Raw genomic sequence first — 48,612 nt, forward strand, 5'->3', positions numbered from 1 at the left:
GTTGGCCGGCCCAGGCGGTGCTGAGGGCCGGCCAACGGCCGGCGCTACCGGGATGCCTCCAGGGCGGGTTCACCGTCCTCTGCACCCGGCGAGCGCACGTGCCCTGCCGGCCGACCGCGTGCCATCTGCAGCGCCGGGTCGGGCTGTTCCAACAGTTCAGCACGGGTACGCGGCAGCGCCTGAGGGTGCTCACGCGCCAGAAAGTCGAGCATGCGTTCGCGGACGATGCAGCGCAGATCGAAGGCATCTCCCGAGTTGCGGGCGCTGACCAGCAGGCGCACCTGCAGGGTGTGCTCGGTGGTTTCGGTGACCTGGGTGACGCAGACGCGCTCATCCCACAGCTTTTCACTTTTGCAGATGCGTTCCAGCTCGGCGCGGATCGCACCGATCGGGGCACGGTAATCCAGCCACAGGAACGCCGTGCCCAACAGGTCGGCGCTGCGCCGGGTCCAGTTCTGGAACGGGTTTTCGATGAACCAGGTCAGCGGTACCACCATGCGACGCTCGTCCCAGACCCGCACCACGACATAGCTGCTGCCGATCTCTTCCACGCGGCCCCATTCGCCTTCCACAATCACCACGTCATCCAGCCGGATCGGTTGGGTCAGCGCGATCTGCAGGCCGGCGATCAGATTGCCGAACACCGGCTTGGCGGCGATGCCGGCGACCAGTCCGATGATGCCCGCCGACGCCAGCAGCGCGGTGCCGATCTGGCGCACCATCGGGAAGGTCAGCAGCACCATCGAGACCCCGACCAGGATGATCGCGCCCATCAGCACCCGGCTCAGCACCCGGGTCTGGGTATGGATGCGGCGTGCCGCCAGGTTGTCGGCCACATCGATGCGATGTTCGCGCAGGATCGCCTGTTCGCCAGCCGCAACCACGCGCACCAGAAACCAGACGAAGCAGGCGGTCAGGCCGATATGCAGCAGACGCAGCGCCTGGTCGAGCCAGCGATCCTGCAACGGGGTCGCTTCCAGCGCGGGAATCAGGACCAGCAGCGGCAGAGCGAATGCCAGTGGACGGCTGATCACGCGGGCAATGCGGGCGCGACGGTAGTCACGGCCCTTGAGGCGGCGGGTAAGTGCCATCAGCAGCCACCAGCTGGTGATGCCGATGATCAGGGCGATGCCGATCGGCCAGAGGTACTCGGCGGCCAGGGTCCAGTCGACGTGCATGCACGCTCCTGTGGGGGGGGACAGGCCCCTTACCCTGCCAGAGCGGCGATGACCGCTATGTAGAGCCGGGCTTGCCCGGCTGCGATTCCGTCTGGCACCGCGAAGCCACGCAGGGCGTGGCTCTACGGCAGATCATTACCCCGATGACACGCATGGCGTGTCACTACGCAAGGTCCCTGTAGTGACGCGCCATGCGCGTCATCGCGGAGTGTCAGACGGACTGCTTGCGCACAATCGCCATTGCAATCTCCAGCGACTGCTCATAGTTCAACCGCGGATCCACCGTCGACCGGTACGCCCGTTCCAGATCGCGCTCGGTCAGCTCGCGCGCGCCGCCGGTGCACTCGGTGACATCCTCACCGGTGAGCTCGAGATGCACGCCGCCCAGCCGCGTACCCGCCGCCGCATGCAGGTCGAAGGACAGCTCCACCTCACTGCGCACATTGTCGAAACGACGGGTCTTGAAGCCATTGCTGGTGCTTTCGGTATTGCCATGCATCGCATCGCACACCCACAGCACGCGGCGTCCATCACGCTTCACCGCATCCAGCAGCGGCGGCAGCTTCTCGGCGATCTGCGCCGCGCCCATGCGATGGATGAAGCTCAGGCGACCGGGTTCGTCGTCTGGATTCAGCACATCGATCAGGCGCAGCAGCTGATCCGGCTGCACCGACGGCCCGACCTTGATTGCAATCGGATTGCGCACCCCACGCAGGTACTCCACATGTGCGCCGTCCAGCGCCGCCGTGCGCATGCCGATCCAGGGGTAATGCGTGCTCAGGTTCAACCACCCCTGTTGACGCGGCACCTGCCGGGTCAGTGCCTGCTCGTAAGGCAGTAACAGCGCTTCATGCGAGGTGTAGAAGTCGATCCGGTTCAGGTTGTACACCTGGGTGCCGGACAGGGTTTCCATGAAGCGCACGGCGTCGCCGATCGACGACACCATCTTCTGGTAGTCGGTGGCCAGCGGCGAGTGCCGCACCCATTCCAGATTCCAGTACTCGGGGTGATGCAGGTCGGCAAAGCCGCCGTCGATCAACGCGCGCACGAAGTTCATGGTCATCGCCGAATGCGCGTGCGCCTGCAGCATGCGACGCGGATCCGGCAGTCGCGCGGCTTCGGTGAACTCGGGCGCATTGATCACATCACCGCGATAACTCGGCAAGGTGACGCCGTCGCGGGTTTCGGTGTCGGCTGAGCGCGGCTTGGCGTACTGGCCGGCAAAGCGCCCGACCCGGATCACCGGCTTGCGCATGCCGTGCACCAGCACCAGGCTCATCTGCAGCAGCACCTTGAGCCGGTTGGAGATGGTGGTGCTTTCGCAGTCGCTGAAGTTCTCGGCGCAGTCACCGCCCTGCAGCAGGAAGCGCTTGCCCTCCTGGGCCTCGGCCAACTGGCGCTTGAGCGACAGGATCTCCCACGAGGTCACCAGCGGCGGCAGCCGCTTCAGTTCATGCAGTGACGCATCCAGCGCAACCGGATCCGGATAGGTCGGCATCTGCAGCGCCGGCCGGCTGCGCCAGCTCTCCGGCGACCAGTCGGTCGGCAAAGCGGCAGAAGCTTGGGCGGGCGTTGAGGCGTTCATTGGAATATCCAGTCAGGTCAGCGGTACAGAAGTATCAATAACGGCGTGGCGGCTTGCGGAACGACACCACCAGCGCCCACAGGCCCAGCAGCACGAACCAGACCAGGCTCCACATGGGCATGGTAAGCCCCAGGAAGGCCCAGTCGATGTTGCCGCAGTTACCGGTGCCGGTCAGCACGGTGCGGAACACCTCGAACGGCCCCATGGTCTCGCTCAGGAACGACAGCGGCGGCCCGCAGCTGGAGCCCAGGTCCTGCGGCAGCATCTGCACGTACACGTGGCGCCCGGCAATGCCGATGCCCACCGCGGCGGCAATGAAGGCCAGCGCGCCATAGGTGATGCGCCCGGGCCGGTCACGCGGCCCGTGCAGGGCACCGATCAGGAACAGCAGGCCGAGCGCGGCGAACGCGATGCGCTGGAAGATGCACAACGGGCACGGCTCCAGGCCCATCTTCAACTGCATGAAGATGGCAAAGGCCAGCAGCCCGGCGCAGATCAGGAACCCCAGGAAGAACTGGGCGCGGTAAGGCCAGCGCAGTGGATTCATTGCCAACACACTCGTGAAAGTCAGATGCCAAGATTAACAGGGTGGTGTTGTGTCATGGCTGCGGCGGATTGCCGTATGTCGGCGCTAAGAGCCGTTAGCTGGTCACTTCTACGTGCTGGGCGGGGCTGAGGCACCCCCGTTCCGGGACACGCCGCAAGTACGTCCATGTAGGCTACTCCACGGCATCCATGCCGTGGACTGTCCCTCCAGGGGATACCTCAGCCCCACCTCGAAGGATGGCTGGCCACGGATGGGAGGGCCAAGGCAGAAGCAAGAGCGGGAGCAGCCGGGCAAGCCCGGCTCTACAGGAGCGGAGACGCGCCGCGCGTGCGTGGCGTACTTCAGGTTGCGGCCTTCCATGCCCGGCCGATGGGCCCTGTGAGTACCGACCCAGTGTCGAGGTCACGTCCGAGGGGGGTTTGAGGGGGCATGAGCCGCATGGATGCGGCGACTGAGCTTACATGGACGTACTTGCAGCGTCCCCCGCAAACCCCCATCGGGCGGGACCAGGCAGTGGACAGTGACTTCTCACTGCTTCACGCGCCAGAAATGAAAAACCCGGCGCAAGGCCGGGTTTCTCAGTGAATCTTGGTAAAGCCCGAAGACTCAGCCTTCGACGGCTTCAGCAACGGCCGGGCGGTCGACCAGTTCGACGTAGGCCATCGGGGCGTTGTCGCCGGCGCGGAAGCCGCACTTCAGCAGACGCAGGTAGCCGCCCGGACGGGTCGCGTAGCGCGGGCCCAGGATGGTGAACAGGTTGCCCACGGCTTCGTTGTCGCGCAGACGGGCGAAGGCCAGACGGCGGTTGGCGACCGAGTCAACCTTGGCCAGGGTGATCAGCGGCTCGGCAACGCGGCGCAGTTCCTTGGCCTTCGGCAGGGTGGTCTTGATCAGTTCGTGCTTGAACAGCGAGGCAGCCATGTTCTTGAACATCGCTTCGCGGTGGGCACTGGTGCGGCTGAACTTGCGGCCGGATTTCTGGTGACGCATGGGAGTAATTCCTTAAAGAATGTTGGATCGGTTGTGGTTCGCTGTCGCCATCCCGGCGTTGTTGCTTGGACTGCGGTTGGTCCGGTGCCGGCCCTCCTGGCCGACCGTCACCGCAGGCTGTGCGCCTGTCGGTGCGAGGTACTGCGGTAAAGCCCCCGCACCCGAAGGTGCGGGGTAAAACTGTTGCGCTGGATCAGCCGAGCATGCCGTGCTGGGCAACACCGGCCGGCGGCCAGTTTTCCAGCTTCATGCCGAGCGAAAGGCCGCGCTGTGCCAGCACTTCCTTGATCTCGGTCAGCGACTTCTTGCCCAGGTTCGGGGTCTTCAGCAGCTCCACTTCGGTCTTCTGGATCAGATCGCCGATGTAGTAGATGCTTTCGGCCTTCAGGCAGTTCGCCGAACGCACGGTCAGTTCCAGGTCGTCGATCGGGCGCAGCAGCACCGGATCCACGCCGTTGTTGGCCGGCTTGGCCGCACCGCGGTCGCGGTGGGTGAAGTCACCGAACACCGACAGCTGATCGCTCAGGATGTCGGCGGCGGTGCGCACGGCTTCCTCGGCGTCGATCGTGCCGTTGGTTTCGATGTCCAGGACCAGCTTGTCCAGGTCGGTGCGCTGTTCCACACGCGCCGCTTCCACCGAGTACGCCACGCGGCGGACCGGGGAGAACGAAGCGTCCAGGACCAGACGGCCGATCGCACGGGTTTCTTCGTCCGGACGACGACGAGCAGCTGCCGGCTGGTAGCCGAAGCCGCGCTCGACCTTCAGACGCATGTTGATCGCCGTGTCCTTGGTCAGGTGGCAGATCACGTGGTCGGCATTCAGGATTTCGACGTTGTGGTCGACCTTGATGTCGGCCGCAGTGACGACACCCGGACCCTGCTTGGACAGGGACAGCGTGGCGCTGTCGCCGGTGTGCATGCGGATGGCCACGTCCTTCAGGTTGAGCAGGACTTCAAGCACATCTTCCTGCAGACCTTCCAGCGTGGTGTACTCGTGCAGCACGCCGTCGATTTCAACTTCCGTGATGGCGAAGCCCGGAATGGACGACAGCAGCACGCGACGCAGGGCGTTGCCCAGCGTATGCCCGTAACCACGCTCCAAGGGTTCGATGACGACCTTGGCGCGGGTGTCGGTAAGGCGTTCGATCTGCGGACCGCGAGGACGCAGAACCTGGTTGGCGGTAACCGTCATGTTTGCGGGTTCTCCTAGTGAACACCCCGGCCGTCGCCGGGGGTTCTCCAATGTGAATTACTTCGAATACAACTCGACGATCAGCGCTTCGTTGATATCCGCAGGCAGGTCCGAACGATCCGGAACGGCCTTGAAGATGCCGGCGAACTTGGCCGCATCGACTTCAATCCACGACGGACGCAGGTCGTGCGAGCTGGACACGGTCAGGGCTTCCTGCACGCGCAGCTGCTTGGCCGCCTTTTCCGACAGGGCGACAGCGTCGCCGGCCTTGACCTGGTACGAAGCCAGGTTCACCGACTTGCCGTTCACGGTGACGCCGCGGTGCGAGACCAGCTGACGGGCAGCCGGACGGGTCACAGCGAAGCCCATGCGGTAGACGACGTTGTCCAGACGGGTTTCCAGCAGCTGCAGCAGGTTCTCGCCGGTGTTGCCCTTCTTGGTCGAGGCCTTCTTGTAGTAGTTGCGGAACTGACGCTCCAGCAGGCCGTAGATACGCTTGACCTTCTGCTTTTCACGCAGCTGGGTGGCGTAGTCGGACAGCTTGCCCTTGCGGGCGGTCGCGCCGTGCTGGCCGGGCTTCTGCTCCAGCTTGCACTTGGAGTCCAGCGCACGGGCCGGGCTCTTGAGGGAAAGGTCGGCGCCTTCGCGGCGGGCGAGCTTACAGGTAGGACCGATATAACGAGCCATTTCTTATCGCTCCTTTAGACGCGACGCTTCTTCGGCGGACGGCACCCGTTGTGCGGGATTGGCGTCACGTCGATGATGTTGGTGATCTTGTAGCCCACGTTGTTCAGCGAGCGCACGGCCGACTCACGACCCGGACCCGGGCCCTTGATGCGGACTTCCAGGGACTTGACGCCGTAGTCGAGCGCGGCACGGCCGGCCTTCTCGGCAGCCACCTGGGCAGCGAACGGGGTGGACTTACGCGAACCGCGGAAGCCAGCGCCACCGGAGGTCGCCCACGACAGAGCGTTGCCCTGACGGTCGGTGATGGTCACGATGGTGTTGTTGAAAGAAGCGTGGACGTGGGCAACGCCGTCAGTGACGACGCGCTTGATCTTCTTCTTGGTCTTAGCGACGGGCTTAGCCATTTCTCAGGTCCCTTACTTCTTGATCGCCTTGCGCGGACCCTTGCGGGTGCGGGCGTTGGTACGGGTGCGCTGACCGCGGAGCGGCAGGCCACGACGGTGACGCAGACCGCGGTAGCAGCCCAGGTCCATCAGGCGCTTGATCGCGATACCGATTTCACGGCGCAGATCGCCTTCCACGATGTACTTCGCCACTTCCGAGCGCAGACGCTCGATTTCCGGCTCCGACAGATCGCGGATCTTGGTGGTCGAAGTAACGCCTGCGGCTTCGCAGACCTTCTTCGAACGGGTACGGCCGATGCCGTAAATGCTTTGCAACCCGACCCAGACGTGCTTCTGGGCTGGCAGGTTGACGCCTGCAATACGCGCCATGACGCGGTTCTCCAGCTGAGTGATGGCCGACAGCGCACCCAGGGCGCGCCAATCCGGCAGGATGGATCAAAAAAGTGAACTAGCGATACTAACAAGGTTCCGGTTTACTTGGAAGTCCGTGAAACCTGAAAGGTTTCATGAACCCGGCCCAGGGAGTGTGCCCAGGCTCCGGCGCCGGACCAGGTTGACCCCGGAACAAGCCACTTGCGTGCCCTGCCCCGGTGCCGCCCGCGCTACTCCCGCGCGGGACGACCCGATCACACCCCCACCCGGAACCGCTGCGGGGGCCGCCCTTCGTTTGTGTGGCCAGGTCCGCGAAGCGGAGGACCATCACGTCAGGAAGACGATAGTGTAACAGCCGAATCAGCCGCGAGCAAAGCCGCCGCGGTTGCCACCCTTCAGGTTGGCCTTCTTCAACAGGCTTTCGTACTGGTGCGACATCAGGTGCGCCTGGATCTGGGCGATGAAGTCCATCACCACCACCACCACGATCAGCAGCGAGGTGCCGCCGAAGTAGAACGACGCATTCAGCTGGCTGCGCATGATTTCCGGCAGCAGACACACGATGACCAGGTAGGCCGAACCGGCCGCGGTCAGGCGGGTCAGCACGCCGTCGATGTAGTCGGCGGTCGCCTTGCCCGGACGGATGCCCGGAATCAGCGCGCCCGACTTCTTCAGGTTGTCGGCGGTTTCCTGCGAGTTGAACACCAGCGCGGTATAGAAGAACGCGAAACCGGTGATCAGCACGGCGAACACGATCATGTGCAGCGGCTCGGCCGGGCCCAGGGCGTTGGCGAGCTTCTGCAGCCAGGTTGCCGAGCTGGCCTGGCCGGACCACATGGCCAGGGTGGTCGGGAACGCCAGGATGCTGGAGGCGAAGATGGCCGGGATCACGCCCGCCATGTTCAGCTTCAGCGGCAGGAACGAGGTCTGGTTCATGTACGCGTTGCGGCCACCCTGGCGGCGCGCGTAGTTCACCGTGATGCGGCGCTGGCCGCGCTCGACGAACACCACGAAGAAGGTGAAGACCAGCACCACCAGCGCGATCAGCAGCAGCTGGATGAACTGGATGTTGCCGTCGCGGTAAGCGTCGAAGGTGTGGATGACCGCACCCGGCAGACCGGCCACGATACCGGCGAAGATGATCAGCGACACACCGTTGCCGATGCCGCGCTCGGTGACCTGCTCGCCCACCCACATCAGGAAGATGGTGCCGGCGGTCAGCGCGACCACGGCGGTCAGCACGAAGCCCATGCCCGGGGCATACACAACCGGCGCGCCGGTCGGGGACAGCTGGTTCTGCAGCGCCAGCGCGATGCTGCCGCCCTGCACCACCGCCAGAAGCACGGCGCCGATGCGGGAATACTGGGTGATCTTGCGGCGACCGGATTCACCTTCCTTCTGCAGCGCCTTCAGCGCCGGGAAGATGTGGACGGCCAGCTGCATCACGATCGATGCCGAGATGTACGGCATCACGTTCAGCGCGAAAATGCTGAAACGGTGCAGGGCGCCGCCCGAGAACATGTTGAACATGTCCACGATACCGCCGCCCTGCGCCTGCATGAGCGCAAGCATGGCATCGGGATTGACGCCCGGCACCGGCACATAACAGCCGATGCGGTAGACGATCAATGCCCCGAGGACGAACAGCAGACGCTGGCGAAGTTCCGTGAACTTGCCGAGCCCGCCGCCGAGGTTACCAATGCCAGCTTGCGCCATGTCTTACTCCTGTACGCTGCCGCCGGCAGCTTCGATCGCGGCCTTGGCACCGGCCGTTGCAGCAACACCCTTCAGGGTGAACGCCTTGGTCACTTCGCCCTTGACGACGATCTTGGCCTTCTTGGCGGTGCTCGGCACCAGCTTGGCGGCGCGCAGCGCGGCGAAGTCGATCTCACCGGCTTCCAGACGATCCAGCTGATACAGCAGCACTTCAGCGGTGTCCTTGGCGATCGGCGAACGGAAGCCGATCTTCGGCAGACGACGCTGCATGGGGGTCTGGCCGCCTTCGAAGCCAGCCTTGATCTTGCCGCCACCCTTACGGGCGAACGAACCCTTGTGGCCGCGGCCGGCAGTCTTGCCCAGGCCCGAACCGATACCGCGACCGACGCGGGTGCGTTCGGTGCGGGCGCCCGGTGCCGGGCTCAGATCATTGAGACGCATGGTCATTGGATTATTCCTCAACCTTGACGAGGTACTGGACCTTGTTGATCAGGCCACGAACCTGCGGGCTGTCTTTCAGCTCACGCACGTCGTTCAGCTTGTTCAGGCCCAGGGCGCGCACCGACAGGCGGTGCTTGGACTGGGTGCCGCGCAGGCCACCTACCAGACGGACCTTCACGGTCTTGTTGGACGCATCAGCCATGGTTGAGTTCCTCCACCTTCTTGCCGCGCTTGGCCGCGATGCGGGCCGGCGACTGCATGTCGGTCAGACCCTTCAGCGTGGCGCGAACCAGGTTGATCGGGTTACGCGAACCGACGGCCTTGGCCAGCACGTTCTTCACGCCAACGGCTTCCAGCACGGCGCGCATGGCACCGCCGGCGATCACACCGGTACCTTCCGAAGCCGGCATCATGAACACGCGGGCTGCGCCGTGGCCGGCCTTGACCGGGTGCCACAGGGTGCCGTTGTTCAGATCGACGGTGGCCAGGTTCTTGCGGGCCTGTTCCATCGACTTCTGGATGGCGACCGGCACTTCGCGGGCCTTGCCATAACCAAAACCGACCTTGCCTTCGCCGTCGCCGACCACGGTCAGGGCGGTGAAGGTGAACTGACGGCCACCCTTGACGGTCTTGCTGACGCGGTTGACCGCGACCAGCTTTTCGATCATGCCGTCGTCGACTTTCTCTTCGCGGTTACGGTCGCGATCGCGACCCCGCTGCTGACGTTCTTCTGCCATGTTGATTCCTTGATTGATTGGGTATGTACGGCTCGGGGCCGCTTATAGCTGTGAAGTGAAGCGGTGGATCGAGCGCCCCTGCAGAAGAAGGACGTCGCCCGGCACAGCCCGTGCCGGCAGGCAGGCGGAAGCGGGGCCAGGCCCCGCTTCCTTATCCCTTAGAACTGCAGGCCGCCTTCGCGGGCTGCGTCGGCCAGAGCCTTGATGCGGCCGTGGTAGCGGTAGCCCGAGCGGTCGAAAGCGACCTTATCGATGCCCGCAGCCTTGGCGCGCTCGGCGACCAGCTTGCCCACCTTGGCGGCGGCGTCGCTGTTCTTGCCGTTCTTCAGGCCTTCCTTGACGTCGGCCTGGGTGGTGTTGGCCGCAGCCAGCACCTTGGAGCCGTCGGCGGTGAAGACCTGTGCGTACAGGTGCTGACCGGTGCGCAGCACCGACAGACGCGGCACGCCCAGTTCGCGGATGTGTGCACGGGTCGACTTGGCGCGACGCAGACGAGCGATGTTCTTGTTCATGATCTTGGTCCTTGAAAGCTGAAGGGCTGGCGGGAAACGCCTTACGCCTTCTTGGCTTCCTTACGAATGATGACTTCGCCGGCGTACTTCACACCCTTGCCCTTGTAGGGCTCCGGCGGACGGTAGCCACGGATCTTGGCAGCCACTTCACCAACCTGCTGCTTGTCAGCGCCGTGGACCAGAATTTCGGTCTGGGTCGGGGTGGTGATGGTGATGCCTTCCGGTGCGACGAACACGACCGGGTGCGAGAAACCGAGCGACAGGTTCAGGTCCTTGCCCTGCATGGCAGCGCGGTAACCCACGCCGACCAGTTCAAGCTTGCGCTCGAAACCTTCGCTCACGCCCTTGACCATGTTGGCCAGGATGGCGCGCACGGTGCCGGTCAGTGCGACCAGGCTTGCATCATTGGCGGCCAGGGTGGCAACGCCGTCTTCAACGGTGATTTCAACGCCGGCGACCTTCGGCAGCGACAGGGTGCCCTTCGGGCCCTTCACGCTGACGGATTCCGGCTGGATGTTCAGTTCAACGCCCTTGGGCAGGTTGACCGGCTTCTTGGCTACGCGGGACATAGTGGACTCCTTCTCGCCTTAGGCCACGAAGCACAGGACTTCGCCGCCGACGCCCAGCTGGCGCGCCTGCGCATCAGTCATGATGCCCTTGGAGGTGGAAATGATGGCAATACCCAGGCCGTTCAGGACCTTCGGCAGTTCAGCCTTGCCGCGGTACTGGCGCAGGCCCGAACGCGAGAAGCGCTTCAGGGTCGCGATGACCGGCTTGCCTTCGAAATACTTCAGGACGATTTCGAGTTCGGCCTTGTTGTTTTCGGTCTTGGTCACGCGCAGGTCGGTGATGTAGCCCTCGGCCTTCAGCACTTCTGCGATTGCAACCTTGATCTTGGAGGACGGTGCCTTCACCGTCTGCTTGCCAACCGCGGCCGCATTCTTGATGCGTACCAGCAGGTCGGCGATGGGATCAGTCATGCTCATTAGTCAAACCCTTTGAGTGCACCGATATCCGCTTTCGCGAAAATCTTGCTTGTAGTCCTGGGATGGGCCAGGCCCCTTTTACACACACCCCACCCCGCAGGACGGGACAGAAGCGGGAGTATACGACAAAAAGAGCCCGACTTGCGTCGGGCCCTTTCGGGAGGAGATGAACCTGAATGGATTCATCTCCCGTCCAGGGATTGCTCCCCTGTTACCAGCTTGCCTTGCGCAGGCCCGGCACGTCGCCGCGCATGGTGGCTTCGCGCAGCTTGTTGCGGCCCAGGCCGAACTTGCTGTACACGCCACGCGGACGGCCCGACAGCTCGCAACGGTTGCGGTGGCGGCTCGGCGACGAATCGCGCGGCAGCTTCTGCAACTTGATCACGGCTTCTGCCTTTTCGTCGTACGAAGCGGTCGGGCTGGAGATGATCTTCTTCAGCTCTTCGCGCTTGCCGGCGTACTTGGCAGCGAGCTTGGCACGCTTCAGATCGCGGTTGACCATGGAGGTCTTAGCCATTTCGATATCCTCGACGTATCAGTTACGGAACGGGAACTTGAACGCTGCGAGCAGCGCCTTCGCTTCCGCGTCGGTCTTGGCGGTGGTGGTGATGGCGATATCCATACCGCGGATCGCGTCGACGGCGTCGAAGTCGATTTCCGGGAAGATGATCTGTTCCTTCACACCCATGTTGAAGTTGCCGCGACCGTCGAAGGAACGACCGGAAACACCACGGAAGTCGCGCACGCGCGGCAGCGAGATGTTGATCAGGCGATCCAGGAACTCATACATCTTGGCACGACGCAGCGTGGTCTTGCAGCCAATCGGCCAACCATCACGGATCTTGAACGAAGCCACCGAAATACGGGACTTGGTCACGACCGGCTTCTGGCCGGAGATCTTGGACATGTCAGCAACGGCATTTTCCAGGATCTTCTTGTTGGTCGCCGCTTCGCCGACACCCATGTTCAGGGTGACCTTGACCAGCTTCGGGACCTGCATCGGATTGGTGTAGCCGAACTGCTTCATCAGCGCCGGCACCACTTCGTCCTTGTAGAACTTTTCGAGACGGGAAGTCATCTTCTCATTCCTCAGGCGTCGAGCGCCTCACCGCTGGAGCGGAACACACGCAGTTTGCGTCCATCCTCCAGCACCTTGAAGCCAACGCGTTCGCCCTTGCCCGAAGCCGGGTTCAGCACATTCACGTTGGAGATATGGATCGACGCTTCACGCTCGACCACGCCGCCGGCAACGCCTGCCTGCGGGTTCGGCTTGGTGTGGCGCTTGACGATGTTCACGTTGGCGACGATCACACGATCGCCGTCGACGCGGACGACTTCGCCCTGCTTGCCCTTGTCCTTGCCGGTGTTGACGACGACCTGGTCGCCCTTCTTGATACGGTTAGCCATGATTATCTCCTGTCGCTCACAGCACTTCGGGAGCGAGCGAGACGATCTTCATGAACTTCTCGGAACGAAGTTCACGGGTCACCGGCCCGAAGATGCGGGTGCCGATCGGCTCTTGCTTGTTGTTGAGCAGGACCGCGGCGTTGCCGTCGAAACGGATCAGCGAGCCGTCGGCGCGACGCACACCCTTGCGGGTACGCACCACGACGGCGTCATACACTTCACCCTTCTTGACCTTGCCGCGCGGGATCGCATCCTTCACGGTGACCTTGATGATGTCACCGATGTGCGCGTAACGGCGCTTGGAACCACCCAGCACCTTGATGCACATCAGTTCCTTGGCACCGGAGTTGTCCGCGACGTCAAGGTAGCTCTGCATCTGGATCATGATTCAGATCTCCTTATTGAGCCGCACGCGTGATGACTTCCACCACGCGCCAGTTCTTGGTCTTGGACATCGGAGCAATCTCGGTCACGCGCACGACGTCGCCTTCATTGCAGGCGTTGTCGGCATCGTGAGCGTGCAGCTTGGTCGAGCGCTTGATGTACTTGCCGTACAGGGCGTGCTTGACCTGGCGCTCCACCAACACGGTGACCGTCTTGTCCATCTTGTTGCTGACGACACGGCCTTCGACCGTGCGCAGCGTCTTTTCGTTGTTATCGCTCATAGCGGCCGTCCTTACTTCTTGCTGCCGAGCAGGGTCTTGACGCGAGCAATCTCGCGGCGGACCCGGCGGGTTTCGTGAGTCTTCGGCAGCTGCCCGGTGACCTGCTGCATGCGGAGCGAGAACTGCTCCTTACGCAGATCGGTCAGGTGGGCGCTCAGTTCGTCAGCCGACTTTTCGCGAAGTTGTTTGATGTCCATCAGCGCACCGTCCGGGTCACGAAAGTAGTGGTCACGGAAAGCTTGGCGGCAGCCAGGCGGAACGCCTCACGTGCCACGTCTTCGCCAACGCCTTCAATTTCATAGATCATGCGGCCGGGCTGGATCTGGGCCACCCAGTATTCCACGTTGCCCTTACCAGAACCCATTCGGACTTCGATGGGCTTCTTGGTGATCGGCTTGTCGGGGAACACACGGATCCACATCTTGCCACCGCGCTTGACGTAGCGGCTGATCGAACGGCGAGCCGCTTCGATCTGACGCGCGGTCAGCTGACCGTGGGCGGTTGCCTTGAGGCCGTATTCGCCGAAGCTGACAGCGTTGGCGCTCCAGCTCAGGCCATCATTACGGCCCTTGTGTACCTTGCGGTATTTGGTTCGCTTGGGTTGCAACATTGCCGTTACCTCGCTTCACGAGCCGGGCGCTGACGGTCACCGCGGTCGCCGCGATCGTTACGATCGTTGCGCGACGGGGTGTCGTCCTGCTTTTCCTGGCCAACCTGGGAGAAATCGAAGACCTCGCCCTTGTAGATCCAGACCTTGATGCCGATGATGCCGTAGGTCGTCTTGGCTTCAGCGAAGCCATAGTCGATGTCGGCACGCAGCGTGTGCAGCGGCACGCGGCCTTCGCGGTACCACTCCGAACGGGCGATTTCTGCGCCATTCAGACGGCCACCGACGTTGACCTTGATGCCCAGGGCACCGAGGCGCATCGCGTTGCCGACCGAGCGCTTCATTGCACGGCGGAACATGATGCGACGCTCCAGCTGCTGCGCGATCGACTCGGCAACCAGCTGTGCGTCCAGCTCGGGCTTGCGCACTTCGGTGACGTTGATGTGCGCCGGGACGCCCATCATGTCGCTCACTTCCTTGCGCAGCTTCTCGATGTCCTCACCGCGCTTGCCGATCACCACGCCCGGACGGGCGGTGTGGATCGTCACGCGAGCGGTCTTTGCCGGACGCTCGATCAGGATCTTGCTGATGCCGGCCTGCGCGAGCTTCTTGCGCAGCATGTCCCGCACCTTCAGGTCGGCTGCCAGGTAACCGGCAAACTCGGCCTTGTTGGCGTACCACTTGGAGTTCCAGTCCTTGGAAATGCCGAGGCGGATACCAATCGGATGAACTTTATGACCCATGGTTTTTTCCTTTCCGCTTACTTGCCGGCGCCCACAACCACAGTGATGTGGCTGGTGCGCTTGAGGATGCGGGTACCGCGGCCTTTCGCCCGCGCCATGAAACGCTTCAGGGTCGGACCTTCATCAACCATGATGGTCTGAACCTTCAGCTCGTCGACGTCGGCGCCCTGGTTGTTCTCGGCATTGGCAATAGCCGACTCCACCACCTTCTTGATCAGGTGGGCAGCCTTCTTGTCCGAGAACTTCAGCAGGTTGACCGCACGCTCGGCCGGCAGACCGCGCACCTGGTCAGCGACCAGACGAGCCTTCTGCGGGGAGATGCGCGCAGTGCGCAGGATTGCTTTCGCTTCCATTGTCATCTCTCCTTACTTGCCCGACTTCTTGTCAGCACCATGACCCTTGAAGGTCCGGGTGATGGCAAATTCGCCGAGCTTGTGACCGACCATGTTCTCGTTGACGAGCACCGGAACGTGGGCCTTGCCGTTATGAACGGCGATGGTGATGCCTACCATTTCCGGCAGGATCATCGAACGGCGCGACCAGGTTTTGATCGGCTTCTTGCTACCCGCAGCGGCCTCCACCTTCTTGACGAGGTGGTGATCGACGAACGGGCCTTTCTTGAGTGAACGTGCCATGGTCGATTAGCCCCTACGATCGCGGACGATGAACTGCTGGGTGCGCTTGTTCTTGCGCGTCTTGTAACCCTTGGTCGGAACACCCCACGGGGTGACCGGATGCGGATTACCCTGGCCGGCCTTCGCCTCACCACCACCGTGCGGGTGGTCAACCGGGTTCATGGCAGCACCACGAACGGTCGGGCGGACACCGCGCCAGCGCTTGGCGCCAGCCTTGCCCAGCTTTTCCAGGTTGTGCTCGTCGTTACCGACTTCACCGATGGTGGCGCGGCACTCGACCGGCACCTTGCGCATTTCACCCGAGCGCAGGCGCAGGGTGGCGTAGATGCCTTCACGAGCGACGAGCTGCACGGCAGCGCCGGCGGCACGAGCGATCTGGGCACCCTTGCCCGGCTTCAGTTCGATGCCGTGGACAGTGGTACCAACCGGGATGTTGCGCAGCGGCAGGGTGTTGCCGGTCTTGATCGGCGCGTCCGAACCTGCGATCACCTGGTCACCGGCCTTCAGGCCCTTCGGTGCGATGATGTAGCGACGCTCGCCGTCGACGTAGCACAGCAGGGCGATATGGGCGGTGCGGTTCGGATCGTATTCGATGCGTTCCACGCGCGCCGGAATGCCTTCCTTGTTGCGCTTGAAGTCGATGACACGGTAGTGCTGCTTGTGACCACCGCCGACGTGACGGGTGGTGATGCGGCCGTGGTGGTTACGACCACCGGACTTGCTCTGCGGCTCCAGCAACGCTGCGTGCGGTGCGCCCTTGTGCAGATCGGGCGTGACCACGCGCACGGCCGAACGACGGCCTGCGGAGGTGGGCTTGAATTTCATCAATGGCATGGGATGTACCTCAGGCCTTGGCCGTTACATCGATGGACTGGCCATCGGCGAGACGCACGTATGCCTTGCGCCAATCGCCGCGACGGCCGTTGCGGTTACGGAAGGACTTGTTCTTGCCCTTCACGTTCAGCACGTTGACCGACTCGACCTTGACTGCGAACAGCTGTTCCACCGCGGCCTTCACATCGGCCTTGGTCGCTTCGTTCGACACTTCAAAGACATACTGGTTGGAGACTTCCTGCAGACGCGCGGTCTTTTCCGAGACACGCGGGGCACGCAGCACGCTGAAGATTTTTTCGTTGCTGTTCATGCCAGCCACTCCTCGACCTTCTTGACCGCGTCAGCGGTGATGACGACCGTGTCGGCACCGACCAGGGAGACCGGATCCAGACCCTGCACGTCACGCACTTCCACGTAGGGAACGTTGCGCGCCGACAGGTACAGGTGCTCCGATGCGTCCTCGGTGACGATCAGCGGGCGCTTGCCCACTTCCAGGCCGGCCAGCTTGGCGATCAGACCCTTCGTGCTGGTCGCTTCGACGTCGAAGGACTCCACGATGGTCAGACGGCCCTGACGGTTCAGCTCGGACAGGATCGCGCACATGGCGGCACGGTACTGCTTGCGGTTGACCTTCTGCTCGAAGCTGCGCGGCTTGGCCGCGAAGGTGACGCCACCGCCGACGAAGATCGGAGCCGTCAGCGCGCCATGACGCGCACCGCCGCCCTTCTGCTTCTTCGACTTCTTGGTGGTGCCAGCCACTTCGGAGCGAGTCTTCTGTGCCTTGGTACCGGCGCGACCGGCGTTGCGGTAAGCAACGACGACCTGGTGAACCAGATCTTCGCTGAAATCGCGACCGAACACGGCTTCGGAGACCGAGACCTTGTTGTTGCTACCCGTGATAACGAGTTCCATCGTCATCTCTCCTTATGCCTTGCTCGCCGGACGGACGATCACGTCACCACCCGCAGCGCCCGGAACGGCACCACGAATCGCGATCAGACCGCGCTCGACGTCGACCTTGACCACTTCCAGGTTCTGCGTGCTCTGCTGCACGGCACCCATATGGCCCGACATCTTCTTGCCCGGGAAAACACGACCCGGGGTCTGGCGCTGACCCAGCGAACCCGGCGCGCGATGCGACAGCGAGTTACCGTGGGTTGCATCGCCCATACGGAAGTTGTGGCGCTTGATGGTGCCCTGGAAACCCTTACCCTTGGTGACACCCTGGACGTCGACCTTCTGGCCAACTTCGAAGATGTCCGCCTTGACTTCGCCGCCAACGGCGAAATCGCCGAGCTGCGCGTCTTCAACGCGGAATTCCCACAGGCCGCGACCGGCTTCCACCTTCGCCTTGGCGAAGTGGCCGGCTTCCGGCTTGTTGACCAGGGCAGCGCGACGCGCGCCGACGGTCACCTGCACGGCGCTGTAGCCGTCAGCTTCGACGGTCTTGATCTGCGCGATGCGGTTCGGGGTGGCTTCAATCAAGGTCACCGGGATGGCGCGGCCATCATCGGTGAAAACGCGGCTCATGCCAGCCTTGCGGCCCACGAAGCCCAACGAATACTTCTTCGTCATGGTCGTAGTCCTCAGGTCAGCTTGATCTGAACGTCGACGCCGGCAGCCAGTTCGAGCTTCATCAGCGCGTCCACGGTCTTGTCGTTCGGGTCAACGATATCGAGCACGCGCTTGTGCGTGCGGGTCTCGTACTGGTCACGCGCGTCCTTGTCGACGTGCGGGGAGACGAGGATGGTGTAACGCTCGATCTTGGTCGGCAGCGGGATCGGGCCACGCACTTGCGCGCCGGTCCGCTTGGCCGTTTCTACGATCTCGCTGGCCGAGCGGTCGATCAGACGATGATCGAATGCCTTCAGCCGGATACGGATCTTTTGGTCCGCCATGACGGTGGTTCCTTCGTTAAAAGAGCGACAGACAAGGCCTCTGGGTTGCCTTGTCCCATGAATATCCTGAATGCGAACGTCGCACAGTCCCGCGCGACGCCAAGATCTTTCCGTAGACCTCAAAAGCCGAGGCAGACCGATTGCTCGATCTGCCCAGACGAAAAAGTATAGCGCGCATACAAAGCGGCCGTCAACAGTCGCCTGTTGACACTGCCTGAATGGCACGACCCTTCCTGGTCCGGGGAACACGAGGAGCGTCCTGCGCCTCTTTTCCCATTTTAGTACGCCCCGATGCCCTACCCAGGCAACATCGGGGCGCAGATTCTAGCAGGTTACTCGAGGATGTTCGAGACCACGCCGGCACCGACGGTACGGCCGCCTTCGCGGATGGCGAAGCGCAGGCCCGAGTCCATGGCGACCGGGTTGATCAGGGTGACGACCATCTTGATGTTGTCGCCCGGCATGACCATTTCCACGCCTTCCGGCAGCTCAACCGCACCGGTGATGTCGGTGGTACGGAAGTAGAACTGCGGGCGGTAGCCCTTGAAGAACGGGGTGTGACGGCCGCCTTCGTCCTTCGACAGCACGTACACTTCGGCGTCGAACTTGGTGTGCGGCTTGATCGAACCCGGCTTGGACAGCACCTGGCCACGCTCGACGTCGTCACGCTTGGTGCCGCGCAGCAGCAGACCGGCGTTGTCACCTGCCTGACCCTGGTCCAGCAGCTTGCGGAACATTTCCACGCCGGTGACGGTGGTCTTCTGGACCGGACGGATACCGACGATTTCGATTTCGTCGCCGACCTTGATGATGCCGCGCTCGATACGACCGGTCACCACGGTGCCGCGGCCCGAGATCGAGAACACGTCTTCCACCGGCATCAGGAACGGCTTGTCGATGTCGCGTTCCGGTTCCGGAATCCAGGAATCCAGCGCTTCAACCAGCTTGATCACGGCCGGCACGCCGATGTCGCTCTGGTCGCCTTCCAGCGCCAGACGGGCCGAACCGGAGATGATCGGGGTGTCGTCGCCCGGGAAGTCGTACTTGCTCAGCAGTTCACGCACTTCCATTTCGACCAGCTCGAGCAGCTCGGCGTCGTCGACCATGTCAGCCTTGTTCAGGAAGACCACGATGTACGGCACGCCGACCTGACGCGACAGCAGGATGTGTTCGCGGGTCTGCGGCATCGGGCCGTCAGCGGCCGAGCACACCAGAATCGCGCCGTCCATCTGGGCAGCACCGGTGATCATGTTCTTGACGTAGTCAGCGTGGCCCGGGCAGTCAACGTGGGCGTAGTGACGGGTCGGGGATTCGTATTCGACGTGCGCGGTCGAGATCGTGATGCCACGTGCCTTTTCTTCCGGCGCGGCGTCGATCGCGGAGTAATCCTTGAACTCGCCACCGAAGCGCTCGGCACCGATCTTGGTCAGTGCGGCGGTCAGCGTGGTCTTGCCGTGGTCGACGTGACCGATGGTGCCGACGTTGACGTGCGGCTTGGTGCGTTCGAACTTACCCTTTGCCATTGTTGTATACCTTGAATATCAGAAAAAAGAAGGGAGGGAAGACCCGAGCTTACGCTCAGGCCTTCTTGATCACGGTGTCGGCGATGTTCTGCGGAGCCGGCTCGTAGTGGTCGAATTCCATGGTGAAGGTGGCACGACCCTGGGTCTGCGAACGCAGCGAGGTGGCGTAACCGAACATTTCACCCAGCGGGATCATCGCGTTGATGATGCTGGCCGAACCGTCACCGGTGGTGCTCGAACCCTGCAGTACGCCACGACGGCGGCTGACGTCGCCCATCACGTCACCCTGGTAGTCTTCCGGGGTCACGATTTCGACCTTCATGATCGGCTCAAGCAGCACCGGCTTGGCCTTGGCGAAGCCCTGCTTGAAGGCCATCGACGAAGCCAGCTTGAACGCCATTTCCGACGAGTCAACGTCGTGGTACGAGCCGAACACCAGCTTGACCTTGACGTCCACCACCGGGAAGCCAGCCAGCGGACCGCTGGTGATGGTTTCGCGCAGACCCTTTTCCACCGACGGGATGAATTCCTTCGGAATCACGCCACCGGTGATGTCGTTGATGAACAGGAAGTCGTCCTTGATGTTCGGAGCGATCTTCGGATCAGCACGGTCTTCAGCGGTGATCGGCGACAGTTCGATCACGACGTGACCGTACTGACCCTTACCACCGGACTGCTTGGCGTGCTTGTAGTCCGACTTCACGTCCGACATCTGGATGGTTTCGCGGTAAGCCACCTGCGGCTTGCCGACGTTGGCTTCCACGTTGAACTCGCGCTTCATGCGGTCAACGATGATGTCCAGGTGCAGCTCGCCCATGCCCGAGATGATGGTCTGGCCGGATTCTTCGTCGGTCTTGACGCGGAACGACGGATCTTCCTGGGCCAGACGGCCCAGGGCCAGGCCCATCTTTTCCTGGTCCGACTTGGTCTTCGGCTCAACCGCCATCGAGATCACCGGCTCCGGGAACACCATGCGCTCCAGGATGATCGGGTGATCCAGCGAGCACAGGGTGTCGCCGGTGGTGGTGTCCTTCAGGCCCACGGCAGCAGCGATGTCACCGGCCAGCACTTCCTTGATCTCTTCGCGATCGTTGGAGTGCATCTGCAGGATGCGGCCGATGCGCTCCTTCTTGCCCTTGACCGAGTTCATCACCTGGTCGCCGGCATTCAGGGTGCCCGAGTACACGCGGAAGAAGGTCAGCGCGCCCACGAACGGGTCGGTGATGATCTTGAAGGCCAGCGACGAGAACGGAGCCTTGTCGTCGGACTTGCGGCTCATTTCCTTGGTTTCGTCGTCAACGTCGGTACCGGTCACGTCCGGCACGTCGATCGGCGACGGCAGCAGCTGCACCACGCCGTCCAGCATGGCCTGCACGCCCTTGTTCTTGAACGCCGAACCGCAGTACATCGGCACGATTTCGGTGGCCAGGGTGCGGGTACGCAGCGCATTGATGATTTCGGACTCGGCCAGCTCTTCGCCGCCCAGGTACTTTTCCATCAGGTCTTCGCTGGCTTCAGCCGCGGCTTCGATCATGTAGGTACGGGCTTCTTCAGCCTCGGCCTGCAGGTCCGCCGGGATATCCAGGTATTCGAACTTCATGCCCTGGCTGGCTTCATCCCAGTGGATGGCCTTCATCTTGACCAGGTCGATCACGCCCTTGAAGTTGTCTTCGGCGCCGATCGGCAGCTGCATCGGAACGGCGGTGGCACCCAGCTTGGCGCGCAGCTGTGCGGCGACCTTCTGGAAGTTGGCACCGGTGCGGTCCATCTTGTTGACGAAAGCGATGCGCGGCACCTTGTAACGGTTGGCCTGGCGCCACACGGTTTCCGACTGCGGCTGCACGCCACCGACGGCGCACAGCACGAACACGGCACCGTCGAGCACGCGCAGCGAGCGTTCGACTTCGATGGTGAAGTCAACGTGCCCGGGGGTGTCGATGATGTTGAAGCGGTGTTCCGGCAGGGACTTGTCCATGCCGCGCCAGAAGGCGGTGGTGGCAGCGGACTGGATCGTGATGCCACGCTCCTGCTCCTGCTCCATCCAGTCCATGGTGGCGGCGCCGTCGTGCACTTCACCGATCTTGTGGCTCTTGCCGGTGTAGAACAGGATGCGTTCGGACGTGGTGGTCTTGCCGGCATCGATGTGAGCCATGATGCCGAAGTTGCGGTAACGCTCGATGGGAGTAGTGCGGGCCACGGGAGCCTCTCAAATTTCGTGGATTTCGGATGGCCGAACGCCGCCTTGCGGCGGCCTTCGGATTGGCGCGACACCCCAGGTGTCGCAAGGCAGTACCGAGGTGGTACTGCCATGCCTGTTTTACAAGGCCGTCAAACTCACCAGCGGTAGTGGGCGAATGCCTTGTTGGCTTCGGCCATGCGGTGGGTTTCTTCGCGCTTCTTGATGGCACCGCCACGGTTTTCCGAGGCATCCAGCAGTTCAGCCGCCAGCTTCTTCGGCATGGTGTTTTCACCACGCTTACGGGCCGAGTCGATCAGCCAGCGCATGGCCAGGGCCATCTTGCGCGACGAACGGACTTCAACCGGCACCTGGTAGGTCGCACCGCCGACGCGGCGGGACTTCACTTCGACCGACGGAGCCACGTTGTCCAGAGCCTTCTGCACCAGCTCGATGGAGTTCGGGTTCTTTTCGGCGATGACGTCCATTGCGCCATAGACGATCTTTTCAGCAACGGACTTCTTGCCGCTCAGCATCACCATGTTGATGAAGCGGGCAATGGTTTCGCTCCCGTGCTTGGGATCGGGCAGGACCGAACGCTGCGGCGTATTACCTTTACGAGACATGTGTACTTTCCCTTAGCTCTTCGGACGCTTGGCGCCGTACTTGGAACGGGCCTGGCGGCGCTTGGCGACGCCCGAGGCATCGAGCGAACCACGAACGGTGTGGTAACGCACACCCGGCAGGTCCTTGACGCGACCGCCGCGGATCAGGACCACGGAGTGCTCCTGCAGGTTGTGGCCTTCGCCACCGATGTAGCTGATGACCTCTTCCTGGTTGGTCAGGCGGACCTTGGCAACCTTGCGGAGGGCCGAGTTCGGCTTCTTCGGGGTGGTGGTGTACACGCGGGTGCAGACGCCACGGCGCTGCGGGCACTTATCAAGTGCCGGCGAGGCACTCTTGTAAGTGGTTGCCTGCCGCGGCTTGCGGACAAGCTGATTGATCGTCGCCATCAGTATGTTCTTCTGAGAGTGGCCGAGGGAAAAAACGGCCAGGAGTGCGGAAATGTGCAAGCAGGCCCAGAAAACGGACCTGCCGAGACAGACGATTGTAGCAACCCCCCGAAAACACGGTCAACCGCGCGCACGGAAGGCCAGCCCTGATCCTGGGCCGTTACTGGGGCACCTTGGCTTCCTTGTCCCCCGTTCAGGGTGTCTACCAGCCCCCTTTCGAGGACCGGCGGGCATCCTACAGCATCGGCGGCAGTTAATCCAGCGGCTGCCGCCGGGTGCGGTGCCCTGCCCGGTTCAGCTGGGCAGGGTTCCGTGAAAAGCAGCCGGGCAAGCCCGGCCTTGGAGCAGCCGGGCAAGCCCGGCTCTACATCAGTCTTCGGAGGAGTCCACTTCCGGGGTGGCTTCCACGACCGGGGCTTCGGCCACGGCCGGGGTGCCGGCCAGGGTCTGCAGCTCCGATTCGGTCAGACCGGTGGCGTTGCGACGACGCTGGGCGTGGTACGCAAGACCGGTACCGGCCGGAATCAGACGGCCGACGATGACGTTTTCCTTCAGGCCGCGCAGGTTGTCCGAGGTGCCGCGGACGGCGGCTTCGGTCAGCACGCGGGTGGTTTCCTGGAACGACGCCGCCGAAATGAACGACTCGGTGGCCAGCGAGGCCTTGGTGATACCCAGCAGGACCGGATCGAAACGGGCGATCAGCTCGTTGCGGGCCGACAGACGGGCATTTTCCTCGATGACACGCTGGCGCTCGGCCTGCTCGCCATTCAGGAACTTGCTGCTGCCCTGATCGGTGATTTCAACCTTGCGCAGCATCTGGCGGGTGATCACCTCGATGTGCTTGTCGTTGATCTTCACGCCCTGCAGGCGGTACACGTCCTGGATTTCCTTGACCAGGTAGGCGGCCAGCGGCTCGACGCCCAGCAGACGCAGGATGTCCTGCGGGCTCGGTTCGCCGTCCACGATGGTTTCGCCCTTGGTCACGTGCTCACCTTCGAACACGATGACCTGACGGTACTTCGGAATCAGTTCTTCGTGCTCCGAACCATCAGTGTCCTTGATGATCAGGCGCTGCTTGCCCTTGGTGTCCTTGCCGAAGCTGATGATGCCCGAACGCTCGGCCAGGATCGCCGGGTCCTTCGGCTTGCGTGCTTCGAACAGGTCGGCCACGCGCGGCAGACCACCGGTGATGTCACGGGTCTTGGACGCTTCCTGCGGGATCTTGGCCACCACGTCACCCACGCCGACGGGTGCGCCGTCCTGCAGGTTGACGATCGAGCGCGGCGGCAGCAGGTACTGCGCCGGCAGGTCGGTGCCCGGAATGCTCAGGTCGTTGCCCTTGGCATCGACGATGCGCACGATCGGACGCAGATCCTTCGCCTGCGAACCGCGACGCTTCGGATCGGTGATTTCACGCGAGGCCAGGCCGGTCAGTTCGTCGGTCTTCTCGATGACGGTGACGCCGTCGATGAAGTCGATGAAGCGGATGAAACCAGCCACTTCGGACACGATCGGGTGGTTATGCGGATCCCAGTTGGCCACGGTCTGGCCAGCCTTGACCGCCTCGGCGTCCTTGGAGGTGATGGTGGCACCGTAGGGCAGCTTGTAACGCTCACGCTCACGGCCGTGGGCGTCGAGCACCGAGATTTCGCCCGAACGCGAGACCGCCACCAGCGAACCGTTGGCGTGCTCGACCGACTTCAGGTTGTTGAACTTCACCGAACCGGTGGTCTTGACCGTGATGTTGTCCACGGCAGCCGCACGCGATGCGGCACCACCGATGTGGAAGGTACGCATGGTCAGCTGGGTACCCGGCTCACCGATCGACTGGGCGGCGATGACGCCGACCGCTTCACCGATGTTGACCAGGTGACCACGGGCCAGGTCGCGGCCGTAGCAGTTGGAGCACACGCCGAATGCGGATTCGCAGCTGATGGTCGAGCGGACCTTCACCGACTGCACGCCGGCGTCTTCCAGCTTGGCCACCCACTGTTCGTCCAGCAGGGTGTTGCGGGTCACGATCGGATCTTCGTCGTTGCCCGGCAGGAACACGTCCTCGGCCACGACACGACCCAGCACGCGGTCCTTCAACGGCTCGACGACGTCGCCGCCTTCCACGATCGGGGTCATGGTCAGGCCTTCGGTGGTACCGCAATCCACTTCAGTGATGACCACGTCCTGCGCCACGTCGACCAGACGACGGGTCAGGTAACCCGAGTTCGCGGTCTTCAGCGCGGTATCGGCCAGACCCTTACGGGCACCGTGGGTGGAGTTGAAGTACTCCTGCACGTTCAGGCCTTCACGGAAGTTCGCCTTGATCGGCGTTTCGATGATCGAGCCGTCCGGGCGGGCCATCAGGCCACGCATGCCGGCCAGCTGACGGATCTGCGCCTGCGAACCACGCGCACCGGAGTCGGCCATGATGTACAGCGAGTTCATCGACTTCTGGTCGATGGTCTCACCCTTGGCATTGACGACCTTCTCGGTACCGATGGTGTCCATCATCGCCTTGGCGATGCGCTCGTTGGTGCGCGACCAGATGTCGACCACCTTGTTGTAGCGCTCGCCGGCGGTGACCAGACCCGACTGGTACTGTTCCTGGATTTCCAGCACTTCGGCTTCGGCCTCGGTGAGGATGCCGCGCTTTTCGTCCGGGATCAGCATGTCGTCGATACCGATCGACACGCCGGCGCGGGTTGCGTAGGCGAAGCCGGTGTACATCAGCTTGTCGGCGAACACGACCGTGTCCTTCAAGCCCAGCTGACGGTAGCTGGAGTTGATCAGGCGCGAGATGTTCTTCTTGGTCAGCTCGACGTTGGCCAGCGCGAACGGCAGGCCTTCCGGCAGGATTTCAGCCAGCAGGGCGCGACCGATCGTGGTGTCCACGATCGAGGTCTTGTTCTGCTTATTGCCTTCCTCGTCGGTCACCACTTCGGTGATGCGGACCTTGACCTTGGCGTGCAGTTCCACCACGCGGTTGTCATAGGCACGCTTCACTTCGGCGATGTTGGCGAAGGCCATGCCCTCGCCCTTCTTGTTTTCCAGGGCGCGGGTCATGTAGTACAGACCCAGCACCACGTCCTGCGACGGCACGATGATCGGCTCGCCGTTGGCCGGCGACAGGATGTTGTTGGTCGACATCATCAGCGCACGCGCTTCCAGCTGGGCTTCCAGCGAGAGCGGCACGTGGACGGCCATCTGGTCACCGTCGAAGTCGGCGTTGAACGCAGTACACACCAGCGGGTGCAGCTGGATGGCCTTGCCTTCGATCAGCACCGGCTCGAACGCCTGGATGCCCAGACGGTGCAGGGTCGGCGCACGGTTCAGCATGACCGGGTGTTCGCGGATGACTTCTTCCAGGATGTCCCAGACTTCCGCTTCTTCGCGCTCGACCAGCTTCTTGGCGGCCTTGATGGTGGTGGCCAGGCCACGACGCTGCAGCTTGGCGAACACGAACGGCTTGAACAGTTCCAGCGCCATCTTCTTCGGCAGGCCGCACTGGTGCAGGCGCAGGTACGGACCGACCACGATGACCGAACGGCCCGAGTAGTCGACGCGCTTGCCCAGCAGGTTCTGACGGAAGCGACCCTGCTTGCCCTTGATCATGTCGGCCAGCGACTTCAGCGGGCGCTTGTTGGTGCCGGTGATGGCACGGCCGCGACGGCCGTTGTCCAGCAGCGCATCGACCGATTCCTGCAGCATGCGCTTTTCATTGCGCACGATGATGTCCGGCGCGTTCAGCTCGAGCAGGCGGCGCAGGCGGTTGTTACGGTTGATGACGCGGCGGTACAGGTCGTTCAGGTCGGAGGTCGCGAAACGGCCGCCGTCCAGCGGAACCAGCGGACGCAGGTCCGGCGGCAGCACCGGCAGCACGGTCATGACCATCCATTCCGGACGGTTGCCCGATTCCAGGAAGGCTTCGACCAGCTTGATGCGCTTGGTGAGGCGCTTGAGCTTGGTTTCCGAACCGGTGCTGGCGATTTCTTCGCGCAGACGGGTCATTTCCGACTGCAGGTCGATGGTGCGCAGCAGTTCGTACACGGCTTCGGCGCCCATGGCGGCGTCGAAGTCGTCGCCGTGCTCCTGGCGTGCCTGCAGGTACTGTTCTTCGGTCAGCAGCTGGCGGCGTTCCAGGGCGGTCAGGCCCGGCTCGGTCACCACGTAGGCTTCGAAGTACAGCACGCGCTCGATGTCACGCAGGGTCATGTCCAGCATCAGGCCGATGCGCGACGGCAGCGACTTGAGGAACCAGATGTGCGCGACCGGCGAGGCCAGGTCGATGTGGCCCATGCGCTCACGGCGCACCTTGGCCAGGGTCACTTCGGTGCCGCACTTTTCGCAGACCACGCCGCGGTGCTTCATGCGCTTGTACTTGCCGCACAGGCACTCGTAGTCCTTGACCGGTCCGAAGATGGCGGCGCAGAACAGGCCGTCACGCTCCGGCTTGAAGGTACGGTAGTTGATGGTTTCCGGCTTCTTCACTTCGCCGAAGGACCACGAACGGATCAGGTCCGGCGAGGCCAGCGCGATCTTGATCGCGTCGAAGTCCAGCGTCTGGCGCTGCTGGTTGAAGAGGTTGAGCAGGTCTTTCATGGTGTTTCTCCGAAAGGAGGAAATCTTTGTCGATGGGCTGTGCGATCACTTTCCGGCGGCGCGGCTGCCGGGGCAGCCGCGCCTGCACGATCAGTTGTCTTCCAGTTCCATGTTGATGGCCAGCGAGCGGATTTCCTTCACGAGCACGTTGAAGGATTCCGGCATGCCCGCGACCATCTCGTGCTCACCGTCGACGATGTTCTTGTACATCTGGTTGCGGCCCTGCACGTCATCGGACTTCACCGTCAGCATTTCCTGCAGGGTGTAGGCCGCGCCGTAGGCTTCCAGCGCCCAGACTTCCATTTCACCGAAGCGCTGGCCACCGAACTGCGCCTTGCCGCCCAGCGGCTGCTGGGTGACGAGCGAGTACGGACCGGTCGAACGCGCGTGCATCTTGTCGTCGACCAGGTGGTTCAGCTTCAGGTAGTGCATGTAGCCGACCGTGGTGTGACGGTCGAAGGCTTCACCGGTGCGGCCGTCGTACAGCTGGGTCTGACCGCTGCTCGGCAGGTCGGCCAGTTCCAGCATGCGCTTGATTTCCGCTTCGGTGGCACCGTCGAACACCGGGGTGGCCATCGGCACGCCGTCGGTCAGGTTCTGGGCCAGACGCAGCAGCTCTTCATCGCTGAACTGCGACAGATCCACCTGGTTGGCATGCTGGGTCTTGTCGTGGTTGTAGATGTCGTCGAGGAACTTGCGCAGGTCGTTCAGTGCCGACTGGGCTTCCAGCATGCGCTGGATCTTGCGACCCAGGCCCTTGGCTGCCCAGCCCAGGTGCACTTCCAGAATCTGGCCGATGTTCATACGCGACGGCACGCCCAGCGGGTTCAGCACGATGTCCACGGTTTCGCCCGAGGCCATGTACGGCATGTCCTCGACCGGCACCACGTTGGACACCACACCCTTGTTGCCGTGGCGGCCCGCCATCTTGTCACCCGGCTGGATGCGACGCTTCACGGCCAGGAACACCTTGACCATCTTCAGCACGCCCGGAGCCAGGTCGTCGCCCGCGGTGATCTTGCCGCGCTTGTCGGCGAAGCGACGCTCGAATTCCTTCTCGTGCGCCTGGATCTGCTTCTGGGCGCGTTCGATGGCTTCCGAAGCGTCCTCGTCCTTCATGCGCAGCGCGAACCAGTCAGCCTTCTTCAGGCCGTCCAGGTAAGCGTCGGAGATGGTGTCACCCTTCTTCAGGTTGACGCCACCGTTGACCACCTTGCCGACGATCTGCGAACGCAGACGGGCGTAGATGGCGGCTTCCAGGATGCGGAACTGGTCGTCGAAGTCCTTCTTGACGCGCTTGATCTCGTTTTCCTCGATCTGGCGCGCACGCTTGTCCTTCTCGATGCCGTCGCGGGTGAAGACCTGCACGTCGATGACGGTGCCGTCCATGCCCGGCGGCACGCGCAGCGAGCTGTCCTTCACGTCCGAGGCCTTCTCGCCGAAGATCGCGCGCAGCAGCTTCTCTTCCGGGGTCAGCTGGCTTTCGCCCTTCGGCGTGACCTTGCCGACCATGATGTCGCCGGCGCGCACTTCGGCACCGATGTACACCACGCCGGATTCGTCCAGGCGGTTCAGCGCCTGCTCGGACACGTTCGGGATGTCGGCGGAGATTTCTTCCGGCCCCAGCTTGGTGTCACGCGCGACGCAGGTCAGCTCTTCGATGTGGATCGTGGTGTAACGATCTTCTTCCACCACGCGCTCGGAGAGCAGGATGGAGTCTTCGAAGTTGTAGCCGTTCCACGGCATGAACGCGATCAGCATGTTCTGGCCCAGGGCCAGTTCGCCGATGTCGGTGGACGGACCGTCAGCCAGCACGTCGCCGCGCGCCACCACGTTGCCCACTTCCACCAGCGGACGCTGGTTGATGCAGGTGTTCTGGTTGGAGCGGGTGTACTTGATCAGGTTGTAGATATCCACGCCGGCATCGCTGGCGTCGGTGATCTCGTCCTCATTGACCTTGACCACGATGCGGCCGGCATCGATCTGCACGATCTCGCCACCACGACGGGCGTTCACGGTCACACCGGAGTCACGTGCCACGGCGCGTTCGATACCGGTACCCACCAGCGGCTTCTGTGCGCGCAGGGTCGGCACGGCCTGACGCTGCATGTTCGCGCCCATCAGTGCTCGGTTGGCGTCATCGTGCTCCAGGAACGGCACCAGCGCCGCTGCGATGGAGACGGTCTGCATCGGCGAGACGTCCATGAAGTGGACTTCCGCCGGCGGCTTCAGCAGCGATTCGCCCTGGAAGCGGCACGGCACGAACTGCTCGGTCAGCACGCTGTTGGCATCGGTCAGGGCGTTGGCCTGGGCGATGACGTACTCGTTTTCTTCGATGGCCGACAGGAACTCGATCTCGTCGGAGACCTTGCCGTCCACGACCTTGCGGTACGGGGTTTCAAGGAAACCGTACTGGTTGGTGCGGGCGTACACGGCCAGCGAGTTGATCAGGCCGATGTTCGGGCCTTCCGGGGTTTCGATGGTGCAGACGCGGCCGTAATGGGTCGGGTGCACGTCGCGCACTTCGAAGCCGGCGCGCTCGCGGGTCAGGCCGCCCGGGCCCAGGGCCGAGACGCGACGCTTGTGCGTGACTTCCGACAGCGGGTTGTTCTGGTCCATGAACTGCGACAGCTGCGAGGAACCGAAGAATTCCTTGATGGCAGCGGCGACCGGCTTGGCGTTGATCAGCTCCTGCGGGGTCAGGCCTTCCGATTCGGCCATCGACAGGCGCTCCTTGACCGCGCGCTCGACGCGGACCAGGCCGACGCGGAACACGTTCTCGGCCATTTCGCCGACCGAACGCACGCGACGGTTGCCCAGGTGATCGATGTCATCGACCACGCCGCGACCGTTGCGGATCTCGGTCAGGACCTTGATCACGTCCAGGATGTCGGAGCTGTCGCCGTGCTCGGCGACCAGGCGCTTGGATTCTTCGTCGTTGCGCTCGCCGAAGTACTTGCTGTCATACAGCACGGCTTCGCCGGTGACTTCCTTGCGGCCGACACGACGGTTGAACTTCATGCGGCCGACCGTGGACAGGTCATAGCGCTCGAAGGTGAAGAACAGGTTGTGGAACAGGTTCTGCGCGGCGTCCTTGGTCGGCGGCTCGCCCGGACGCATCATGCGATAGATTTCGACCAGCGCTTCGAGCTGGGTCTTGGTCGGGTCGATGCGCAGGGTGTTGGACAGGTACGGACCACGATCCAGATCGTTCACCCACAGGGTGCCCACGGCATCCACGCCGGCCTTGCGGAAGGCCTGCAGCTGCTCGTCGGTGATTTCGTCGTTGGCCTGGGCCAGCAGTTCGCCGGTGGTGGCGTCGACCACGTCGTGCGACAGGATGCGGCCGACGATGTAGTCGTCCGGCACGGCCAGGGCGGCAATGCCCGAGGCTTCCAGCTGCTTGACGTGGCGCGCGGTGATGCGCTTGCCGGCTTCCACGATGACCTTGTCGCCGTCAGCCAGGTCGAAGTTCAGGGTTTCACCGCGCAGGCGCTCGGCGACCAGCTCCAGCTGCACGCCTTCGTCCGGATTGATGTGGAAGGTGTTGATCTCGAAGAACTGCGCGAGCATTTCTTCGTTGCTGTAGCCCAGGGCGCGCAGCAGGATCGACACCGGCAGCTTGCGGCGACGGTCGATACGGGTGAACAGGGCGTCCTTCGGGTCGAACTCGAAGTCCAGCCAGGAGCCGCGGTAAGGAATGATGCGGGCGCTGTACAGCAGCTTGCCCGAGCTGTGGGTCTTGCCACGGTCGTGGTCGAAGAACACACCCGGCGAGCGGTGCAGCTGCGAGACGATGACGCGCTCGGTGCCGTTGACGATGAAGGTGCCGTTGTCGGTCATCAGCGGGATTTCGCCCAGATAGACCTCCTGCTCCTTCACGTACTTGATGGCCTTGGTCGACGACTCGCGGTCGTAGATCACCAGGCGCACGGTCACGCGCAGCGGCGCGCCGTAGCTCATGCCGCGCTGGCGGCATTCGCGTTCGTCGAAGACCGGTTCGCCCAGCTTGTAGCCGACGTATTCCAGCGCGGCGTTGCCGCTGTAGCTGGCGATCGGGAAGACCGACTTGAGGGCGGCGTGCAGGCCCAGATCACGGCGCTTGGCCGGATCGATGTTCTCCTGCAGGAACTCGCGGTAGGAATCCACCTGGATGGCCAGCAGGAACGGCACTTCGAGAATCGAGCGCTGCTTGCCGAAGTCCTTGCGGATACGCTTCTTTTCGGTGAACGAATAGGACGTCATGAGGTCTCACCTTGGCTGTGCGGGCCGTACCTGAGGGTACGACCCGAAGGGAACATTTAAATTGTCAGTTGGAAGTCGCTGGTATTGCCGGCACCAGCACGCCTTCTCCTGCTACTTCCAACTGCCAACTCGTCTGCATCCCCTACCCCGCTGGCGCGCTTGGCGCGGCCGTGACGGAGCAGGACGGCAGCCCGTGTTGGGCTTGGTGTTGCAACAACGACCAAAGGCCGGGGGCTTACGCCCCCAGCCTTGGCTGCATCGCCGTGATTCGATGGCGACGCAAGGAACTGCTTACTTGACTTCGACAGTCGCGCCAGCAGCTTCCAGGTCCTTCTTGGCCTTTTCGGCTTCTTCCTTCGACACGTTTTCCTTCAGGACGCCACCGGCTTCGGTCAGGTCCTTGGCTTCCTTCAGGCCCAGGCCGGTGATGGCGCGGACGGCCTTGATCACGTCGACCTTCTTGTCGCCGGCGCTCTTCAGGGTGACGGTGAATTCGGTCTGCTCTTCAACAGCAGCGGCCGGGCCGGCAGCGGCAACGGCGACCGGAGCAGCGGCGGAGACGCCGAACTTCTCTTCGATGGCCTTGACCAGCTCCATCACTTCCATCAGGGACTTTTCGGCGATGGCGTCGACGATCTGTTCGTTGGTAAGGGACATTTTGATTACCTTTGGATGATTTTTCTGGGTTAGGTTCCGTCAGGAACCACGTAACAAGCGAATCAGGCGGTTTCGGCGACCGGCTCGGCGGCGACAGCGCCACCGTCCTGCTTCTCGCCAACGGCCTTGACAGCGCGGGCGAACATCGTCACCGGCTCGGTCAGGACGCGGGCCAGCATGGCCAGGGCCTGATCGCGGGTCGGCAGCGAAGCCAGCACGTCAACGTGGCTTGCCGGGAACACTTCGCCACCGATGACAACCAGCTGCGGCTGCAGCTTGTCGTTACCCTTGGTGGCTTCCTTGATGACGCGACCGGCAGCGCCGGGCTCGTCGAGCGAGAACGCGAACAGCATCGGGCCGGTGAACTTGGCCGCTGCAGCTTCGAATTCAGTACCCTTCACCGCACGCTCGGCCAGGGTGTTCTTGACAACCTTCAAGAACACGCCTTCCTTGCGGGCCTGTTCGCGCATCTTGGTGATCTGCGCGACCGTGGTGCCGGCGTAGTGGGCTGCGATCAAGGAGTGAGCCTTGGCAGCGACTTCCGCGACCTCGGCGACTACTTCTTGCTTCTGGGACAGATTGAGAGCCATTGCACTCCTCCAATTGAACTCCGCTTACGGCTCCTGCCGTGTGCGGTCCTGGGCGGCCTCCGTCCTGGATGCCGGGAGCATCGGATTGATGCTCCAAGGGTGGGCCGTTCTAGACCTGGATGGCCAACCTGGGTAACCCCAGACGTGCGTAAACCAGAAAAACTCCAGAAGGGCACCATCTACGCAGGTTGATTCCCGGGGGAACCGATTAAGCGGTGCATGCACCGCGCCTGCGGTCTTTGACGGCTGTCTTCACGGGGCGGACCCCGATCCGATGCCTTCAAATGTCACGAACACGGACCCGAGGGCCCGTGTCCGCTTCAAACACTTACTTCAGGGTCAGCGACGACTGGTCGACGGTGACGCCCGGGCCCATCGTCGAGCTGACCGAAACCTTCTGCAGGTAGGTGCCCTTCGAGGTAGCCGGCTTGGCCTTGATCAGGTCCAGCAGCAGCGCGGTCAGGTTCGACTTCAGCGCGTCTTCGGCGAAGTCGGCCTTGCCGATGGTGCAGTGGATGATGCCGGCCTTGTCGGTGCGGTAACGGACCTGACCCGACTTGGCGTTCTTCACGGCTTCGCCCGGGTTGGCCGAAACGGTGCCGACCTTCGGGTTCGGCATCAGGCCGCGCGGGCCCAGCACGGTGCCCAGCTTACCGACAACGCGCATGGCGTCCGGGGTAGCGATGACGACGTCGTAGTTCAGATCGCCGGCCTGCATCTTCTCGGCCAGGTCGTCCATACCGACGGCTTCTGCGCCAGCGGCCAGGGCTTCGTCAGCCTTGGCACCGGCCGGAGCGAACACGGCGACGCGGACCGACTTGCCGGTACCGGCCGGCAGCACGGTGGAACCGCGGACCTGCTGGTCGGACTTCTTGGCGTCCACGCCCAGGCGCACGGCGACGTCGATCGACTCGACGAACTTGGCCTTGGTGGCGGACTTCAGAATGCTGATCGCTTCTTCGAAGCCGTAGGACTTGCCCGGAACGACTGCGGCCTTGATGGCCTTCTCACGCTTGGTCTGTGCCATCTTCTTAACCCTCCACCACGAGGCCCATGGAACGGGCAGAGCCAGCGATCGTACGCACGGCGGCGTCCAGGTCGGCGGCAGTCAGATCCGGTTCCTTCGCCTTGGCGATTTCTTCCAGCTGCTTGCGGGTCACCTTGCCCACCTTGTCGGTGTTCGGCTTCTTGGAGCCCGACGAGATGCCGGCAGCCTTCTTCAGCAGGGTGGTGGCCGGGGTGCTCTTGGTGATGAAGGTGAACGTACGGTCCGAATAGGCCGTGATGATCACCGGAACCGGCAGACCCGGCTCAAGCTTCTGCGTGGCGGCATTGAAGGCCTTGCAGAATTCCATGATGTTCAGACCACGCTGACCCAGCGCAGGACCGACCGGCGGCGAGGGGTTGGCCTGACCGGCCTTCACCTGCAGCTTGATGTAACCGACAACTTTCTTTGCCATTTGAGTGCTCTCCGGGTGCTAGCGCCTTGCGACAACAGGCTCCCCATCGGACCGGGAATGTCGCGTCCCGGCATCGCGTTTTGAATTCACGCAGAAGGCCACCTTGCGGCGGCCCTTGCTTTTGTCAGCTTCCTGACAGGAAGCCGCGCATGATAACAGGTTTTGAGAGGTCTGCCTGAATGGGGCAACCCCGTCGACGGGCATGGCCCGTCGCTACAACATCGCCCGGGTTGGGCGCAGCGGTCAGCCGACCTGCTTTTCGACCTGGCTGAACTCGAGCTCGACCGGGGTGGCGCGACCGAAGATCAGCACCGACACGCGAATGCGGCTCTTCTCGTAGTTGACCTCGTCGACGACGCCATTGAAGTCATTGAACGGACCTTCGGTGACGCGGACCATCTCACCCGGCTGGAACAGAACCTTCGGACGCGGCTTCTCGACACCTTCCTGAACGCGATTCAGGATGGTGTCCGCCTCGGCGTCGGAAATCGGCAGTGGACGGTCAGCCGTACCACCGATGAAGCCCAGGACCTTGGAGGTTTCCTTGACCAGATGCCAGCTTTCGTTGTCGATGCGCGGAATGCCGTTTTCGTCGCGGGTCTCGATCTGGACCAGCACGTAACCCGGGAAGAACTTGCGCTCGGACCGGCGCTTCTGGCCGGAACGCATTTCAACGACTTCTTCGGTCGGAACCAGAACGTCGCCGAACAGGTCCTGCTTCTCATGGGTGACGATGCGATCACGCAGCGCCTGCGCTACGGACTTTTCGAAGCCTGAATAGGCGTGAACCACATACCAACGCTTCACAGGTTTCTCCTTATCGGCCCAGGAACCACTGGGTCGCCAGCTGAATCAGGTAATCGAAACCGCCCAGCAGCAGACTCAGGATGGTCACCACCACCATCACCACCCAGGTCATGCGGATGGCTTCCTGGCGGGTCGGCCAGACCACCTTGCGCAGCTCGAAGCGCGATTCGGACAGGAACTCACGGGTGTCGCGACCCTTGGCGGTCAGCATGAACACGCCCAGGCCGGCCAGCAGGCCGACAATCACACCCAGGCCGCGCAGCGGACCGGACCATGCATTCTGCGTGGCGTTTTCGGGCGCACCGAACCAGAACCAAGCAAAAAGACCCGCCAATGCCAGGAGCACTGCGGCGGCGTATTTGACAATGTCACCACCGGAAGCGGCGGTGTCCTTGGAATGCTCGATCTTGCTGTTCATCCGGCTCTGGCTGCTGTGGCGGCATGGCCGCTGGAAGGAGAAAGTGGCACGCCAGGAGGGACTCGAACCCCCAACCTGCGGTTTTGGAGACCGCTGCTCTGCCAATTGAGCTACTGGCGTACGTTGAAAAACACCCTTCCCTTAGACGGCGAAGGCGGACCGAGGTTCCCGGCCCGCCGTTCGCGAGACCGGCAGCGCTGTGCTGCCGCCGGTTCGTACTGTATTACTCGATGATCTTGGAGACCACGCCGGCACCGACGGTACGGCCACCTTCGCGGATTGCGAAGCGCAGACCTTCGTCCATGGCGACCGGGTTGATCAGGGTGACGACCATCTTGATGTTGTCGCCCGGCATGACCATTTCCACGCCTTCCGGCAGCTCAACCGCACCGGTGATGTCGGTGGTACGGAAGTAGAACTGCGGGCGGTAGCCCTTGAAGAACGGGGTGTGACGGCCGCCTTCGTCCTTCGACAGCACGTACACTTCGGCGTCGAACTTGGTGTGCGGCTTGATCGAACCCGGCTTGGACAGCACCTGGCCACGCTCGACGTCGTCACGCTTGGTGCCGCGCAGCAGCAGACCGGCGTTGTCACCTGCCTGACCCTGGTCCAGCAGCTTGCGGAACATTTCCACGCCGGTGACGGTGGTCTTCTGGACCGGACGGATACCGACGATTTCGATTTCGTCGCCGACCTTGATGATGCCGCGCTCGATACGACCGGTCACCACGGTGCCGCGGCCCGAGATCGAGAACACGTCTTCCACCGGCATCAGGAACGGCTTGTCGATGTCGCGTTCCGGTTCCGGAATCCAGGAATCCAGCGCTTCAACCAGCTTGATCACGGCCGGCACGCCGATGTCGCTCTGGTCGCCTTCCAGCGCCAGACGGGCCGAACCGGAGATGATCGGGGTGTCGTCGCCCGGGAAGTCGTACTTGCTCAGCAGTTCACGCACTTCCATTTCGACCAGCTCGAGCAGCTCGGCGTCGTCGACCATGTCAGCCTTGTTCAGGAAGACCACGATGTACGGCACGCCGACCTGACGCGACAGCAGGATGTGTTCGCGGGTCTGCGGCATCGGGCCGTCAGCGGCCGAGCACACCAGAATCGCGCCGTCCATCTGGGCAGCACCGGTGATCATGTTCTTGACGTAGTCAGCGTGGCCCGGGCAGTCAACGTGGGCGTAGTGACGGGTCGGGGATTCGTATTCGACGTGCGCGGTCGAGATCGTGATGCCACGTGCCTTTTCTTCCGGCGCGGCGTCGATCGCGGAGTAATCCTTGAACTCGCCACCGAAGCGCTCGGCACCGATCTTGGTCAGTGCGGCGGTCAGCGTGGTCTTGCCGTGGTCGACGTGACCGATGGTGCCGACGTTGACGTGCGGCTTGGTGCGCTCGAACTTACCCTTGGCCATGGCTGCTTATCTCGAATCGTCTGAATGGTGCACTTAAGATGGTGCTCACGAAAGGAATCGAACCTTCGACCTCCTCCTTACCAAGGAGGTGCTCTACCGACTGAGCTACGTGAGCGAGTTTTGTATTATGGCATGAATTTGAATATATTCAAACTCATTCAATGGAGCGGGAGACGGGGATCGAACCCGCACCATCAGCTTGGAAGGCTGAGGTTCTACCATTGAACTACTCCCGCATCGGAAGCTCTTGCCACAACATGAAACTGGTGGAGGGAGGTGGATTCGAACCACCGAAGGCGTAAGCCAGCAGATTTACAGTCTGCCCCCGTTGGCCGCTTGGGTATCCCTCCTTACCACCCTGTCCCGTCGTGCCGAAGCGTTTTCGGTGTGGGGTGGAAGAGCCCGCAATTTTGGGGATGAATCGGGGTTCTGTCAACAATCTTTTTCAACTTTTTCACACGAAGTGAAAATTTCCTTCTGCGGCGGGCTTATTCACCGGGCAGCGGCAATGTCTCGTCATCGAAGATCGCCACATGCGGCACGCCATCGCGGCCAATCCAGCCCCGATACATGCCCTGGGTGTTGAACGGGGTGGCTGCGACACCCTCGGCGGACAGCACGATCGCCCCGCCGTCGCCTCCCAGCGCCGGGATGCGTTCATTGATGACCGCGCGACCCGCCTCAGCCGGCGACTGCTTCAGGTACTGCATGCGCGCGCAGATGTCGTACGCGGCGGCGGTGCGGATGTAGAACTCGCCCCAGCCGGTGCCGGAGACGGCACACGTGGTATTGGCATAGGTGCCGGCACCGATGATCGGCGAGTCGCCCACACGCCCATAGCGCTTGTTGGTCATGCCGCCGGTGGACGTACCTGCGGCCAGATGGCCCTGGGCATCGAGCGCCACCGCGCCCACGGTGCCGAAATGGCGTGCCGTCTCGAAATCAGCGTGCGCCTGGCCGCTGGCCTCCTCTTTCAGGGCGCGCTGCAGCTGCTGCCAGCGCTTCTCTGTGCGGAAGTACGACGGGTCGACCAGTGGGATGCGCTGGCTCACCGCAAAGGCTTCAGCCCCCTGCCCCACCATCATCACGTGCGGCGAATGCTGCATGACCGCCTCGGCCAGCTGGATCGGATTGCGTACCCGCTGCACCCCGGCGACTGCACCGGCCTTGAGGGTCGCCCCGTCCATCAGCGCGGCATCCAGCTCGTTGCGCCCGTCATGGGTGAACACCGCCCCCTTGCCGGCATTGAAGGTGGGATCGTCCTCGAGCACGGTGATCGCCGCGGTGACCGCCTCCAGCGCGGGCTTGCCCGCATCCAGCGCCTGATGCCCGGCGAGCAGGGCCCTGCGCAGCGCCCCGCGCGCCACCTGTGCTTCGGCCGGGCTCAGATCCTTGCGCTGGACCCCCGCCCCACCATGAATGACCAGGACCGGATCGGCCGCCCACGCCAGCGAGGGCACCAGGCAGAAGGCGAGCAGCAGGCGGGAACGAAGCAACATGAACAGGGCCCGGAAGGAAAGTGAGGTACATCATGCCGCAGCCTGACCAAGCTGAAGCAGGGCCGCTGGCGGCTGACGTAAAAAAGGCGTTAAATGCGCGCCGTCCATTCCGAATGTGAATGGGGGCCAGGCCTCCCCTGAGGCCGACTTTTCTTCTCGAGAATTCTCATGCGTAAACAGGCGATGGCGTGGTCGATCCAGCTGGCGTTGATGGGTGTGTCCGCCACGGCGGCGGCCCAGTCCCCGGCGGCCCCTGACGTGCAGCAACTGGACACGGTACAGGTGACCGGCTCGCGCATTCCGCGCGCCCAGGTGGAAGGGCCGGCCCCGGTGACGGTGATCACCGCCGAGCAGATCCAGGCCAGCGGCTTCACCAGCGTGCCGGACGTGCTGCGCGCGATGACCCAGAACGGCGGCGAAACCCAGAGCCAGCAGTCGGCCAGCGGCGCGGACTTCTCGCCCGGGGCACAACAGGTGGACCTGCGCGGGCTGGGCCCGAACCACACCCTGGTACTGGTCAATGGCCGGCGCATTGCCGACTTCCCGATGCCGTTCCAGGGCCGCAGCAACTTCACCGACGTGTCCAACATTCCGCTGGGCATGATCGAGCGGATTGAAGTGCTGACCGGCAGTGCCTCGGCGATCTACGGTTCGGACGCGATTGCCGGCGTGGTCAACTTCATCCTGAAGAAGCAGGTGGACGGCACCACGGTGGACGTGCGCATGGGCACCACCACCGAAGGCGGCGGCGAGTCGTTCGACATGAGCGTGGCCAGCGGCTTCGACGCCGGTCGCTTCAGCGCGGTGTACAGCCTGGAACTGCAGTCGCAGACGCCGCTGTGGGCATACGAGCGCGACCAGCAGGATTCGACCCTGGACGCGCCGACCGAAAGCGCGCGCGCAGCACGCCGTGCCTACCTGCGCACCGACTACAACGATGACTACCTGGACCCGGGCCAGGCCACCTGCGACGCCCTCGCCGGGCAGAACCGTGGCAGCACCTATTACGCCGAGCGTCCGCGCTACGGCTTCTACTGCGGTAGTGACCGTTCGATCGGCTACGGCACGATCCTGAGCAAGCGCCGCGGGGCCAACGGCTATGCATCGCTGCGCTACGCCTTCGACAATGGCGCGGAATGGTTCGCCGACGTGCAGCTGGGCTACCACGACATCGCCCTGATGCGCGATGTGACCCAGTGGGGTCGCATGGCCGCCGATGGCAATGAAGAGGGCTACTTCTACAACCAGGCCACCGACCAGGTGGAGTTCTGGCAGCGCCAGTTCTCGCCGGAGGAAATGGGCGGCTTGGACAACGCCATGGTGCGCAGCACCCAGAAGACCTTCAGCGTCACCACCGGCTTCAAGGGCACCCTGACCGGTGAATGGGACTACGAGGCCTCGCTGAGCCACTCGCAGTACCAGTCCAGCATGCGCTGGCCGCAGATCATCGCCGCCAAGGCGAATGACCTGTTCCTGGGGCCACAGCTGGGTGAAGACGATGACGGCTTCCCGATCTACAACGCCGACCCGGCGCGCCTGTACCAGCCGCTGACCCGCGCCGAGTACGACAGCATTGCCGCGCGCACGACCTACACGCCGAAGTCGCGCACCGACACGGCCGCGCTGACCCTGACCAACGGCGAGTTGTTCACGCTGCCGGGCGGCAAGGCCGGCTTCGCGGCCACGGCGGAGTTCGGCAACCAGTCCTATGCACTGAATCCGGACCCGCTGGCCACGCAGTACTACTACTACAGTTGGAAGGACTCTGACGGCCACGGCAGCCGCAACCGCTGGGCGACGGCGGCGGAACTGCGCCTGCCGCTGCTGGAGACGCTGAACCTGAGCGTGGCGGGTCGTTACGACCAGTACCGCTACTCGGGCAACACGATCGGCAAGGCGACCTGGAGCGGCGGCATCGAATGGCGTCCGCTGGACACGCTGCTGGTGCGCGGCTCGTACGGCACGGCGTTCCGTGCGCCGGACCTGCACTACGTGTATGCGGGCCCGGGTAATGACGAAACCAGCGCCAATGACTACTACGCCTGTGCACTGGACGGGGCGGACGACTGCTCCGACTACGAGGAGAACCTGATCCGCTCGCGCGCGGGCAACCGCCAGCTGGACCCGGAGACCAGCACGTCGTGGAGTGCGGGGCTGGTGTGGTCGCCGGCGATCGGGCTGGACCTGTCAGTGGACTGGTTCGATATCGACATGCGCGACCAGGTGCAGGACATGGACGTGAGCACGATCCTGCGCGACGAGGCGGCCTGCCGCCTGGGCGATGCGGACGCAGCGTCGCCGACCTGCGTGGATGCGGTCAGCCGGGTGACGCGCACGGAGGATGGCCGCCTGTACGGGGTGCACGTGAGCCCGATCAACGTGGCACGCGAGCGCACCCAGGGTATCGACGTGGGCCTGCGCTACCGTCTGACCACGGGGGTGGGCGACTTCATCCTGAGCGGAAACCACACCTGGGTAAAGACGCACGACTTCCAGCAGTACGCGGGTGACGCAGTGGAGGACCAGTTCGCGGTGAACAGCGGCTTCGACATCCCGCGCACCAAGACCAGCGCCAGCCTGACCTGGGAGCAGGCGGCGTGGTCGGCAACGCTGTACGGTTCGCGCCTGGGCCGGCTGCCGACCTACGACAGCTACGACCAGAGCTTCGACTGGGACAGCGGCGACAGCCCGTGGGTGAAGGCCACCTACCGCTACAACGTCTCGCTGCAGTACCGCTTCGACGACCACTCGCGCCTGTCGCTGTCGGTGGTCAACGTGTTCAACAAGATGCCGCCGAAGGATGCGACGTACACCTCGTACCCCTACTACGACGTCAGCTGGTTCGACACCGTGGGTCGCACCATCAACCTGCAGTACACACACAAGTTCGGTGGCTCGGCCCTCTGACCGCCTGATGGTGTAATCGCATGGATCCGGCGGCAGCCACGCAGGGCGTGGCTCTACCGGATCCGTGCAAACCACCGCGCAAGCTGCCTTGGTAGCGTCGGTCGACAGACGACGGCCGTGGACCGCTCAACATCCGGTAACGCATGACCCGGGATCGAAACCGGCTGTTCCTGTGACCGCGGCGGTTCGACGACACGCATGGCGTGTCGCTACTTCTCCACATGGCATGTGGAATGGTCCGGGAGAATGATGTGGATAACCCACGCAGAGCCCGGTGCGACAGCGTTTTCGAAGTCCTGATCATTTTTTGACCACACTCAATCGCCCCACGTTTTCCACATTCCACGTGGAAAGCGATGGGAGTTTGCTGTGGACAACTGCATGTAAACCACACCCCACAACGCTTTCAACACGTGGCGATTTTTTGTCCAGCCATGCTGCAGGTTTTCCACACCCTACGTGGAAAGCCGTGGGAGTTTGCTGTGGACAACTGCGCTGAACGTTGCGCTGCAACCGTTTCAACACGCGGTCATTTTTTCACCACCCCCAAAACGCACAACGCCCCGCACGAAGGCGGGGCGTTGTGGACATCCATCGCGGATGAGATCAGACGTTGAAGCGGAAGTGCAGAATGTCGCCTTCCTGGACGCGGTATTCCTTGCCTTCCAGACGCAGGCGCCCGGCTTCCTTGGCACCGGCTTCGCCCTTGTACTTGATGAAGTCGGCATACGCGATGGTTTCGGCGCGGATGAAGCCCTTCTCGAAGTCGGTGTGGATGACCGCAGCAGCCTGGGGAGCGGTGGCACCCTTGCGCACGGTCCAGGCACGGACTTCCTTTAGACCGGCGGTGAAGTAGGTCTGCAGGCCCAGCAGGCTGTAGGCCGCATTGATCACGCGGTTCAGGCCCGGCTCGGTCAGGCCGAGGTCGGTCAGGAAGGTATCGCGGTCTTCGTCGTCCAACTGCGAGAGCTCTTCTTCAATGGCCGCCGACACCGGCACCACCATCGCGCCTTCGGCGGCGGCATGGGCGCGCACGGCTTCCAGGTGCGGGTTGTTGTCGAAACCGTCTTCCAGCACGTTGGCGATGTACATCACCGGCTTGATGGTGAGCAGGAACAGGTCGCGGATCAGCGCCTTTTCCTCGTCGTCCAGGCCGACCGAACGCGCGGCCTTGCCGTCGGCCAGCGCGGCCTGCAGCTTGGCCAGCACCGGCTTGCGTGCGGTCGCTTCCTTGTCGCCGCCCTTGGCGGCGCGCTCGGCGCGGTTCAACGCCTTTTCCACGCTGTCCAGGTCGGCCAGGGCCAGCTCGATGTCGATGGTTTCGATGTCGGCGATGGGGTCAACCTTGCCGGCCACGTGCACGATGTCGCCGTGCTCGAAGCAGCGCACCACGTGGGTGATCGCGTCCACTTCACGGATGTGGGCCAGGAACTTGTTGCCCAGACCTTCACCGCTGGCGGCACCGGCGACCAGGCCGGCGATGTCAACGAACTCGACCGCGGTCGGAATGACCTTCTGCGGGTTGATGATCGCCGCCAGTTCGTTCAGGCGCGGGTCGGGCACCGGCACGATGCCGACGTTCGGTTCAATCGTGCAGAACGGGAAATTGGCCGCGGCGATGCCCGCCTTGGTCAGCGCGTTGAACAGGGTCGACTTGCCGACATTGGGCAGACCGACGATGCCGCATTTGATACCCATCTTTGACAACCTCTGGTGGGGCAGATACCGACCGTGGGTCGGTACGCCGTGATTATTTCGGGGTGTGCAGTCGCTTCATGGCTTCGTTGTAGTCGCCCTGCACCGCCAGCGGCAACACATCGATTGCATCGTCGATGGCGCGGGACATCATCACGTCATCTTCTTTGGACGGGCGTCCCAGTACCCAGCCCACCACGCGGTCCTTGTGACCGGGATGGCCGATACCCAGGCGCAGGCGATGGAATCTGCCGTGGCCGAGCAGGCGCATGGTATCGCGTAGGCCATTCTGGCCGCCGTGGCCGCCATCGAACTTCAGCCGTGCCACACCGGGGGCAAGGTCCAGTTCGTCATGCGCCAACAGGGTGTCCTCAGGCTCGATCTTCCAGAACCGCTGCGCGGCGGTGACCGACTTGCCACTGAGGTTCATGAAAGTGGCGGGCTTGAGCAGCCACACCGGCTGGCCGGCAATCTCGACCTTGGCGGTCTCGCCGAACAGCTTGCTGTCCACGTTCCAGCGCGCACCGGCCTTTTCGGCCAGGGCCTCAACGAAATGAAACCCGGCATTGTGCCGGGTCCGGGCGTGTTCCGATCCGGGGTTGCCCAGACCGACGATCAGTCGCAATCCTGCCATCGTCCCTTCCAGCACGGTGCCCGCCCGAAGGCGGGCACCGCTTGGTATTACTCGGCAGCCGGAGCTTCTTCGTCGGCCGCGTCGACCTTGCCGGTCTTGGCGGTGACGATGGCGTCGTCGTGGTCCTTGCCCAGCGCCAGGGCCGGGATTTCCACGCCCTTCGGCAGCTTGATGTTGGACAGGTACACCACGTCACCGGCATTCAGGCCAGCCAGGTCGACGTCGATCGACTCCGGCAGATCCTTCGGCAGGCAGGACACGGTAACTTCCTTCAGTTCGTGGGTGACCACGACGTCGGCAGCCTTGCCAGCCGGCGAGGTGTCTTCGTTGATGAAGTGCAGCGGCACCGAAGCGGTCAGCTTCTCGTTTTCGTTCACGCGCTGGAAGTCCAGGTGCATGATCAGCTGCTTGAACGGGTGGCGCTGCATGTCACGCAGCAGCACCTTCTGGATCTTGCCGTCCAGGTTCAGGTCCAGGATGGACGAGTAGAACCACTCGTTCTGCTGGGCCAGCCAGATGGCGTTGTGGTCCAGGCTGATGGCGACCGGTTCGGCGTTGCCACCGTACACGATGGCCGGAATCACACCGGCGTGACGCAGGCGGCGGCTCGCACCCTTACGCTGCAGTTCACGCTTGGTGACCTTGATTTCATGGGTCTTCGACATTTTCTTGCTACCAGTTGGTGCCTTGCCGGAATGGCTTGGCGGTTGAAAGGCACTTCCGCGACCAGAAGCGCCCGGGGTTCCACCCACCGTTGCCGGCGGGCGGGAAAAACTTCACATCAATCCACGTACAGCGAGCTGACCGACTCACCGAAGGCGATGCGGCGCATCGTCTCGGCCAGCATTTCCGCCACGCTGAGCTGGCGGATCTTGCTGCACACCCGCGCTTCATCACGCAGCGGGATGGTGTCGGTCACCACCAGCTCATCAAGCTGGGAGTTGTTCAGGTTGTCCACCGCCGGGCCCGAAAGCACGGCGTGGGTGCAGTACGCCGCCACCTTGAGCGCGCCGCGCGCCTTCAGCGCTGCAGCCGCTGCACACAGGGTGCCGGCGGTATCGACGATGTCATCGACCATCACGCAGGTCTTGCCTTCGACGTCACCGATGATGTTCATCACGGTGGAGACGTTGGCGCGCGGACGGCGCTTGTCGATGATCGCCAGATCGGCATCGTCCAGACGCTTGGCGACAGCGCGCGCACGCACCACGCCACCCACGTCCGGGGACACCACGATCAGGTTTTCGGTGCCGTAGGCGCGCCAGATGTCGGCGAGCAGCAGCGGCGACGCATACACGTTGTCGACCGGCATGTCGAAGAACCCCTGGATCTGGTCCGCATGCAGGTCAACGGTGAGCACCCGGTCGGCCCCCACCGCGCTGAACATCTTGGCGGCGACCTTGGCGGTGATCGGCACGCGCGAGGAACGCATGCGGCGATCCTGGCGCGAGTAGCCGAAGTACGGCACCACCGCGGTGACACTGTTGACCGAAGCGCGCTTGAGCGCATCGATCAGCACCAGCAGTTCCATCAGGTTCTCGGCGCTGGGCGCACAGGTCGGCTGGATCACGAACACGTCCTGCTTGCGGACGTTTTCCTCGATCTCGACCTGCACTTCACCGTCGGAGAAGCGCGACACCAACGCCTTGCCCGGACGCACCCCCAGTTCCTTGCAGATGCTCTGCGCAAGGCGCTTGTTGGCGTTGCCGGAAAAAACCAGCAGGTTGGGGTGTTCTTGCATCATGACGGTCTCGGGCGGGAGCTATGGCGGAGAACTCGGCCGCCGGCACCCGAAGGTGTCTGCGGTGACAACACCGCGAAGGTCCAACCGGGACCGCGCAACATGCGCAGGTACCCGCCGTGGATCTTCGCGAGTGGCAGGGGCGGGAGGATTCGAACCTCCGAATGCCAGGATCAAAACCTGGTGCCTTGGGCCTCTTGGCGACGCCCCTGCATCAAAATCAACAACGCTCGAGTACATCAAGCAGTGGCGAGCGCTCCACGCCCGCAGCCACCCATGCCCGCAGCTCCTTCGGCAACTGCGCCAGGCCCTGCTCTGCAGCAGCGCGCGTGGCGAACTCGACGAAGCAACCGCTTCCCGACCCGGTGAGTCGTGCCCGGCCAATCCTGCTCAACGTTGCAAGCACTGCCTCCACGGCAGGTTCGCGACGGCGCAGTACCGGCTCGAACGCATTCCCGAGCAAAGACCCGGAAGCGAAGTCCGCTATTTTCGCTACTGGGGCGTCCCGCGTCAAATCCGGACAGGCAAAAAGAGCCACGGTCGGCACGTGGACGCCGGGGTCGGCAATGACGTACCAGGCCGGATTCAGGTTCACCGGCGTGAGCTGTTCGCCCACCCCTTCGGCCCAGGCGTTGTGGCCACGCACGAACACCGGCACGTCGGCCCCCAGCTGCAGGCCGAGCGCGGCCAGCGCGTTTTCGTCCAGTCCGGCATCCCACAGGCGGTTCAGCACCACCAGCACGGTGGCCGCGTCGGAAGAGCCGCCACCGAACCCGCCCCCTGCCGGAACGGATTTTTCGACAACAATGTCGACACCTTGGGCGATGTTGGCCGTTTTTTTAAGCAGGAGCGCCGCGCGCACAGCAAGGTCATCGGCTTCGGCCACGCCAGCCACCGACGCCCCTTCCCGACGGATCTGCCCGTCTTCACGCAGGCGCAGGCCAATCCGGTCGCCCCAGTCCAGCAGGCGGAACACGGTCTGCAGCAGGTGGTAGCCGTCTGCCCGACGCCCGGTGATGTGCAGGAACAGGTTCAGCTTGGCCGGGGCCGGCCACCAGGACCAGCCCGCGTCATTCGGGTCCGGCCGGTTCATGGCTGGGCCAGCGCCCAGCTGTCGACCAGCACCCGCACCTTGGCGTCGCCGTTGACCGCTTCAATCCGGCGCGGCAGGCCAGGCTGGCCGTCCTGCGCCGGATACCAGTCCAGGTACTGGATGTCCCAGCCCATCTGCCGTACCCGGCGGGGACGGCCTTCCGCGTCGCGTTCGACCTGTTCGGCCGTCGCGGCATCGTCGGCCACCAGTCCACGCACCCAGTCGGGCAGCTGATTGACCGGAATGTCCCAGCCGGTCGCTTCCAGCAGCAGCTGCTGGGCATCCTCGCCTTCACGCGGACCACCGTCCAACCCCTCCAGGCGACCGCCCTCGTGGTGGCTGTCGCCGGTCAGGGTCCAGCTCTGCCGGGTCACCGGTGCACTCAGCTGGATCACGTACTGCCGCGCCTGCTGCCGCCAGTCGATGCGACCGTTGCCGCCGTTTCGCCCCTTGTTGACCGCGACGCGGCCCTGGAAGCTCCAGTCCGGCTGCGTGCGCAGCGCGGCAACCCGGTCGTTCTCAGCCTGTTGGGCCGCAGCCGACACGGTCTCCACCACCGCCGGAGCGGCCGGGGCATTGCGCGGCCCCATCGACACGCAGGCCGACAGCGATAACGCCAGGGCTACGCCGGCCCCGGCTTTCAGGTAATGCATGGTCATACGCCGTACTTCTCGATCACGCGCTGCAGCGCGCGGTTGTCAGGATCCAGCTTGCGTGCCTCGTCGAAGAAGTGCCGGGCTTCGTCCTTGCGTCCCAGCACCCACAGCACTTCGCCCACGTGGGCGGCGATTTCCGCGTCCTTGGCCAGGGTCCAGGCCCGGCGCAGCTGCACCAGGGCCTCTTCATTGCGGCCGAGGCGATACAGCACCCAGCCGTAGCTGTCGATGATGGCGGCATTGTCCGGGTCGGCCACGCGCGCACGATCGATCAGCTCCAGCGCCTCCTGGTAGCGGGTGGTGCGGTCGGCCAGGGTGTAGCCCAGCGCATTGAGCGCGGCCACGTTCTCCGGCTCGGTGACCAGGATCTTGCGCAGGTCGGCTTCGGCGCGCGGCGCGTCGTCGCGGCGCTCCCAGGCCAGTGCACGGGCATACAGCAGGCCATTCTCATCCGGGTAGGCCGCCAGGCCCCGCGCCAGGGCATCGAGTTCCCCGGGCAGATCGTTGCCACGCTGGCGCAGCTCGGCTTCCAGCAGATAGGCGTCGCGGCGGGCTTCATCGTCGACGGTGGCGTCGGACTGGATGGCATGCACTTCCGCGAACGCCAGATCGGTGCGCCCGACCAGATACTGCGCATTGGCCGCGCGCAGGCGCGCTTCGGCCAGCTCTTCACCCCCGGGCACGCTGTGGTACCAGTCCACCGCCTCGGCCGGGCGCTTGAGGTACTCGGCGATCTTGCCCAGCAGCAGGCGCTGGCCCGGATCCGGCTTGTTGGCGTGGCGCGACAGCTCGGCGTACAGCGCCGACAGCGCCGCGTCGTCCTTTTCCTTGGCCAGCAGCGAGGCGCGCATGCCCCAGGTCTGCACGTCCTGCGGCCCCACCGCGAGCAGGCGCTCGGCGGCACGCGCATCGCCCATCGCGTCGTAGGCGATGGCCACCGCGTTGCGCAGTTCGGGATCCTGGCGCGCCTTGGGCTCCACCGCTTTCAACGCCGCCAGCGCTTCATCGCGGCGACCGGACTGGAACATCTGGCTGGCATTGAGCAGGGCCACCCGCGGCTCACCCGGGAAGCGCTTTACCACTTCGTCGATCATGCGCCGCGCCAGCACCGGCTGGTCCATGCGCATGGCCAGCCGACCAAACTCCTGCCAGGCGTCGAGCTGGTTGGGAATGGCATTGGCGTCGACCAGCTCCCCAAGGACGTCGGCCGACACCGCCGGGTCACGGCCACCGCCAACCAGGGCCGCCAAGGCGAAGCGCCAGCCGCGCGGATCGGGATCGGCCAGCAGCGCGGTCAGCTCGGTACGGGCGGCCTTGACCTCGCCGGTGCGCAGGTCCAGTGCGGCCGCGGCGCT

At 63.6% G+C, this 48,612-nt stretch carries 52 protein-coding genes and 5 tRNA genes; 1 reads left to right on the plus strand and 56 read right to left on the minus strand.

The window, feature by feature from the left end; genetic code table 11:
- Window positions 1-44: 44 nt before the first annotated feature.
- The 48 genes from RT551_RS12575 to RT551_RS12810 all read right to left on the minus strand — a co-directional run bounded on the left by RT551_RS12575 (window position 45) and on the right by RT551_RS12810 (window position 38,531).
- Entirely contained in the window at window positions 45-1,178 is a 1,134-nt protein-coding gene (locus tag RT551_RS12575) for a mechanosensitive ion channel domain-containing protein (RefSeq protein WP_313459173.1), read from the minus strand.
- Between the two features lie 211 nt (window positions 1,179-1,389).
- Window positions 1,390-2,775, minus strand: coding sequence for a 3-deoxy-7-phosphoheptulonate synthase class II (locus RT551_RS12580; RefSeq protein ID WP_313459243.1), 1,386 nt, complete (start codon window positions 2,773-2,775; stop codon window positions 1,390-1,392).
- Between the two features lie 22 nt (window positions 2,776-2,797).
- Window positions 2,798-3,310, minus strand: a complete 513-nt coding sequence (locus tag RT551_RS12585) for a disulfide bond formation protein B (protein WP_313459176.1) — start codon at window positions 3,308-3,310, stop codon at window positions 2,798-2,800.
- A gap of 606 nt (window positions 3,311-3,916) precedes the next feature.
- Window positions 3,917-4,300, minus strand: coding sequence for a 50S ribosomal protein L17 (rplQ, locus tag RT551_RS12590; protein ID WP_313459179.1), 384 nt, complete (start codon window positions 4,298-4,300; stop codon window positions 3,917-3,919).
- A 193-nt stretch (window positions 4,301-4,493) separates the two neighbouring features.
- Window positions 4,494-5,492 carry a DNA-directed RNA polymerase subunit alpha gene (gene rpoA, locus RT551_RS12595; RefSeq protein WP_311190298.1) on the minus strand — a complete coding sequence of 333 codons (999 nt, stop codon included), beginning with the start codon at window positions 5,490-5,492 and terminating at the stop codon, window positions 4,494-4,496.
- A gap of 57 nt (window positions 5,493-5,549) precedes the next feature.
- The gene (gene rpsD / locus RT551_RS12600; protein ID WP_125358536.1) at window positions 5,550-6,179 is read right to left on the minus strand and encodes a 30S ribosomal protein S4; all 630 of its coding nucleotides are present in this window, start codon (window positions 6,177-6,179) and stop codon (window positions 5,550-5,552) included.
- Between the two features lie 14 nt (window positions 6,180-6,193).
- Window positions 6,194-6,583, minus strand: a complete 390-nt coding sequence (rpsK, locus tag RT551_RS12605; protein WP_017355427.1) for a 30S ribosomal protein S11 — start codon at window positions 6,581-6,583, stop codon at window positions 6,194-6,196.
- A gap of 12 nt (window positions 6,584-6,595) precedes the next feature.
- Entirely contained in the window at window positions 6,596-6,952 is a 357-nt protein-coding gene (rpsM, locus tag RT551_RS12610) for a 30S ribosomal protein S13 (RefSeq protein ID WP_313459183.1), read from the minus strand.
- 363 nt (window positions 6,953-7,315) lie between these two features.
- The gene (gene secY, locus RT551_RS12615; protein ID WP_313459185.1) at window positions 7,316-8,671 is read right to left on the minus strand and encodes a preprotein translocase subunit SecY; all 1,356 of its coding nucleotides are present in this window, start codon (window positions 8,669-8,671) and stop codon (window positions 7,316-7,318) included.
- A 3-nt stretch (window positions 8,672-8,674) separates the two neighbouring features.
- On the minus strand, window positions 8,675-9,118 hold the full coding sequence (rplO, locus tag RT551_RS12620) for a 50S ribosomal protein L15 (RefSeq protein ID WP_125358545.1): 444 nt from the start codon (window positions 9,116-9,118) through the stop codon (window positions 8,675-8,677).
- A 4-nt stretch (window positions 9,119-9,122) separates the two neighbouring features.
- Window positions 9,123-9,314, minus strand: a complete 192-nt coding sequence (gene rpmD / locus RT551_RS12625; protein ID WP_125358548.1) for a 50S ribosomal protein L30 — start codon at window positions 9,312-9,314, stop codon at window positions 9,123-9,125.
- The gene (gene rpsE, locus RT551_RS12630; protein WP_125358551.1) at window positions 9,307-9,849 is read right to left on the minus strand and encodes a 30S ribosomal protein S5; all 543 of its coding nucleotides are present in this window, start codon (window positions 9,847-9,849) and stop codon (window positions 9,307-9,309) included. Before rpsE ends, rpmD begins: the two co-directional genes overlap by 8 nt.
- Window positions 9,850-10,007: 158 nt before the next feature.
- Window positions 10,008-10,361, minus strand: coding sequence for a 50S ribosomal protein L18 (rplR, locus tag RT551_RS12635; protein WP_313459189.1), 354 nt, complete (start codon window positions 10,359-10,361; stop codon window positions 10,008-10,010).
- Between the two features lie 41 nt (window positions 10,362-10,402).
- The gene (gene rplF, locus RT551_RS12640; RefSeq protein WP_313459191.1) at window positions 10,403-10,930 is read right to left on the minus strand and encodes a 50S ribosomal protein L6; all 528 of its coding nucleotides are present in this window, start codon (window positions 10,928-10,930) and stop codon (window positions 10,403-10,405) included.
- An 18-nt stretch (window positions 10,931-10,948) separates the two neighbouring features.
- Window positions 10,949-11,347 carry a 30S ribosomal protein S8 gene (gene rpsH, locus RT551_RS12645; protein WP_125358557.1) on the minus strand — a complete coding sequence of 133 codons (399 nt, stop codon included), beginning with the start codon at window positions 11,345-11,347 and terminating at the stop codon, window positions 10,949-10,951.
- Between the two features lie 211 nt (window positions 11,348-11,558).
- The gene (gene rpsN, locus RT551_RS12650; RefSeq protein WP_313459194.1) at window positions 11,559-11,864 is read right to left on the minus strand and encodes a 30S ribosomal protein S14; all 306 of its coding nucleotides are present in this window, start codon (window positions 11,862-11,864) and stop codon (window positions 11,559-11,561) included.
- A gap of 18 nt (window positions 11,865-11,882) precedes the next feature.
- On the minus strand, window positions 11,883-12,425 hold the full coding sequence (gene rplE / locus RT551_RS12655; RefSeq protein WP_125358563.1) for a 50S ribosomal protein L5: 543 nt from the start codon (window positions 12,423-12,425) through the stop codon (window positions 11,883-11,885).
- An 11-nt stretch (window positions 12,426-12,436) separates the two neighbouring features.
- Window positions 12,437-12,754 (minus strand): 50S ribosomal protein L24, encoded by a 318-nt coding sequence (gene rplX, locus RT551_RS12660; RefSeq protein ID WP_017355416.1) that lies wholly within the window; start codon window positions 12,752-12,754, stop codon window positions 12,437-12,439.
- Between the two features lie 16 nt (window positions 12,755-12,770).
- Window positions 12,771-13,139, minus strand: coding sequence for a 50S ribosomal protein L14 (rplN, locus tag RT551_RS12665; RefSeq protein ID WP_125358566.1), 369 nt, complete (start codon window positions 13,137-13,139; stop codon window positions 12,771-12,773).
- A 13-nt stretch (window positions 13,140-13,152) separates the two neighbouring features.
- Window positions 13,153-13,419: a 30S ribosomal protein S17 gene (gene rpsQ / locus RT551_RS12670; RefSeq protein ID WP_282297143.1), complete on the minus strand. Its 267-nt coding sequence runs from the start codon at window positions 13,417-13,419 to the stop codon at window positions 13,153-13,155.
- 11 nt (window positions 13,420-13,430) lie between these two features.
- The gene (rpmC, locus tag RT551_RS12675; protein WP_313459197.1) at window positions 13,431-13,616 is read right to left on the minus strand and encodes a 50S ribosomal protein L29; all 186 of its coding nucleotides are present in this window, start codon (window positions 13,614-13,616) and stop codon (window positions 13,431-13,433) included.
- A complete protein-coding gene (gene rplP, locus RT551_RS12680) occupies window positions 13,616-14,029 on the minus strand; it encodes a 50S ribosomal protein L16 (RefSeq protein WP_125358574.1) in 414 nt (137 codons plus the stop codon). The genes rpmC and rplP overlap by 1 nt, the downstream gene beginning before the upstream one ends.
- Window positions 14,030-14,034: 5 nt before the next feature.
- Window positions 14,035-14,769 carry a 30S ribosomal protein S3 gene (gene rpsC / locus RT551_RS12685; RefSeq protein ID WP_311190294.1) on the minus strand — a complete coding sequence of 245 codons (735 nt, stop codon included), beginning with the start codon at window positions 14,767-14,769 and terminating at the stop codon, window positions 14,035-14,037.
- A 17-nt stretch (window positions 14,770-14,786) separates the two neighbouring features.
- Window positions 14,787-15,122 (minus strand): 50S ribosomal protein L22, encoded by a 336-nt coding sequence (gene rplV / locus RT551_RS12690; protein WP_080375339.1) that lies wholly within the window; start codon window positions 15,120-15,122, stop codon window positions 14,787-14,789.
- A 12-nt stretch (window positions 15,123-15,134) separates the two neighbouring features.
- Window positions 15,135-15,404, minus strand: a complete 270-nt coding sequence (rpsS, locus tag RT551_RS12695) for a 30S ribosomal protein S19 (protein WP_125358580.1) — start codon at window positions 15,402-15,404, stop codon at window positions 15,135-15,137.
- A gap of 6 nt (window positions 15,405-15,410) precedes the next feature.
- Complete coding sequence (gene rplB / locus RT551_RS12700; RefSeq protein ID WP_125358583.1) at window positions 15,411-16,238, minus strand: 50S ribosomal protein L2; 828 nt, start codon at window positions 16,236-16,238, stop codon at window positions 15,411-15,413.
- Between the two features lie 10 nt (window positions 16,239-16,248).
- Window positions 16,249-16,548 carry a 50S ribosomal protein L23 gene (rplW, locus tag RT551_RS12705; RefSeq protein WP_125358585.1) on the minus strand — a complete coding sequence of 100 codons (300 nt, stop codon included), beginning with the start codon at window positions 16,546-16,548 and terminating at the stop codon, window positions 16,249-16,251.
- Entirely contained in the window at window positions 16,545-17,150 is a 606-nt protein-coding gene (gene rplD, locus RT551_RS12710; RefSeq protein WP_125358588.1) for a 50S ribosomal protein L4, read from the minus strand. The genes rplW and rplD overlap by 4 nt, the downstream gene beginning before the upstream one ends.
- Before the next feature lie 12 nt (window positions 17,151-17,162).
- Complete coding sequence (gene rplC, locus RT551_RS12715) at window positions 17,163-17,813, minus strand: 50S ribosomal protein L3 (protein WP_125358591.1); 651 nt, start codon at window positions 17,811-17,813, stop codon at window positions 17,163-17,165.
- 11 nt (window positions 17,814-17,824) lie between these two features.
- Window positions 17,825-18,136 (minus strand): 30S ribosomal protein S10, encoded by a 312-nt coding sequence (rpsJ, locus tag RT551_RS12720; protein WP_010341589.1) that lies wholly within the window; start codon window positions 18,134-18,136, stop codon window positions 17,825-17,827.
- A gap of 332 nt (window positions 18,137-18,468) precedes the next feature.
- A complete protein-coding gene (gene tuf / locus RT551_RS12725; protein ID WP_313459203.1) occupies window positions 18,469-19,659 on the minus strand; it encodes an elongation factor Tu in 1,191 nt (396 codons plus the stop codon).
- Between the two features lie 55 nt (window positions 19,660-19,714).
- On the minus strand, window positions 19,715-21,856 hold the full coding sequence (gene fusA, locus RT551_RS12730; protein ID WP_313459206.1) for an elongation factor G: 2,142 nt from the start codon (window positions 21,854-21,856) through the stop codon (window positions 19,715-19,717).
- A 137-nt stretch (window positions 21,857-21,993) separates the two neighbouring features.
- Window positions 21,994-22,461: a 30S ribosomal protein S7 gene (gene rpsG / locus RT551_RS12735; RefSeq protein WP_125358599.1), complete on the minus strand. Its 468-nt coding sequence runs from the start codon at window positions 22,459-22,461 to the stop codon at window positions 21,994-21,996.
- A gap of 12 nt (window positions 22,462-22,473) precedes the next feature.
- A complete protein-coding gene (gene rpsL, locus RT551_RS12740; protein ID WP_282298327.1) occupies window positions 22,474-22,848 on the minus strand; it encodes a 30S ribosomal protein S12 in 375 nt (124 codons plus the stop codon).
- 369 nt (window positions 22,849-23,217) lie between these two features.
- On the minus strand, window positions 23,218-27,441 hold the full coding sequence (gene rpoC / locus RT551_RS12745) for a DNA-directed RNA polymerase subunit beta' (RefSeq protein WP_313459209.1): 4,224 nt from the start codon (window positions 27,439-27,441) through the stop codon (window positions 23,218-23,220).
- A 90-nt stretch (window positions 27,442-27,531) separates the two neighbouring features.
- Entirely contained in the window at window positions 27,532-31,686 is a 4,155-nt protein-coding gene (gene rpoB, locus RT551_RS12750) for a DNA-directed RNA polymerase subunit beta (protein ID WP_313459211.1), read from the minus strand.
- A 291-nt stretch (window positions 31,687-31,977) separates the two neighbouring features.
- A complete protein-coding gene (gene rplL, locus RT551_RS12755; protein WP_313459213.1) occupies window positions 31,978-32,343 on the minus strand; it encodes a 50S ribosomal protein L7/L12 in 366 nt (121 codons plus the stop codon).
- 62 nt (window positions 32,344-32,405) lie between these two features.
- Complete coding sequence (gene rplJ / locus RT551_RS12760) at window positions 32,406-32,933, minus strand: 50S ribosomal protein L10 (protein WP_311190288.1); 528 nt, start codon at window positions 32,931-32,933, stop codon at window positions 32,406-32,408.
- A 328-nt stretch (window positions 32,934-33,261) separates the two neighbouring features.
- On the minus strand, window positions 33,262-33,960 hold the full coding sequence (gene rplA, locus RT551_RS12765; RefSeq protein ID WP_125358616.1) for a 50S ribosomal protein L1: 699 nt from the start codon (window positions 33,958-33,960) through the stop codon (window positions 33,262-33,264).
- 4 nt (window positions 33,961-33,964) lie between these two features.
- Entirely contained in the window at window positions 33,965-34,393 is a 429-nt protein-coding gene (gene rplK, locus RT551_RS12770) for a 50S ribosomal protein L11 (RefSeq protein WP_125358619.1), read from the minus strand.
- Between the two features lie 243 nt (window positions 34,394-34,636).
- On the minus strand, window positions 34,637-35,200 hold the full coding sequence (nusG, locus tag RT551_RS12775) for a transcription termination/antitermination protein NusG (RefSeq protein ID WP_313459219.1): 564 nt from the start codon (window positions 35,198-35,200) through the stop codon (window positions 34,637-34,639).
- A gap of 10 nt (window positions 35,201-35,210) precedes the next feature.
- Entirely contained in the window at window positions 35,211-35,618 is a 408-nt protein-coding gene (gene secE, locus RT551_RS12780) for a preprotein translocase subunit SecE (protein ID WP_313459222.1), read from the minus strand.
- Between the two features lie 44 nt (window positions 35,619-35,662).
- Window positions 35,663-35,738 (minus strand) — tRNA-Trp (locus RT551_RS12785).
- A 103-nt stretch (window positions 35,739-35,841) separates the two neighbouring features.
- Window positions 35,842-37,032 (minus strand): elongation factor Tu, encoded by a 1,191-nt coding sequence (gene tuf / locus RT551_RS12790; protein ID WP_125358594.1) that lies wholly within the window; start codon window positions 37,030-37,032, stop codon window positions 35,842-35,844.
- A 39-nt stretch (window positions 37,033-37,071) separates the two neighbouring features.
- Window positions 37,072-37,147, minus strand: a tRNA-Thr gene (locus RT551_RS12795).
- Window positions 37,148-37,194: 47 nt separating this feature from the next.
- Window positions 37,195-37,268: transfer RNA gene (locus tag RT551_RS12800), tRNA-Gly, on the minus strand.
- 28 nt (window positions 37,269-37,296) lie between these two features.
- Window positions 37,297-37,382, minus strand: a tRNA-Tyr gene (locus tag RT551_RS12805).
- A gap of 138 nt (window positions 37,383-37,520) precedes the next feature.
- Window positions 37,521-38,531: an isoaspartyl peptidase/L-asparaginase gene (locus tag RT551_RS12810; protein ID WP_313459225.1), complete on the minus strand. Its 1,011-nt coding sequence runs from the start codon at window positions 38,529-38,531 to the stop codon at window positions 37,521-37,523.
- Window positions 38,532-38,699: 168 nt separating this feature from the next.
- Here RT551_RS12810 and RT551_RS12815 point away from each other — a divergent pair, with 168 nt between their 5' ends.
- Complete coding sequence (locus RT551_RS12815) at window positions 38,700-41,438, plus strand: TonB-dependent receptor (RefSeq protein ID WP_313459227.1); 2,739 nt, start codon at window positions 38,700-38,702, stop codon at window positions 41,436-41,438.
- A gap of 606 nt (window positions 41,439-42,044) precedes the next feature.
- Here the strand turns inward: RT551_RS12815 and ychF are convergent.
- The 8 genes from ychF to RT551_RS12855 all read right to left on the minus strand — a co-directional run.
- Window positions 42,045-43,136, minus strand: coding sequence for a redox-regulated ATPase YchF (gene ychF, locus RT551_RS12820; protein ID WP_313459229.1), 1,092 nt, complete (start codon window positions 43,134-43,136; stop codon window positions 42,045-42,047).
- 52 nt (window positions 43,137-43,188) lie between these two features.
- Window positions 43,189-43,767, minus strand: a complete 579-nt coding sequence (gene pth, locus RT551_RS12825) for an aminoacyl-tRNA hydrolase (RefSeq protein WP_313459233.1) — start codon at window positions 43,765-43,767, stop codon at window positions 43,189-43,191.
- Between the two features lie 47 nt (window positions 43,768-43,814).
- Window positions 43,815-44,432, minus strand: coding sequence for a 50S ribosomal protein L25/general stress protein Ctc (locus tag RT551_RS12830; protein ID WP_311190281.1), 618 nt, complete (start codon window positions 44,430-44,432; stop codon window positions 43,815-43,817).
- A gap of 116 nt (window positions 44,433-44,548) precedes the next feature.
- A complete protein-coding gene (locus RT551_RS12835) occupies window positions 44,549-45,508 on the minus strand; it encodes a ribose-phosphate diphosphokinase (protein WP_125358654.1) in 960 nt (319 codons plus the stop codon).
- A gap of 134 nt (window positions 45,509-45,642) precedes the next feature.
- A tRNA-Gln gene (locus RT551_RS12840) sits at window positions 45,643-45,719 on the minus strand.
- Window positions 45,720-45,728: 9 nt separating this feature from the next.
- Window positions 45,729-46,601 (minus strand): 4-(cytidine 5'-diphospho)-2-C-methyl-D-erythritol kinase, encoded by an 873-nt coding sequence (gene ispE, locus RT551_RS12845; RefSeq protein ID WP_313459236.1) that lies wholly within the window; start codon window positions 46,599-46,601, stop codon window positions 45,729-45,731.
- The gene (lolB, locus tag RT551_RS12850; RefSeq protein ID WP_313459239.1) at window positions 46,598-47,260 is read right to left on the minus strand and encodes a lipoprotein insertase outer membrane protein LolB; all 663 of its coding nucleotides are present in this window, start codon (window positions 47,258-47,260) and stop codon (window positions 46,598-46,600) included. Before lolB ends, ispE begins: the two co-directional genes overlap by 4 nt.
- The coding region (locus tag RT551_RS12855; protein ID WP_313459241.1) for a tetratricopeptide repeat protein at window positions 47,257-48,612 on the minus strand (1,356 nt) is incomplete at its 5' end. The genes RT551_RS12855 and lolB, both read right to left, overlap by 4 nt.

Source organism: Stenotrophomonas sp., assembly GCF_032103445.1.
Lineage (GTDB): Bacteria > Pseudomonadota > Gammaproteobacteria > Xanthomonadales > Xanthomonadaceae > Stenotrophomonas.

Excerpts from the sequence above, each read along its gene's own strand:
- lolB (WP_313459239.1), bottom strand. The coding sequence starts at position 47,260 with ATGACCATGCATTACCTGAAAGCCGGGGCCGGCGTAGCCCTGGCGTTA.
- rplR (WP_313459189.1), bottom strand. The coding sequence starts at position 10,361 with ATGAACAAGAACATCGCTCGTCTGCGTCGCGCCAAGTCGACCCGTGCA.
- rpsC (WP_311190294.1), bottom strand. The coding sequence starts at position 14,769 with ATGGGTCATAAAGTTCATCCGATTGGTATCCGCCTCGGCATTTCCAAG.
- rpsM (WP_313459183.1), bottom strand. The coding sequence starts at position 6,952 with ATGGCGCGTATTGCAGGCGTCAACCTGCCAGCCCAGAAGCACGTCTGG.
- rpmC (WP_313459197.1), bottom strand. The coding sequence starts at position 13,616 with ATGGACATCAAACAACTTCGCGAAAAGTCGGCTGACGAACTGAGCGCC.
- pth (WP_313459233.1), bottom strand. The coding sequence starts at position 43,767 with ATGGCAGGATTGCGACTGATCGTCGGTCTGGGCAACCCCGGATCGGAA.
- tuf (WP_313459203.1), bottom strand. The coding sequence starts at position 19,659 with ATGGCAAAGGGTAAGTTCGAACGCACCAAGCCGCACGTCAACGTCGGC.
- secY (WP_313459185.1), bottom strand. The coding sequence starts at position 8,671 with ATGGCGCAAGCTGGCATTGGTAACCTCGGCGGCGGGCTCGGCAAGTTC.
- rpsK (WP_017355427.1), bottom strand. The coding sequence starts at position 6,583 with ATGGCTAAGCCCGTCGCTAAGACCAAGAAGAAGATCAAGCGCGTCGTC.
- RT551_RS12830 (WP_311190281.1), bottom strand. The coding sequence starts at position 44,432 with ATGTCGAAGACCCATGAAATCAAGGTCACCAAGCGTGAACTGCAGCGT.
- rpsJ (WP_010341589.1), bottom strand. The coding sequence starts at position 18,136 with ATGGCGGACCAAAAGATCCGTATCCGGCTGAAGGCATTCGATCATCGT.
- rpsG (WP_125358599.1), bottom strand. The coding sequence starts at position 22,461 with ATGTCTCGTAAAGGTAATACGCCGCAGCGTTCGGTCCTGCCCGATCCC.
- rpsD (WP_125358536.1), bottom strand. The coding sequence starts at position 6,179 with ATGGCTCGTTATATCGGTCCTACCTGTAAGCTCGCCCGCCGCGAAGGC.
- RT551_RS12810 (WP_313459225.1), bottom strand. The coding sequence starts at position 38,531 with ATGTTGCTTCGTTCCCGCCTGCTGCTCGCCTTCTGCCTGGTGCCCTCG.
- rplD (WP_125358588.1), bottom strand. The coding sequence starts at position 17,150 with ATGGAACTCGTTATCACGGGTAGCAACAACAAGGTCTCGGTCTCCGAA.
- rpsQ (WP_282297143.1), bottom strand. The coding sequence starts at position 13,419 with ATGAGCGATAACAACGAAAAGACGCTGCGCACGGTCGAAGGCCGTGTC.
- rplP (WP_125358574.1), bottom strand. The coding sequence starts at position 14,029 with ATGTTGCAACCCAAGCGAACCAAATACCGCAAGGTACACAAGGGCCGT.
- rpsH (WP_125358557.1), bottom strand. The coding sequence starts at position 11,347 with ATGAGCATGACTGATCCCATCGCCGACCTGCTGGTACGCATCAAGAAT.
- rplX (WP_017355416.1), bottom strand. The coding sequence starts at position 12,754 with ATGGCTAACCGTATCAAGAAGGGCGACCAGGTCGTCGTCAACACCGGC.
- tuf (WP_125358594.1), bottom strand. The coding sequence starts at position 37,032 with ATGGCCAAGGGTAAGTTCGAGCGCACCAAGCCGCACGTCAACGTCGGC.
- RT551_RS12575 (WP_313459173.1), bottom strand. The coding sequence starts at position 1,178 with ATGCACGTCGACTGGACCCTGGCCGCCGAGTACCTCTGGCCGATCGGC.
- rpsL (WP_282298327.1), bottom strand. The coding sequence starts at position 22,848 with ATGGCGACGATCAATCAGCTTGTCCGCAAGCCGCGGCAGGCAACCACT.
- rpsE (WP_125358551.1), bottom strand. The coding sequence starts at position 9,849 with ATGGCAGAAGAACGTCAGCAGCGGGGTCGCGATCGCGACCGTAACCGC.
- rpmD (WP_125358548.1), bottom strand. The coding sequence starts at position 9,314 with ATGGCTGATGCGTCCAACAAGACCGTGAAGGTCCGTCTGGTAGGTGGC.
- secE (WP_313459222.1), bottom strand. The coding sequence starts at position 35,618 with ATGAACAGCAAGATCGAGCATTCCAAGGACACCGCCGCTTCCGGTGGT.
- rplA (WP_125358616.1), bottom strand. The coding sequence starts at position 33,960 with ATGGCACAGACCAAGCGTGAGAAGGCCATCAAGGCCGCAGTCGTTCCG.
- rplF (WP_313459191.1), bottom strand. The coding sequence starts at position 10,930 with ATGTCCCGCGTAGCCAAGAAGCCGGTCAACCTGCCCAAGGGCGTTGAA.
- rplL (WP_313459213.1), bottom strand. The coding sequence starts at position 32,343 with ATGTCCCTTACCAACGAACAGATCGTCGACGCCATCGCCGAAAAGTCC.
- rplO (WP_125358545.1), bottom strand. The coding sequence starts at position 9,118 with ATGACCATGCGTCTCAATGATCTGAGCCCGGCACCGGGCGCCCGCACC.
- RT551_RS12815 (WP_313459227.1), top strand. The coding sequence starts at position 38,700 with ATGCGTAAACAGGCGATGGCGTGGTCGATCCAGCTGGCGTTGATGGGT.
- rplJ (WP_311190288.1), bottom strand. The coding sequence starts at position 32,933 with ATGGCTCTCAATCTGTCCCAGAAGCAAGAAGTAGTCGCCGAGGTCGCG.
- RT551_RS12835 (WP_125358654.1), bottom strand. The coding sequence starts at position 45,508 with ATGCAAGAACACCCCAACCTGCTGGTTTTTTCCGGCAACGCCAACAAG.
- rplE (WP_125358563.1), bottom strand. The coding sequence starts at position 12,425 with ATGACTTCCCGTCTCGAAAAGTTCTACAAGGACGAAGTGGTGCCGGCG.
- rplN (WP_125358566.1), bottom strand. The coding sequence starts at position 13,139 with ATGATCCAGATGCAGAGCTACCTTGACGTCGCGGACAACTCCGGTGCC.
- ychF (WP_313459229.1), bottom strand. The coding sequence starts at position 43,136 with ATGGGTATCAAATGCGGCATCGTCGGTCTGCCCAATGTCGGCAAGTCG.
- rplK (WP_125358619.1), bottom strand. The coding sequence starts at position 34,393 with ATGGCAAAGAAAGTTGTCGGTTACATCAAGCTGCAGGTGAAGGCCGGT.
- rplQ (WP_313459179.1), bottom strand. The coding sequence starts at position 4,300 with ATGCGTCACCAGAAATCCGGCCGCAAGTTCAGCCGCACCAGTGCCCAC.
- rpsN (WP_313459194.1), bottom strand. The coding sequence starts at position 11,864 with ATGGCTAAGACCTCCATGGTCAACCGCGATCTGAAGCGTGCCAAGCTC.
- rpsS (WP_125358580.1), bottom strand. The coding sequence starts at position 15,404 with ATGGCACGTTCACTCAAGAAAGGCCCGTTCGTCGATCACCACCTCGTC.
- rplB (WP_125358583.1), bottom strand. The coding sequence starts at position 16,238 with ATGCCATTGATGAAATTCAAGCCCACCTCCGCAGGCCGTCGTTCGGCC.
- rplW (WP_125358585.1), bottom strand. The coding sequence starts at position 16,548 with ATGAACAGCAACGAAAAAATCTTCAGCGTGCTGCGTGCCCCGCGTGTC.
- rpoB (WP_313459211.1), bottom strand. The coding sequence starts at position 31,686 with ATGACGTCCTATTCGTTCACCGAAAAGAAGCGTATCCGCAAGGACTTC.
- rplC (WP_125358591.1), bottom strand. The coding sequence starts at position 17,813 with ATGACGAAGAAGTATTCGTTGGGCTTCGTGGGCCGCAAGGCTGGCATG.
- rpoC (WP_313459209.1), bottom strand. The coding sequence starts at position 27,441 with ATGAAAGACCTGCTCAACCTCTTCAACCAGCAGCGCCAGACGCTGGAC.
- RT551_RS12585 (WP_313459176.1), bottom strand. The coding sequence starts at position 3,310 with ATGAATCCACTGCGCTGGCCTTACCGCGCCCAGTTCTTCCTGGGGTTC.
- rplV (WP_080375339.1), bottom strand. The coding sequence starts at position 15,122 with ATGGAAGCGAAAGCAATCCTGCGCACTGCGCGCATCTCCCCGCAGAAG.
- ispE (WP_313459236.1), bottom strand. The coding sequence starts at position 46,601 with ATGAACCGGCCGGACCCGAATGACGCGGGCTGGTCCTGGTGGCCGGCC.
- rpoA (WP_311190298.1), bottom strand. The coding sequence starts at position 5,492 with ATGACGGTTACCGCCAACCAGGTTCTGCGTCCTCGCGGTCCGCAGATC.